Raw genomic sequence first — 54753 nt, 5'->3', positions numbered from 1 at the left:
TTGAATTACCCGCTACGGCCGAATTGCCCCAAAAACCAGTATGGACCACCTTATTCATTGCAGCCGGTAAGAAAGACAAAGTGAACAAAGTGGATATTGTGGGCTTCCTGGCCAATAAGGGTCAATTGAAAAAAGAAGATATTGGCTTGATCGAAGTGAAGGATTTCTTTTCCTTTGTAGCGGTGCGCAAATCGAAGGCGGGGCATACTTTACAGCTCATCAAAACGGAGAAGATCAAGAATAAGAAGGTGAAGATAGAGGTAGCGAAGTAGGGAATACAGCTATGAGCTTTGAGCTGCGAGCTACGAGTGAATACAGTGACTCATTGTGGTGTAAAGGTGAGCCGCTCTGCGGTGCAGCATTGGCTGGGCGGCAGAGCGACCCACCTTTGTAGAATAAGAAGGGGAAGATCGAAGTAGCGAAGTAAGGGAATACAGCTATGAGCTTTGAGCTGCGAGCTACGAGTGAATACAGTGACTCATTGTGGTGTAAAGGTGAGCCGCTCTGCGGTGCAGCATTGGCTGGGCGGCAGAGCGACCCACCTTTGTTCCCGCCAAAAGGTTTTTAGCTCCTCGGTATTGAATCGGCAGTCTTTTGCTGCGAGTGGATACAGTGAGTTATTCTGGCACCTCCATCCGGCGTTCGCCAATCTGTTGGCGCCACATAGCATAGTAGAGGCCTTTTTGTTCCACCAATTCTTCATGAGAGCCGGACTCGGTGATCCGTCCTTTTCCAACACATAAATGGTGTCGGCATGCATAATGGTACTGAGGCGGTGGGCAATGAGGATGGTGATCTGCTGCCGCCTGGCCGATATGGTGCGGATGGTTTCTGTAATGGCCTCTTCGGTCAAAGAATCCAATGCCGAGGTGGCTTCATCAAAAATAAGCAGGCGGGGATGGCGCAATAGGGCTCGGGCAATGGACAGTCGTTGTTTTTCTCCGCCGGACAGCTTCAATCCTCCTTCGCCCAGCAGGGTATTCAAGCCTTTCCCGGTACGAGTAACCAGTTTGGAGGCTGCGGCTTTTTCCATGGCTTCCAGCATGTCTTCGTCGGTGGCATCGGGCTTCACGAATAAGAGGTTTTCGCGGATGGTTCCCGCAAAAAGCTGGGTATCCTGGGTTACAAAACCAATTTGCCGCCGCAGTTCATTGTAGCGGATCAGGTTGGCCGGGATGCCGTTGAAATAGATCATGCCCTCCATGGGCCGGTAAAGTCCTACCAGCAGTTTTACAAGTGTGGACTTTCCGGAGCCAGAGGGACCCACAAATGCAATGGTATCGCCTGTGCGTACGGAAAACGAGATGCCGTCCATGGCGTTTTGGTTGGCGGTTGTATGACGAAACACCACTTTTTCAAAATGCAGGTCGTTCAATTGGTTCAAGGCTACGGGTTCAGGTGGCCTTTGTTCAACAGGCTTGTTCATGAGGGTATCAAATACCTGGAGGGATGCTTCGGCTTCGCGGTAGAAGATGATGATATTGCCCACATCCTGCAAGGGGCCAAAGATGGCATTGGAAATAAACTGCATACTGATCAATTCACCGGTACTAAGCAGATGGCCAAAGATGAGCCATAGGAGGATGAATAAAATAGATTGCTTCAGTACATTCAAAACGGTGCCCTGCAGAAAACTCAGGGTACGCACCTGGCGGGTCTTTTCCATTTCGAGCTGAAAAATGCGGAAGGTATATTCCCGCAGTCGCCTGATCTCCGGGAAGGTGAGGCCCAGGCTACGTACCAGTTCGATATTGCGCAGGGATTCGGTAATAATGCCGGCCATGCGATTGGTTTCGCGGTTGATGGACCTTTGAAGGGCCTTCATTTTACGGCTCAGCATTCCGGTAAGGGAACCCAACACCAGCACCCCGATTACAAATACCGGAATCAAAGCCCAGTGTTTGGTAACAGCATACCAAATGAGAAACCCAACGCCAACAAGCGAGGAAAAGAGGGTATTGATAAATGAGGTGATAAACTTCTCGGTATCTGTTCGCACTTTTTGCAGGATGGCCATGGTTTCGCCGCTGCGTTGTTCTTCAAATTCATTGAAGGAAAGGCGCAGGGTTTGGCGAAGGCCGTCATTGAAGATCTGCATCCCAAATTTTTGAACTGCCAGGCGGGTGGTATAATCCTGAAAGGCTTTGGCGACCCTGGCCAACAGGGCTATGGCAATCGCTATGCCCAGCCACCAAAGGACTTCTTTAATCAGTTGGTTGCGGGGGCGCAGGTTGATCTGTCCGGCATAATCGTCAATGATCTTACCAAATATGATGGGGTCGATCAGGGATAATACCTGGGCAATGGCTGCCAATACGAGTGATAAGAGTACGAGCCAGCGCTGTGGATGTAGATATTTCCAGAGGATATGCATGTTGGTTTAATATACGATTAAATGACGGTTAGGTTCAAAAAAGAGTAATGTGTTTGCAAATTTTACTATCCGGCCGGGATTTGGGTAAGGCTTTACATTTGTTTACGCTTTAGATCATTAACTTTCTTCCTACAACTGTTTATATGAAAAAGTTCTTTTTGTATTTATTCATTACAGGCAATGGCCTGGTAGCAACTGCCCAAAGCTGGGCTGATACGGTAGCCCGGATTGAGCAGCTATTCAGCCGGTACAACCATGTGCCTGGGGCCGAGCTGGCCATCAGTCGGCATGGACAGGTAATCTTTTCAAAAGCCTGGGGCATGGCCGACCTGGAACATAATATACCCTTGACTATGCAATCGGTACTGGAGGCGGGTTCGGTGTCCAAGCAATTCACGGCCGCCGCTATTTTGTTATTGGAACAGCAGGGCAAGGTTTCGCTGGAGGACGATGTGCGCAAATACCTTACTGAATTACCCGACTATGGCAAAGTAATTACGCTACGGCATATGATGCAGCATACCAGTGGATTGAAAGACTGGGGTAGTGTGATGGACCTGGCCGGTTGGCCGAGAGGTTCGCGGGCTTATACCAATGAGTATGCTTTGTACGTAGTAACGCTGCAACAAACGCTGAATAACCGGCCTGGTGATGAATATATTTACAGCAATTCCAATTATAACCTGCTGGCCATAATTGTGCAACGTGTAAGCGGGTTGTCGCTGGCGGATTTTACGAAGCAATACATTTTTGAGCCGGCAGGCATGACACGCACGGAGTGGCGGTCTAATTACAAAAAGATCGTTAAAGACCGGGCCATTGCTTATTCAAGAAGCGGGCAAACTTTCATTACGAATATGCCCAATGAAAGTGCTTATGGCAATGGCGGATTGCTGACCACGGCGGAAGACCTGCTGGCCTGGAACCATTATTACCTAAGCGGTAAGTTGGGTAATCCTTCCTTATTACCTAATCAAACAGCCACGCGTAAGCTCAATAGTGGAGGAACAAATAATTATGGGGCTGGTCTGGTGATAGACTCCATCAATGGCTGGCAAGCTATTTCTCATTCAGGCGCTACGGCCAGCTACCGGGCCAACCTGGATTATTTTCCGGAAACGGGTTTATCTATTGCCTGGCTTAGCAATACCTCGGCCTTTGATGGAGATACCTTGAATGTGGTGAATGCTGTGCGCCGGTTATTCCAGCCTAATAGAAAACCGGCACCCCTGCCCAGACCGGCACCTGTAAACGTAGCCCCTGAAAAGCTGGCCGCCTATACGGGGTGGTATCGTGATCCCCGTAATGGGGCAGGGTTAAAGATCTATGTAAAAGAAGGGAGGTTGAGTACGCTGTACCCTACCGGGAGTCTTACTGCTATTGGCGACAATATTTTTATGATGGGCAATAACCGGCTGGACTTTGGCAGTAAAAAGGAATTTCGGCTAGGTTCGATTCCAACACTATTTACCTGGAAAAAATGGACACGGCAGATACCAGTCCCAAAAACCTGGAAGGTTATGCGGGCCAATATTATTCGCGCGAAGCTGAGGCCATGTATCATATTGTATGGAAGGACGGAAAGTTGTTGTTGCAAATAAAGCCCACTACGACCTTTATTTTGAACCCCACGTATAAGGATGGATTTGATAGCCCTTTTGGTCCTGTCTATTTTCTCCGCGACCTGAAGCGGGGAGTAATGGAGTTGAAAGTATCGGTTTCGCGAGCCAGGAATGTATTGTTCAGGAAAATCTATACAGGAACGCCTTAGAATGAATCGACAGCATCGATTATATACACTAAAACAAAGATGGCAAGGGCTGGTAAAATGCTTAACAGGAATGCTACCCAATGGGTAGGGTAATGTTTTTCTTATAGCTACGGTAGAGCAGGTATAAATTGGCCAGGTAAAAGATAAAAATGGCAGCACCCAAGGCTACGGCTTCCATATCTGCCTTGCGCGTATCCAATAACCCGGCTACAATAAAAACCGCCCACGGCCAACCAGGCAATAGATACGATGATGGTGATGATCCGTAAAATGAGATACATATAATAAATTGATAGGGTGGGCAAGCCGTCAAAACAGGTCAGCAATAATAACCTGTAATGTATTAAAAACAAAATGATCGCCTGGCTTTTTGTGTTGAAGCTGCTGGGCAAGAGGCGCCTGTGGAGAAAGGAAAAATACGGTTCTATCGCCCAGGGTTTGCTTACCTAGTCCGGCAGCCAGAAAGAAGATCATTTTTCGCAGAGTATAACAGCGCCGGTAGCTGCTGCATCATACAGGTGGTCAACATTTACTGCATTCAATGCCGCTAATTCCTTCGCCTGTTCGGCCAATTGACGGGCATACATATCTTTTGAAGGTGACCCATGGCGCGGGAAGTTTCATATTTATCGCCTGCCGAGCTTTTTCTTCCTGGTTGGCAGCCTGCTGGGCATCTTCCATCAAGAGCCTACTGGCAGCCATTCGTTGCTCAATAATAGACAAGCCCAGCTGTTTGAGGGACTGTTTAAAACCAATCTTTTCTGCGCGGGTCATGGCGCAATATACAGCTCAGATCAGTTCAGATAGCATTTCGCGGGCATATTCGAGGGCTGCCACCGGCGATTCAAACAGGCGGGGTTCGATGCCATCAATAAACAATTCACCAGCTATGCCATCACCTGGCTCTTGCCTATAATACATGGCGGTAAAATATTCGGAAGGAATAATGTGGGGGTTCTCTCTGGGCACCAGGTGGGGTTCTACCACCACCCATATCTCTTTCCCATTGATGGAGAGTTTTTCTGTCATGGCCACTTTTTAGGGAGAAAGGATAAAAGTTGTGCCAGGGCTTCTTTAGATGACATCCATAAAGCCGGAGGCTTTGAAATAGGCGTCACCAGCCAGAGGCTGGCGACTGAGGGGGCTTTGAAATAGGCGTCACCAGCCAGAGGCTGGCGACTGAGGGAAGCGGCCTTCGACAAGCACTTTTAGACGAAAGGTGAGTCACCCTGCCGCGCTGCAGGGTGGCCCACCTTCAACAAGGCAGTGCCCTTAGTCTTTATTATTTTTGGGAGGCAGGCTAAAAGCGATGGCTTCATGCTCAAAATGGCCTTTGTGTGCGCCATCACAAAAGGGTTTGTTTTGTGAGAGACCGCAACGGCAGATGGAAATAATCTCCCTCCCACCCAGGTCATATTTATCGCCATTCCTGTCAACGATCTCAAAGTCTCCTTCTATTTTAAGGGAGCCATTATTATTCACTGTAATCTTTGTAGTAGCCATTTATTGGTATTAAGGGCGCGAAAGTAAGGGAAATCCCGATAGCAGGTGATGCATTTCAGGTGGTGGGGGCATCTTCGGGTAGTTCCTGACCATCGGCCTGGGGTTGGATGAGGGGAATGATGACGGTAAAATAATGGGCATCCTTTTCAATGGTTACGCCGGGCAGGTGGAGCATTTTGTAGCGGGCATTGATGTTTTGCAGTCCAAAGCCGGTGGACTCTACCACGCTTTCTCTTTTAAAAATGGTATTGCGCACCATCAGGGTATGGCCGGGAGCAGGGGAAAGCTCAATTTGTAAGGGATGTTCTTTTTGAAGCTGGTTGTGTTTTACGGCATTTTCAATCAGCAATTGAAGGGTCAATGGCGGTAGTCTCCAAGCATGGTATTTTCTGTCGATCCGGATATCCAGGCTGATGCCGGTGCCGTACCGGGTTTGCAGCAGGTGATAATAAGATTGAATGAACTGCAGTTCCAACTCCAGGGTGGTAAGCTCGGATTGGTTATTCCTAAGCAGGTAACGGAATACTTTGGTCAGCTCATCCAGGAAGGATTCGGCCCGGGCGGGGTTTTCGCCAATAAGGGATGACAAGGAATTGAGGTTATTGAACAGGAAGTGGGGATTTACAATGCCTTTCAGCTGGTTGAGCTCGGCCCGTAACTTGTCTTTTTCCAATTGTTCTTTCTCTTTTTGGGTATGCCTCAGTCGGGCATAGTGGTACAGGGTTTCAAAACCGGCGAAGAGGAAGAAAAATATAAAAATGGCATTAAAGAAGGAGTAGCCCCATAAGCCGGTAGCTACCTGGCTATTATTGATGCGCACGAAAGAGGTGTCCTTAACCGGGCCGCTCCATTCGCCGGATAAGCCCAGGCGAAGAAAGGTACTGGCCACCAAGACAACCATGGTGAATAAAAGGCCGGAAAGAATGACAACCACCTGTCGCACCAGGCCCTTGAACAAGGGATTTTTCCATTTGCGGCTATGGTAGATGAGGAAGCGGTTGCCTTCGCAGATCAATACAATACAGGCCAATGAGATCAGGGTGCGAAGGATCTTTACTGCATCGGCGCGCAGGCATACCTCATTGGTATAAAGCACCAGGATGAAGGGAAGTATAATAACGAGCAGGCGAAACCACTTATCACGAACCTTTATCAATGCAGCAAGGGTTTTAAGCCAGGTGAGGCATGATGAACCAATTTGCAAAGAAAAATGACGATGCAATGAAACCGGCAGCATTGTGCATGAATTGAGGTTTTGGGCGGATGAATTGTGCCGGAAATAAATTTTACAGCTGGTTTTGCTACTGACATACTGCTGTCACTACCCGGTTGTTCCTTTGTATCATAATTGGAAACCTATGTTTTACACTACCATTAATCAGGCCAGCTTATTGACGCAATTACAGGATATGACAGCCTATAACCTATGGGCCATCACGCGATTGACGGATTGGCTCAAAAGTAAACCGGCGCTATTAATGGAGGCAACAGCGGCCTCCAGTTTCCCGGGCATTAAGGCCACTTTACTGCATATTTGGGAAGTGGGCGGGAATGGTTGGGCAACCTGCAACAAAGGCCTGCCCTGCTTCCAGCGGGTACTGATGAAAGTGTAGACAATGTGCTGGCAAACCTGGTGAATCAGGCTACTGACCTGAATGATTATGTACAAGGTCTTACGGACGAAGCCTTGCAGCAGGATTGCTATTGTAATATGCTTTTGCCGGAGAAATTTGCCGCCCAAGGTATGAGATCATCCAGCATTGTTTGAACCACAGTACTTACCATCGTGGACAGGTAGTGACCATTGGCCACCAGGTGGGATTGAAGGATGCGCCGATCACTGATTATATGTTCTACCTGTTGAAGGTGAAACCTGCCAGCGCCGGAAAATTAACGGCCACCGCTGGTCGGAGCCGGCAGAGCAGTGGATCTTATGCGCACAAAAGTTTACTGGCTGTTAACTTTTTCAGCAAAGTAGCTTCTTAGTACTTTTACAGTCCTATATTAACAGTCAAATTACACAGCCTTATGAAACCAACGGGCCTTGCCCAATACCGTTTATTGAATCAACAGCTTTCGCAGCCGGCTTTCCAATCGGCCGGCGAACTGGTACATTGGATGGGCGCCATGCAGGCACAGGATTATGCAGGCGCCAAATGGAGTATTGGGGTTAGGGTACCGGGTATTACTGATGCCGGTATTGAAAAAGGGATCGACAATAAAGAAATTATACGCACGTGGACATTGCGGGGCACCTGGCATTGGGCATCACCGGCTGATGTGCATTGGCTATTGCGATTGGTAGCCCCTATCATTCACCGAAAAATGCCAGGCCCCTGAATCAGGAATCGCTGGATGCTTCTAAATTGAAAAAAGCAATAAGCTACTGGTAAAAGCCTTGCAGGATGGACAGGCGCTTACGCGGGAAGAACTGGCAGATGTTTTACAAAGGAATGGTATCAAGGCTTCCAATTATGGCGTTGGTCATTTGTTGCTACATGCTTCTATGGAACAATTGATCTGTATGGGGCCCCGGCGCGGTAAACAGTTTACGCATGTATTGCTGGATGATTGGGTACCGGTGGGAAAAAGGTATGAACCAGCCGAGCCATTGGCTGAGCTGGCTTTGCGTTATTTTACGAGTCATGGCCCAGCCACGGTAAATGATTTTATGTGGTGGGCGGGTATCACGCTTACTGAAGCCAGGAAGGGCCTGGAGATGGTACAGGATAAACTGGAAAAAGTAGTCGTTGGTGGAGAAGCTTATTATTTGTCACCTGGCCTACCCGCACTGAAAAAGAACGCCACTGCCTATTTGCTGCCGGGGTTTGATGAGTTGTTATTGGGTTATACTGATCGCAGTGCCACGGTGGATAAGGACCACCTGCACCGGCTGGCTATGACGGCCAATGGTCAATTCAGTTCCACGATTGTGGTTGGCGGGCAGGTTACCGGTAGCTGGAAAAGAACAATTGGCGCCAAGACGGTCAATATAGAAAGGGAGTATTTTGACCAGGTGAGCCAGACCACTCAGCGGGCGGTTGATGCTGCGGCGGAGCGGTATGCAAAATTTCTGGGTTTGAAGGGGGTTATAGAATAGGATAGGCTATACGGCCTTCAATTTCTATCTTGCAATCAGAATGACTTCTTCCGATAAGCCTATTAAAGTAGCAGTAGATGCGATCGTGTTTGGATACTCCAAGCAGGAGGGTGTGTCAGTACTACTGATCCAACGCAAGTATCCCCCTTTTCAAAACAGCTGGGCTATCCCGGGCGGGTTTGTGTTGGAACATGAGTCGCTGGAAACGGCGGTCAGGCGCGAGTTGGAGGAAGAAACGGGTATAACGGTCAATTACCTGGAGCAGTTATATACATTTGGCAATCCGGGCCGCGATCCGCGCCAGCGGATCATTTCGGTCGCTTACTTTGCGTTGGTGAAGTCGGCCCAATTCCAGCAGCTTAAGGCCAGTACGGACGCTGAGCATGCGCAATGGTTCAGCATCAAACAATTGCCTGAACTGGCTTTTGATCACCACGCTATTTTACAGGTGGCCATTGAACGCATCCGGGCCAAGATCAGGTACCAGCCGATTGGTTTTGAATTGTTGGATAAGGTATTCTCTTTTGCGGACCTGGAGCATTTGTATACGGCTTTGCTGGACAGGGATATTGACCGGCGCAACTTTTCGCGCAAAGTACTGGCCCTGGGCATCCTGGACGAAACGAATGAATACGCTAAACCCGATGGCAAGGGCCGCCCCAGCAAAATGTACCGGTTCAATGAGCAGCGGTACCAGCAATTAGAGAAAGAAGGGATGAACTTTGAGGTGTAGAATGGAACCATGATGCAATGATTTTCCGTAAATGCTGCCATTATAGCAGTAAATTTGATCGTGCATTGATCCAATGGAATATTGATTTAATTGCAGGATTATGGTAGCTCACCAAGTGTTATGTCCTTCCTTCAGCAAAGGCGCTCCAACGCCCAATATTGCTTGTTTTCCCCCAGTTTTGCCCTTTTCACTTTACTTCAAGTTTACTTCCGGTTTACTTCAAGTTTACTTTCGGTTTACCCCAAACAGGGGCCAGCTGCGGCTGATCTATAGCAGGAATGGGGTTGATCTATAGGTGATCCCTTTCCTGTGCTGCTTCATTCTGTGGATGTGTTAGGTGCTCAATTGCTGCTAAAATGACAGGCATTTTCATTATTCTCCGGTTTGCACATGATGGGTCCCTAATTCCTCTATTTCATGCCCTAAAACATTTTGCGTCTTTTTCACGCAAAAGCTTGCTTATCTCAATTAGGCTATTTATATTTGCGTACAAATGACGCAAAATGAAGACTACCGGTGTTATAATTGCCCGCTTCCAGACGCCTTACCTGCATGAAGGGCATCAGTATTTGCTGAATGAGATCAGGCCCCAGCACAATAAGATCATTGTGGTATTGGGCGTATCGCCTGTAAAGGGCAGTAAACGCAATCCTTTCGACTTTTATACGCGGGAAAGGTTATTGAAACAGTTTGCCCCTGACCTGTTGATCCTGCCGCTGAGTGATCATCCGGATGATGGCGTATGGAGTGAAAACCTCGATCACCTGTTGCGCAATACGTTCCCCAGGAGTCTTTTGTATTGTATGGTAGCCGGGACTGTTTTATTCCTTATTACAGTGGTCACCTGCCTGTGGTAGCGCTTCCTGAACTGGGCAGCCATTCAGCCACGCTGATCCGCGATGAAAATGCCGACAAGGTGCTGGATACGGTAGACTTCCGTATGGGCATCAATTATGCTTATCACAACCGGTACGATGCGGTTCATACTACAGTGGATATTGCCTTGCTAAGGAATGAAGGTACTGAAGTGCTGTTGGGTAAAAAGCATGGTGCTACACAATGGCGGTTTCCCGGAGGTTTTGCCGATCCTGCGGATGCTTGTTTTGAGGATGCCGCAGGACGGGAATTGCAGGAAGAATGTGGTGAGGTGATTACCAGCCAGATGCAATATGTGGGCTCGGTACGTATAGACGACTGGCGGTACCGCAATGAAGCAGATAAGATCATGACGTTGTTTTACAAAACTGATTATATGGCTGGTGAAGTGAAGGCCAATGATGACCTGGCTGAACTTGGCTGGTTTGCCACGGATCAACTGTTAGCAATGATCGATGCAAAAACCATTACGGCCGAACATCATGTGTTGGTCAATTTGCTGGTCAAAAATTTACCTGTACCAACCCCTGTTAAATAACAATAAAACAGGTCCTTATTCTTTTACTCAAAAAATGAATGCAATGAAAACTCAGGAAAACATTTTACTGCTTGCTGATGCTTATAAATATTCTCACCACAAATTATATTACCCAGGTACTACCAAGATCTATTCCTACCTCGAAAGCCGGGGTGGCCAATTTGACGACACTGTTTTTTTGGCTTGCAGTATTTTCTTCAGTATTACCTGCAAGGAGAAGTGATCACTACAGCTAAGATCGATGCAGCAGAAGGTTTTTTACAACAGGTATTTGGCCGCAATGATGTATTTGACCGCAGCAAATTTGATTACATCGTAGCAAAACATGGTGGTAGATTACCTGTACGGATCAAAGCGGTACCTGAAGGAACGGTTGTACCAGTAAACAATGTGCTGGTGACGATTGAAAATACCGACCCCGAATGTTTTTGGCTTACGAACTTCCTGGAAACGCTGTTGATGCAGGTGTGGTATCCCTGTACCGTGGCTACCCAATCGAGGGTCATTCGTGAGATCGTGACTGAATACTTCAAGGAAACGGCTGCTGAAAGTGCCATGGGTGCTATTGATTTTGTGTTGAACGATTTTGGTTTTCGCGGGGTGAGCTCGGTAGAAAGTGCGGGTATTGGTGGAGCATCGCACCTGTTGAACTTCAGGGGTAGTGATAATATCATGGGCAGTGTGTTGGCAAAACGGTATTATGGCGCCACGCAGGTATATGGTATGTCTATCCCTGCCACGGAACACTCTATCTGTACGCTGCTGGGTGAAGAGGGTGAGCTGGAAGTCTTTAAACATATCCTGCGCACTTTTCCTACAGGTACGGTATCCTGCGTATCGGACTCCTACGACATTTTCAGGGCCTGCAGTGAATATTGGGGGGCTGAATTGAAAGAACTGGTATTGAGCCGGGATGGGGTATTGGTGATCAGGCCCGACAGTGGCGACCCCGTGTTTACGCTGCTGAAGGTATTTGATATCCTGCTCGACAAGTTTGGTTATACCATCAATGATAAAGGATTCAAGGTGTTGCCTTCCCAGGTGCGGGTGATACAGGGTGATGGCATTACGGTTGATACGATCCGTCATATTTACAATGCGCTGAAGATAAATGGTATCAGCGCCGAGAACCTGGTACTGGGTATGGGTGGCGCTTTGTTGCAGAAAGTAGACCGCGACACGCAGAAGTTTGCCTTCAAATGTTCTTATGCCGAAGTAAATGGCGAAGCCATAGACGTTCAAAAACACCCCATTGAGATCGACTCACATGGCCGGTTGGTGGAGTCGTTCAAAAAGTCAAAAGCTGGTCAGCTGAAACTGGTGCTTACAGCAGGCGGTTATCAAACGATCCGCCGGGAATTGGCCACTGAATACGAAGACCAATTGGTAACGGTGTTTGAGAATGGTGAACTGCTGAATAAAGTAAGTTTTGAAGCGGCCAGGGAGCGGGCGGGGCTGGGAGACACGAAAGTTATTACAACCAATTAATAATAAGGGAGGCGTTAGTAAACTGTAGCAACCTTATGAAATATTCATTGGACTTACTGCTATAATAAATTGCAGGGTAGTGTATCTGTTTAAGCATCGATGTTTGAGCGAGCTAAGTTTTTCTATCAGGCCCTTAGCCTTACGGCTAAAAAAGTAAAATTACTCATATGGAATGGATAAAAATAAATCCCAATCATAGACCGGCTGTAGGTCATGCAATATATTCCACATTTAATCCCGAAGAAGGGGGAACTCTATATTATGTGAGGGCAATTAATGATGTTGGGTTTACTGTAGAGTCTGAAAGTAATTATAGTGGAAAAATTTCTGAAGACCAGAAAGTGACCTTGTTCATCCCTTTTAACTTAATACCCGTAACGAACTTTTATGTTTGGGATAGGCACAGGGAAAACAATTATGAAATTGATGACATTTATTCAAACTAATACATTACTGGTTTTTATGCCGGGGTATGCCAGGAGAAGGTTACACGTTAGTTACTGAAGGGTCTTACTATAAGTTTAGCCAGCATGCTCCTATGCAAGCGTTTTTATTAAGAACAGGGAAAAAGGTAATTGTGGAAGCCAGTCCTTTTGATAAAATATGGGGTATAGGAATGGCGCAAAGTACCAAGGGGCCGAAAATCCCTTGCAATGGAGAGGAGCCAATTTATTGGGTTTCGCCCTCATGGAGGCAAGGGACCAATTAGTAGAAAAATGATGTTACTATTTAAAAGAAATGTATGAACCGAAATGCGCGTGTAGCGATCGCAGAAGATACGCTACAGCTTATCGAACGAGGATTTTATGAAAATACATCCGGACATCGGATTGAAATAAAATCAATTTTACAAGCAGCTATCAACAATACCCGGCTGTATACGCCGGAAGAACTGACTGACTTACTGGATATATTCAAGAACAAGGAGTTATTGGCAACCAGCTATGAGGTGACCAATGAAACCACACTGGATGCAGCCAGGCGTTTGACAGCTGCAGGCGCAAGCAATGTAATGTGCCTGAATTTCGCCTCTGCCAAAAATCCCGGTGGTGGTTTCCTCGGCGGGCCCTGGCCCAGGAGGAGTGCCTTGCGCGGGCGTCGGGATTGTATCCCTGTTTGCTGAAAACGCCTGACTACTACTCCTACCATCGTAAACAGGGAACCTGCCTGTATTCGGATCATATGATCTATTCACCGGAGGTGCCTGTCATGAAAGATGAAGGGGGTAACCTGCTGGATGAAGTAGTGTGTACTTCTATTATTACTTCGCCTGCGGTGAATGCCGGTGCGATCATGAACAATGAACGGTCGAAGATAGACCATATCATTCCGGTGATGCGGGTACGGATAGCCAAGCTGCTGGCGCTTTGTGCGCACCATGGCCACGAAACGCTGGTCCTGGGCGCCTGGGGATGTGGCGTATTCCGGAATAAGCCGGAAGACCTAGCGGCTTTGTTCCGGGAAGCATTGGAAGGTAGCTTCAAAGGGAAGTTCAGAAAAGTGGTATTTGCAATTAAGACGAATAATGAAGATGTCATTGAGCCGTTTAGGAAGAACCTTCTGTAAGTAGATTTAAACAACCAAACATGACAAGGGAACAGGTATATGGCGCTTTATTTGGCGTGGCCATTGGCGATGCGTTGGGTGTACCGGCAGAGTTTCAAAGCCGGGCCTTTCTGCGTCAAAATCCGGTGACTGATTTTGAGGGATATAAAAGTCATCGCCAGCCCCCAGGCACTTTTTCAGATGACAGCTCATTGACCTTCTGCCTGGCGGCATCACTTTGCAAAGGCTATGACCTGACAGATATAGGCGACCGGTTTATAAGATGGCACGACAGTGGCTACTGGACAGCAGGCGGGAATGTATTTGATATTGGCATGACTACGAGCCGGGCAATAAGCCGGCTTAAAAAGGTGTCCAACCAGACCTGGCCGGCGATTTTGACGAGGAATGTAATGGTAATGGCTCGCTTATGCGTATACTGCCCTTGCTGTTTTACATCAAAGGGTTTGATATTGAAAAGCGTTACCAGGTCATCAAATCGGTATCATCCATCACGCACGGACATATCCGGTCGGTCATTGCCTGCTTTTATTACCTGGAATTTGCCTTGCGCCTGCTGAAAGGAGATGATAAACAACAGGCCTATGCCGCCACTGCTGAAACAGTAGGGCGTTTTATTGCCAGTCTGGGAATCGTTCAAAAGGAAATTGACCTGTTTGCTCCCTTGCTAACGGCCGATATAACCCAACAGTCCATTGACGGTATGCCTTCTTCTGGTTATGTAATGGATACGCTCAAGGCGTCCATGTACTGCTTTATGATAACCAACGATTACAAGGACGCAGTGTTGATGGCAGTAAACCTGGGTAGTGATTCAGATACTACTGCTGCCGTCACAGGCGGGCTGGCCGGTTTGTTTTACGGACATGGATTCATCCCTGAACATTGGCGCAGTGGCGTTAAACGCAGTAGTGATATCATCGATCTTTGTGAAATGCTCTTCATTTCGTTGAGCTAACCAACTATAATTACCCCTTTCCACACATGAGACAACTATACTTGCTTACAGGCATGGTCCTGGCCTTACAACCAACCTATGGCCAGGAGAAAAAGATACCAGCCAACTATTGGAAGAAGTGGTGATCACTTCGCCCTTTGCCCCTCCGGTACATTCGCCCGTTACGATGAGTCATATTTCGCGGAAAGAACTGGAGCGCAGGAACTATGGGCAGGAGCCTTCGGCCTTATTGTCACAAACCCCTTCGGTAACCTATTATACGGATGCCGGCAGCGCCTCCGGCTATTCTTATTTCCGGATACGGGGTATTGATCAAACCAGGATCAATATGAGCCTGAATGGTGTTCCACTGAACGAACCAGAAGACCAGGGTGTTTATTTTTCCAATTATCCGGACTTCCTCGAATCTGTATCGGGTGTACAGATACAGCGCGGCGCCGGTTACTCCAAACAAGGGGTGGCAGCCTATGGAGGCAGCTTATATTTTGAGTCGGTTCGATTTAAAGACAGTACAGGCGGACAAGCCTCCGCCGGATATGGCTCTTTCAACTATTACCGGTTGAATGGTTCGGTTAATACCGGACTTAAAAACAATATGGGATTATATGCCCGTGCATCGCACCTGCATTCGGATGGCTACCGTAATCATTCGGCCAATAGTTCCAGCTCTGTTTTTATCAATCCAGGCTATTGGGGTAAAAAGCATAAGGTTTACCTGGTGTCGTTTCTCGGTGAACAAAAAAATGAACTGGCCTGGATCGGCGCACCAATGGACAGTATACGGAAGAACAAACGGTACAATGCCAATAGCAGGCAGGAATACGACCGTTTTTGCAGGCGCATGTACAGGTGCATCATGAGTGGCAGTTAAACAGCCGCCATCAATTGCACAGTGGGGTATTTTACAATTATCTCAACGGCAATTATGATTTTGACCTTAATCACTTTATTGGCCAGCCGGTTACTGCCGAGCTGTACAACTATGCTTTCCGATCCAATTTTACGGGCGCATTCTCCTACCATACATATGCCGGCAAAAATATTAAATGGTATAGTGGGGTACAGGCGCAATGGTACGAACGCAGGCATACGGGTAGTGAAAGAACGGTGGGCCACCTGTATGTCAATACCGGCTACCGCAATGAAAGCAGTGTATTTACCAAGGCCATTGTAAGTGCCGGGCAATGGGACTTTTAGGCGATGTGCAGTATCGCTACAGCAGTTTCACGTATACCGGAACAGAGGGCATGCCCGGACAATACTGGAATTTTCTGAACAGTACGCTGGGCATCGGCTACCGCCTGAACAATAATATCCGGTTTTATTATTCCATTGGACAAACGCACCGTGAACCCACCCGTAATGATTTGTTGATGGGTAATGATGACCTGATGCGGGATGGTAGTGGGGAGCTGTTGTTCAATCCCGTAAAGGCCGAACGGGTCATTGACCAGGAACTGGGCGCCAAATACATTACGCGGAGTGTGTACGTAAGCGCCAATTTGTACTATATGCGCTTCCGCAATGAAATTACGCTCAATGGACAGATAGGGCCCACGGGTGTACCCCTCCATAGCAGTGCGGCCCTGAGCTACCGCAGCGGTGCCGAACTGGATGCCGTTTGGCGATTGCCCAACGGTATTGAGTTCAGGAATCAGTCGTCGGTTTCTATGAACCGTATTAAGGAAGGGGCGTAAACCTGCAGCCGGTATTAACACCTGCTTTTATCAGCAACCAGGAAGTCCGATTGGTCAAAAAGTTTTGGCAGGCAGGTATTGGCTTCCGCTACCAGGGAAGATCGTATATTGATTATGCCAACACGACGAAGCTGCCCGATTATTTCATTGTGAATATGGATGCCAGTTGGCAATTGCGTAAGTTCACACTGTTTGGTGTAGTGAATAATATTACCAACCGGGTGTATTATACCAATGGTTTGATCACGGCCTCAGGAGCACCCGGTTACTTTATCCAGGCGCCGGTGAATTTTTATGTAGGGGTACGTTGGAGGTTCTAAACAGCCGCGAGCTTTGAGCTACGAGCTGCGAGCCATTTGCCTCGAAAATATGGGGCTGGGTGATTCGATCAGAATAATAGGATGAAATAAATGAAAAAGAAAGGATTGGTTTTGGGTAAGTTCATGCCATTGCATAAAGGGCACGAAGCGTTAATAGCATTTGCCTTGCAACAATGTGAGGAGCTGGTGGTGATGTTGTGCGTATCGGATAAAGAGCCCATCGGCGGGGAGCTGCGTAAACACTGGTTGGATACCACTTATCGTCACAACGAGCGGGTAAAGGTGTCGCTGGTCAATTATGATGAAACGGTATTGCCCAATAGTTCAGTATCGTCGCGCGAGATCTCGGCGCTATGGGCGGACTATATTCGCGATCATTACCCGGGCATAGCAGTATTCATTTCTTCTGAACCTTATGGTGAATATGTGGCGGAGTACCTGGGTATCCGGCACAGTAGTTTTGACCAGGAAAGAAAAGTCGTGCCCGTGTCGGCTTCAGCTATTTTAGGCAACCCCTTTCAACATTGGACTTATATCGCGGAAGCGGCCCGCCCTTATTTTGTGAAAAAGATCTGTATCAGTGGATCGGAGTCTACGGGCAAATCTACCTTGACGGAAAAGCTGGGGCAATATTTTGAAACGGCCTTTGTACCAGAAATGGCACGGGAGGTGATTGAAACAACCGAAGAAGTGGTATTTGATGATCTTCTAAAGATTGCCACCCTGCATGCCGCTACCATCAATGAGCGGTTGCCGCTGGCCAATAAGCTGTTGATCTGTGATACGGATGTAAACATTACCAAATCGTACGCGCAGTACTTATTCCATCAACCCTTGCTGGTACCAGCATGGATTGATGCGGCCAATCAGTTTGACCTGCATTTGTTCCTGGATACGGATTGCCCTTATGTGCAGGATGGCACCCGCCTTTCTGAAGCAGAGCGGAATGTACTAAGCGGCTACCACGAAAGGCAATTGCAGGAAATGGGTATTGCTTATATAACCATCAGTGGAAGCTGGGAGCAAAGATTTGAACGGGCAAAAGAAGTGATCAGAGAAACATTTTTTAAAGAACATTCAATGTAATTATATGAACAAAGAGAGCGCCAGGGTTAGTAAATTCCCTGAGCCTTATATTACGACACCGGCCGGAAACAATTGGCCTTACACTCCAGGAAGGAGGTTGGGCCAATGTAGAAGAGCTGATCAGCAAGATCAATCAAAAGGAACAGCTACTGGATCATGACCTATTGAAGTTTATTGTTGAGAACAATGATAAAAAGCGGTTTGCTTTTAATGAAGATGGCACCATGATCAGGGCCAGCCAGGGACATAGTGTGGAGGTAGATCTCCAATTGCCGCAAGCCATACCGCCCGATGTATTGTATCATGGTACAGCAGCGCACTTGTTGTCGGCCGTACTGCGGGATGGATTGAAAAAACAGAAAAGGCACCATGTGCATTTATCGGCCCAGCCGGCCACGGCTATTTCCGTGGGTGGGCGGCATGGGAAACCAGTGCTATTGGAAATTGATGCGCAGGCCATGCAGGCGGCAGGGCATGTATTTTACCTTTCGGCCAATGGTGTGTGGTTGGCGGATGAAGTGCCGGCAATATTTATGAAGGTAGCTAATTAATAAACGGTCATTGAACTTGCTTCAGCAGCTATAATCGAGTAGGTTGTGAGGGATTAATTCCCTCACAGACCTCTCACACCACCGTACGTACCGACCGGTATACGGCGGTTTGTCAGAATAACTTAGTTTGGTGAGTTGTTTTCCAGTAATAGTAGTTTGCGAACCCTACGTATCCATGCCTGACAAAGTATTCATTATTTAATGCCCTTGTCAATATTGGACTGTGTGCAATGCGGCAATAGCCCCTACGGCTATTTGACCACTCATAGGCTTTCCCAGGATTGATTCCCAGCCTTTTCAGGTTAATCCACCGCGTTTTTGGTCTTTTCCATTGTTTCCATATTCCCATCCTTAGACGCGTTCTTACCCATCTGTCCAGTTCCTCCATTCTGCTTTTGGCTTTGGCTATCCTAAAGTAGTTCACCCAACCAACGATTGTCGCCTCCATCTTCTTTATCTTGTCTTCCACTTTACCGGGGCTTTACGCTGAGTTCGCTCTTTCATCTTTTCTTTAATCTTTCTCAGCGATTTGGGCGCAATACGTATTTGCCAGCCCTTTTCGCTTCGGTAAAAGAAAAACCCAGTAGCGTACTGTCATTGGGGCGGCTGACTTTACTTTTTGTGCGGTTTACTTTTAACTTTAGCTTCTTTTCTATGAACTCTGTGATTGTAGTCAGCACTCGAGCCGCTGACTTTTCACTTTTCACATAGATGCTACAGTCATCTGCATATCGTACATACCGGTGGCCTCTTGCCTCTAACTCTTTGTCCAGTTCATTTAAAACAATGTTGCTCATCAGCGGTGATAACGGAGAACCTTGAGGAGTGCCTTCTTTGCGTTCTATCACTACTCCATTCTCCATTATTCCGCAGTTCAGGTACGCTCGCAGTAGCTTCAGTGTCCGCTTGTCCGTTATCTTTTGGGCCAGCGCCGACATTAACCGGTCGTGGTTCACCCGATCGAAAAACTTCTCCAGCTCCAGCTCTACTACCCATTCATTGCCGTCGTTCAGGCTGGTTTGAGCCTGATACACTGCCTGATGAGCACTGCGATTCTCTCTAAACCCATAGCTATAATTGGAGAACTCCGCTTCATACTGCGGACTCAACCACTGGGCTATTGACTGCGTAATTAACCTGTCGATTACTGTAGGTATTCCCAACATCCTTTTACCGCCTCCGTTTTCCTTGTCTATTTCTACTTTCTTCACTGCCTGGGGGCGGTACGTGCCTTCTAAAATACTAGTACGCAGTGTTTGCCAGTTGGTATTCAGGTAGTCGCGAAGTTCATCGGTCTGCATACCATCTATACCTCCAGCCCCTTTATTGGCAGTTACCTGCTTAAAGGCTTTTGTACATTGCGGATATCTAATATTTCTTCCAGCATACTATTACTTAAAAAAAAATCATCCCAGCGTTATTCCCATTGGTTGCATGATGAGGCTCAACTCCTCCTGTGTTTTACTTTTAGCTTCCGGCTTATCCTCACACAGGTAGTTTTCTAATGTTCTTCTATTGTAATCGCCTCAATCATAAACGTCTTGTTCATTTTCGCCATTCTAACATTCGGCCCTTCGGTTTGGCTGTGAGTCTTCCGTCTTTGCCCTTTACGGGAGATGGCTCGTTTCCTTCCTACTACGGCTTCGGCTGACTTCTGCTCTAAGCGAAGAATCGCCTGCAGACCTCCCGGGGTAAGTATATCCGCTTTCCGTTCATGTAGCCTCTGCATTTACGTTCTGACAGTCTGCACAGTGTAGGGTTTCTGTTTGTGTTGCAACATCACCCATGTCAGCCCGCCTTGTATGCAATTTCTGTTCGTAGGCTCGAACGTTTGCCGCCGGCTTCTTTCAGATTCCACCTCGCGATGGACACCCTTGCCCTTGGCTAATACTATGCACTGTAACACGTATTCGGGACTTTCACCCTAGAGCTGATATACATGCCCGGCACACAACAAAATACGCAGGGCCTGGGCCCTGCGTATAGTTTTTCTGTAATTGAGTATATACTTTTAGGCAGCTATGCGCTGATAGAGCTGGCGGCCTACTGCTTCATCAATTTTATCGGGCATATTACCGGCAGCACTGCTGCTGTCGATGGCGGTAAGACGATTGAGGCCCTTATCCCAACCAAAGATATGTACGGGACTATCATTGATACTTACCCTGAAACGTGTTTCAGTGGAAAGGGTTTGGTATGGGGTAGCCTTTACTACAAGTGGGTTACCATCTATCGTCAGTTCGAAGACTTCTGTCCTTGTTTTCATAACACCTCCATTTTTTTAAGTAATAAATACGGTGATGGTATTTCAATAAGCGTGCCGCTCTGTGCCAAAATCTTTCTTGTAAGCACAGGTTTTAATGTGTATTTAATATTAATGATCCTGGCTGTTTAGATACGATTTTGGATTAGCTGTATGCGGCAGGTCATATTGGCCGAATAGATAGTAGTTTGTTAAAATGTTGTAAACGGTGGAGGTAGCCAATGGGTTGAATGGCGTACCTTATATTCTGGTTTTGTCTTACCTTTTACCCTTAATAAAAACTACCATACACATGCGTTCCTATCTTGTACCGTTTTCGCTGGCAGCATCGCTGATGGCGGTGTCGTGCGGAGAAAACAAAACCGCTACGGGCATTACCGGGGGCGAATCGGCTATGAGCGCCGATAGCCTGGACAAATATATTGCTGTACTGGCCTCGGATGAATACCAGGGCCGTAAGCCCTTTACAGAAGGGGAAACCAAAACGATCAACTACCTCAAAGAGCAGTTTGCCCAGGCAGGCCTGGAACCTGGTAATGGCGATAGCTATTTCCAGGATGTGCCGATGGTGAATATCACCACTGCTGCCGCGCCTTCGATGCAAGTGCAAGGCGCCAAAGGCAATTTTTCGCTCAAAGGATTGGATGATTATGTGATCTGGACGGATAAAACAGATTCCTCCATCACGCTGGATAAGAGTGACCTGGTTTTTGCCGGGTATGGGGTAGTAGCACCCGAATACAATTGGAATGATTATGCCGGCCTGGATGTAAAAGGCAAGGTGGTGCTGGTATTGGTGAATGATCCCGGGTACAATAGTGGCGACAGCACCTTATTCAAAGGAAAAACGATGACCTATTATGGTCGCTGGACCTATAAGTTTGAAGAGGCTGCCCGCCAGGGCGCCAAAGGGTGCCTGATCATTCATAATACAAAAGCGGCCAGTTATCCATTTACGGTGGTTCAGAATAACTGGAATGGATCGCGCCTGCGGCTCGACAACCGGGGTAAAACGGAACAGCTGTGCGATGTGATCGGCTGGGTATCGGGTCCTACAGCTAGTAAACTGTTGGCAGCTGCCGGTACAGACAGTACAATATTGGCCAAAGCGGATGTGCGGGGCTTCAAAGGAACGCCGTTGAATGTGAAGCTGTCGACCACCATGCAGGTGAAAACGGTGTATAATAAATCACACAATGTAATTGGTAAGATCACGGGCAGCAAACGCCCGGACGAATACATTATCTATACAGCGCATTGGGATCACCTGGGTATTGGTAAACCCGATGAAACGGGCGACTCCATTTACAATGGCGCTTTTGATAATGCCAGCGCCACTGCCGGATTGATCGAACTGGCGCGTGCTTTCAAGGGGCTTGCTGAAAACCCGAACGCACGATCCTTTTCCTTTCGGTAACAGCCGAGGAACAAGGGCTGTGGGGTTCGGCCTGGTATGCACAAAAATCCCATTTACCCTGCCGCAAAAACACTTGCCAATATCAATATGGATGGTTTAAGTCCTTTTGAGTCGGCCAAAGACATTATTGTGGTAGGGCAGGGTCAATCCGACCTGGAAGACTACTTGAAAGAGGCAGCAGAAAAGGCAGGCCGCTATGTGGCTTTTGAAAACCATCCGGAAGCTGGATACTACTACCGTTCGGACCATTTCAATTTTGCCAAAGTAGGCATCCCGGCACTCTATACGGAAAGAGGTATTGACATTGTGGGTAAGGGTAAAGTGTATGGCGAAAAAGTACACGAAGAATACCAGAACAAACATTATCACCGTCCATCGGATGAATATGATGCCGCCACCTGGACGCTGGCAGGCGGGCTGGATGACCTGAAGTTACTGTTTGAAGTAGGCAAGCGGATCGCCTTTGGTGATCAAGTGCCTGGCTGGAAAGAGGGATCGGAGTTTAAAGCGAAGCGATAAATTTCGGACTTACTTAGGATTACTCCACGTAGTGAGGGCACTGACTAATAGCAGTCAGACTTACTGTGTGGAGTTTTTTTGTGCGTATTAATAATTAATTGCTTGATTTTTATTTCTTTATGTATATAGTGGTCAAAAATATACAAAGAAAGATTTGGAACCGGGTATCCGGAAGTTGTACGTTTGTTGGGAACAGTTACCTAAGCGGTCGATCTTGTGGAGGGGCCCTGAAGCATGGTTGATGGAAGTAAGTGTTGTGCAACACGCGCTGAATACAGGCTGTTAGCTTTTAGGGGTTAGCAGTCAGGATATAGCGATTAGCGGTTGAGGTATAGCGGTTAGCGGTGGGCTGTTGCTTATAGCTATCTGCTGAGGGCTATTGCCACTGGTTGTTGTCTCTTATAGGTTTGATGGAGGTGTTGGTGAACGCCAGCCACCAGCACCCTGGATGAAGGCCTTCGGGCCGGGAGATAATGACGAGGTTTTGGGAGTTGGTTATTGGCATCAGTATAAAACCGATAACCCTGTTCATTCAACTTAATTTTAAAACTTTAAAAACGAATCGCATAAAGCAAGGATAAGAAAACAATATCCACTGGTACTCATCTACTGAAGACGATCAAGAGGAAGGTCGGTAAAGATCTCCCTTGCGGTAAGTGAAACCAGGTGCACAAAAGAGAGCGTTTCTTTCAAAACGAAAGAGGCGCTCTTTTTTATTTACCAGGTCTATTTGTAAAATATAAATGCTTCTTTTATTGCGAAGACAGCCCGGAGCTACTATTTTATTGTTACTGAAAGCCAGGTGGGATTTGTTTACGTATGTGTTTTAAACTCAAATCCAATAGCTCTATGAACACTCGAACCAATGCCCTCCTGCTACTCCTGCTTGGCCTGGCAGCCTGTCAAAAGACAGACATACCAGAAGGATTCAAAGAATACATCATTCCCAAGGGCGCTCACTATGCCACCGAAAACAGCTACCAGGTGGTCAATAAAACCGAACTACATTTCCTGGTGTTATTTGACAGTTCTAGCATCTATACTTCTATTGATCCCAAAAACAATGGGGATATCAACAAACTATATGGCTTTAGTGATTGTGGTACGCAACATCAGGAGAACAGTGCCCGCGTGGGCTGGGTGTGGAATGGAAAAGCCATTGAATTGTATGCTTACTGCTATGCCAACAGCATCCGCAGCAGTAAGTTGTTGGGTAGTATAGCCATCGGCACACCCTGTGAACTTACCATACGTCCTGAAGCTTCCCAATACAGGTTTGAGCAAAATGGATTTCCGGCAGTTTACATGAAGCGGGGCTGTAATACCCCAGGCATATCGGGCTATCAGTTGTATCCTTATTTTGGGGGTGATGAAACGGCGCCACAGGAAGTGCATATTTATATTAAGGAGCTATAGCCCGGATAGGTCGGCGACATGGATGTCGCTGACCTGAATTACCATAATCATTTTCAAGTTTTTATGTTTAGCTGAAAAAAATTATGGCTTAAATTTAGACCATACTGATTTCCACTGGGAAAACTGGGATGGACTTATCCAGTATCGGGCAAAATTACCCTCATGCAAAGCCAGTAGCTCCGTTTCGACAGCCTCGATGAATTTTGGCTGATCGTTTTTAGGTAATTCTGCTGCTCTAGTCTTAATCATGTTGGCAGCATCTACTTTCGGCAAAGCCTGTGAAACAATTTCAGAAATAATATTCCGGATTGCATCGCGATATTTCAGGCGGAATGGGTCAGGCTCTCCAATAGTTTGTCGAACAACGGCATAACGTGCTGCAGATCGTTCATAAGCCCAGAGAAATACATCTTTCAGTAATTCGATCCTGTTTAATTCATAAACGCCAAGCATACCTTTAATATAGAGATCGTTGGGTACATCAATAAAGGATAAGGGAGCAAGATTATGTTTATTCAATGGAATATTTGCTGCAAGTCGGGATACACGTTTGTTGACATCATCAAATGGCTGCAAATATGGTAGATGCACCATGATAAAAAAAGACTGTTCGAACGGACTTTTTATTTGATCAGCCTTTTCCAGCATAAGATCAAACATTTCTTCAATCAATTGTGGTATAGCAGGCGGTGTATATACTGATTGATGAATACCTACTGCCATCCTTCTCAATCTCCCTGAGGCAGCCAGATCCGGTAATAAGTTGTTAGACAACAGGGCATGAAGATTTAATATTGTATAGCGGTTAAATCCTATGTCACCGGCTGCCTGGACTATAAACTCAATTGAATCTTTATGATTGAGAATCATCTGTGCCTCTACGGCCGATTTATTATCAGCGGCTTCACCAAATGAAATCAATCGTTCAGTATCCAATAATGAATAGGTATTACCTTCAAGACGGCTGGAGTTCCAAGACAAGTCTATTAATAGTCGGTGGAGGATTTCCTTTGCGTATGTACCTGCGGGCTGGTCTGGCATTGAAGTTTTGCCAATACGCGCTAATTTTTCTACTTCCTCATTAGATAAGTAAGAATCAATATTGGGTTTGTATATTTCTAAAAAAATGTCGCTTGTATCCTATTAACTGACGCTGCTGTTCCGGGCGTGAAACCAATTCAAGAACTTTCCGCCCGGCACTTGATAAGGGATTATTTCCCCTCTTCTCTCTGATTCTTGGCTTTCTTCCATTGGGACAAGGTAATACCGTGCAGCATTAGCTTTGCCCGACAGCGTAATAAGACCTTGCTCCTGCAATTTCTTCAACCGTCTTTGCAATGTGCGTAATTCTATGTCCAGACCGGACGCGGTTTTAACCTCTTCGATCGAAGCTCCGCTCTTGAATTGCCCCAAGACGGCCAGGATGGTATCAAGTTCCTGTTTTATGGAGGGTCTCTTGTTTTCCATAAACGACATAGTTGCGACAAAGTCGCGACAAAAATATCGCCTTTTTGTCGCAAGTCAATTATAATAACCAGTTATGGCGAAATATTGTCGCAACTTTGTCGTAATCCTACATTTAAGGAAACGAAGAACCCTTAGTTGCGAAGATTAGCTCAATTATTTTTGGCGCGTAAAAACCTTAAAAATCAGAAGCCTAGTCGCCCAAAAACGTAATCCCCACAGATCAGCAAAAGCCTGTAAATTCCAAGATCAATTGATTCAAGACTGTCCCGCAAGGGGAGGATCACAGAATTTAAAAACTTCTATGTAGAATAGAAAATTTAATAGCAAAAAAGAATGCGGGGTGTTTACAGACAGGTATTACTCTTTCTTTTGAATACCCGCTATCACCTGCTTGATCAATTCGTGTTCATATCCTTTTTGTAATAGGTAGTCCGTGGTCTTACTTAGTTTGACGAAGTGGTTCACGCCTTCGCCCTTAATGGAGTCCCATTTCTTGACGGCCAGTTGCTGAAGGGTTTTGAGATAATCCTCTTCATCTATTTCCTTCATGGCTTTCTTGATACAATATTCACTGACACGTTTTTGTTTCAGCTCATATTTTATCTTCACACGGCCCCATTGTTTCATGCGGAAGTGCCCACCGGCAAACTGGATGGCAAACCGCTCTTCATTGAGGTAATTTTCTTCAATAAGTTGTGAAAGAAGTTGCTCCACATCTTGCTTATACAGGCCAAAAGAGTAGAGCTTTTCCTTTACCTCTGTGTGGCTACGTTCCTGGTAGCCACAATAATGCTTCGCCTTCTGCAGGGCCTGTTCTTTAGTAAGCTGTTTCCGGTAGACCATTGCTACAAAATTATTACAGGATCGTTATACTTCTTCCAGTCGGTCTACGCAGCCATATTCTGTTTTGAGCAGGTCATCATAATGATCGGCATTTTTAAAAGTGTATTGAACATGTCGGCGCCCAGTTCCTTTGAAATATCCAGGTCGTAAATGGTGCAGGATAAAATAATATTCTGACTGGCGCAGCTTAATACCAATCCGTTTACACGGTAGTTCTCCTGCAATAGGAACTGGTACAAAGGTTTGATGCGGGTACCATCGGGTGGCAGTTGACAGAGGTAGGCATCGCCTGCAATAAAATAATTCTCCGGGTTATAACTGATCTTGATCTTAGCGCTTCCTTCTTTTACTTCCCAGCGGTTGGCGCCTGACCGGGCCAGCTTTACATCTTTGCCCAGTTCTTTCAGAATATTCTCAATGGTTTTGGCCACGCCTACGGGCTCCACCTCTTTTTCAGGCATTTCAGGCAACTTCACTTCGGTGCCACAGGCCGGACAGTATTTCTCCGCATCAATGGTATCAGGTAATACCAGGGTATCGCAACTGGGACAACGGGTAGAGGGTGTTCCTTTATGAGGTGCGTACAATTGTAGCGCCGCCTGCAGGTAATACACCGGCAGGGCAAAACCCAGGTTATCGCCACCACGGATAATGAAGGAATTTACGCCAATCACTTCTCCCTTTTCATTTACCAATGGGCCACCACTGTTACCGGGATTAATGGCCGCATCGATCTGTATAAACTTTAGGCCTTCCCGTATACGGTCTACCTTGAAATAACCCCTTGCGTGGCGGTATAGTTCAACCCAAAAGGGTGACCAATAGCAATTACTTCATCACCATCTTTAAGGGTTTCATAATGACCTAGCGGCAGTGCGGGCAATTCAATACCCGTTGGTGGTTGCAAAAAGCCAGGTCATGCTTGCGGTCGGTATACCATACTCTCGACAATGCTTTATCAAAAGTTTTACCGGCAATGGTCACTTCGGGATTGTCTTGCACCACATGGTCATTCGTTACGATGAGGTCATATTCCCGTAAGTAGAATCCGGTGCCTGAACCTGATTGGGTAGCAATTTGTATGATAGCAGGATGAAACCGTTCTATAACTTCCTGTGTAGGCATTTATATTGTTTTTCAAAACAAAGTGGTTGCGCCTATTGAAAGGCGTTAATGCTTTGCCAGTGTTAGTCAAAGTTGAGTACTGAAATTTCTGCACTAAAAGTGGTATTGAAGTTCACCAGTGATTCATAACGCAGGTTATTCAGCTTAAAATCCAGTTTGGTGAATTTGTTTTTCCAACCGGCCACAATTTCCTCAATACGCTCACGGATAAGGTCTACCTCAAATTCATTCTCCGCAGCATCATAATACCGGGAGGGAAAGCCCAATGCTTCAAAATAATCCGCATGGTTTATTTGCATGAACAATTGGAAAAGATCACTAAGGGGCTTGGGCAGGCTGTAAGAATATTGGCAGAATGAGAGTCCATATTCCAGGATGGTATTGGCAACCAGCGGGTATTGGTTATCCCGGTACCAGATCATATTGTTGGCAGCGGCATTGAGTGCATCAATAACGGCTTTATGATTTTGTGGCGTGACAATAGAGAAGGTATGTTTGGAGCGGAAGAAATAAGGGTATACCTCTTCTTTGGGTTTTGCCAATAACTTACGGTAAGCCTCGATCATTCCCTGGTTACGTTCGCTGGTTGACTTTTCGTCCTTACGGAAATAGATGTCTACCACCTTTTCCAGCTCCAGTTGCAGTTTGCCTTCCGGACAAAGCATGTAGTCGATGCGAAATGCCAGGTTCAACAACATGTATGACAAAGCCCCTGCAAACTTATCCGCGTCCAGGCTGGCCGTATAGTCAATGGTATCCTGTATCCATTTCATGAAGAACCTGTACCGCACATCTTTTTCGGCCTCGGGTAATTCGGTGATGTGTTCCGTATCAATGGTTTGCAGGGAAGTGAATTCCTGCACCAGCAGGTCATCCAACTTATCGGCCTTGATAGCCAGCTCCTTCAAGCCATAGTAGAGCTTATTGGGGTTGGCTGCTTTGATATTGGTGTCGAAGCGCATGCACAGGCGGTCGCCATCCAATGCATAACGGCTGTAATACAGACCGAAATTCATTTCCAGCAGGCGGCGCATAACGGGTACGCTGGGCTGGGCCATCCGGGCCAGGGTAACTTCGGCCATCAGGCGTTCATTATTGAATTCTCCCCGCACAATTTTCGACCCCTGGTATAAATGGAAGCGGCCTTCGGCGCCATTGCGCTCCAGTACCACATTCTGTTCAGCCTCATCCCGCAGGTAACCAAAAACGCTTCTACGCTTTCGGGGTACTGTTGCTGTTTGAAGAGGTTATCGGCTTGCGTCCAAAAGTCTACTTTTTCTACCGTCTTGTTGTTGTCGGAATAGCGTCCAAAGGGAATGGCGGGTTCTTCCACCTTCTTTTTACCCCAGCCAAAAAGTTTATCGAACATAAGTAAGTGTTTGTACCGGTCCCGCCAGGCAGGATATGGTTGAGCGAATGAAGGTATTTAATTTCGTGGCATATTCACAATTCGCTGATGATAATTAGTTTATTGTATTCGCCAGGCGGAAATTTGTCTGTCTGAACCCCCTTATCTTTGCGGGATGCTAAAAGAAACGCTTATCAATGCCACCGAGGCCGGCGCCCAGGTGATACAACACTACTTCAACAATAAGAACCTGCAAATCAGCAATAAAGAAGGGGTTAACAACCTGGTCACCGAAGCCGACCATGCTTCTGAAAAGGCCATCCTGGAAATCATCAAAAAGATTTTCCCGATCATTTTATCGTGAGTGAAGAGGTGGGAGAGATCGTTATGGACAGCGAATACAAATGGATCATTGACCCCATCGACGGTACGGTGAATTATGCGCATGGTATTCCACTCTGTTGCATTTCCATCGGACTTGAAAAAGCGGGCTCCATGATCCTGGGTGCTGTGTACAATCCTTTCATGAAAGAATTTTACCTGGCCGAACGCGGACAAGGCGCTACGCTGAATGGTCAGCCCATACAGGTGAGTGCCGAGCCCGATCTGATGAAGGCCTGCCTGGTAACGGGTTTCCCTTATACCTATATTAATCAACCCAATGGACCGCTGGAAGTATTTTCCCGTTTCATTCGCCAGGGCATTCCTGTACGTCGGTTGGGTTCGGCAGCTATTGACCTTTGCTGGGTGGCGGCAGGCCGGTTCGACGGATTCTATGAACACAAACTACAGGCCTGGGATAGTGCAGCAGGCTTTTGATGGTGGAAGAGGCTGGTGGTAAAGTGACGGACTTCAAAGGCGATCATTATTCCCCTTATCAACCACATATTGTGGCCACTAATGGAAAGATCCACGATGATATCTTACGCTGGATCAACGATAAAGTATAAATTCTAAAAGCCATCACATCATGAGTGAAAGGACTGAAATAAACGACCTGGGAGAGTTTGGGCTTATTGAGCACCTGACTAAAAATATTGAGCTGCAGAATGCCTCTTCCATTTTGGGGGTAGGAGATGATGCAGCGGTAATTGACCATTTTGGCAAACAAACGGTGATCAGTACCGATATGTTGATAGAAGGGGTGCATTTTGACCTGGCCTACACACCCCTGAAGCATTTGGGCTACAAGAGCGTGGTAGTGAACCTGAGTGATATCTATGCCATGAATGCCACACCTACGCAGATCACGGTAAGTCTGGGTTTTAGCAACCGGTTTAGCCTGGAGGCGCTGGATGAGTTTTATGAAGGCGTTTATGCCGCCTGTGAAAAATATGAGGTAGACCTGATCGGGGGCGACACCTGCTCCTCACAAAAGGTTTTATTATATCGGTAACTGCTATTGGTGAAGTAACGCCCGATACGTTTGTAAAGCGAAGCACGGCCCAAAAGGGCGACCTGCTTTGTTGCAGTGGAGATTTGGGCGCTGCTTATATAGGATTGCTGTTCCTGGAGCGGGAAAAGCAGATCTACCTGGAAAATCCGAAAATTCAGCCCGATCTGGAAGGGGAATCTTACGTAATTGGTCGCCTGTTGAAGCCAGAAGCCAGAAAGGACATTATTGAGTTTTTGCGCAAAATGATATCCGGCCTACTTCTTTGATGGATATCAGTGATGGCCTTAGCTCGGAGATCCTGCACATTTGTAAGGATAGCAACCTGGGCTGCCGTTTGTATGAGGAAAAGATACCCATTGCCGAAGAAATGCGCCGGGCCGCTTTTAAATTTGAGATTGACCCTACAGCCTGCGCCCTAAGCGGCGGTGAGGATTATGAATTGCTGTTTACCCTGCCACAATCTGAATACGATAAACTCGTTCTTAATGAGCAGATCAGTGTGATTGGTTATATGACAGATGCCGAAGAGGGCGCCAAGATCCTTACGAAGGGTGGAGGTACGCACAATATAACGGCGCAGGGATGGAATGCATTTAAGAATACCTGAGTTTAAACGGTTTTTGCATGAGGAAATGGTTTTCCGGTTCTATAGTGGTCCTGGCAGCTATATTCTCCATAGGATGTGCTTCTTCCCGGAAACCATTTAACCCGGATAAGAAATATACGTCCGCACAACTTCAACGGGATTATCGCTTGTTCCGCAGCATTTTGGAGGAGTCGCACCCCAGCCTGTATTGGTTTACGCCCAAGGACAGCATGGATTATTATTTTGAGAGGGGTTACCGCAGTATCACTGACTCCATGAGCGAGCCGCAGTTCAAGAACGTCCTGGCCTATGTAACCAGTAAGATCCGCTGCGGCCATACTACGGTTAAGTTCTCCGAAAGCTACAGTGATTACCTGGATACTGTCCGGCTCCCCGTATTCCCCCTCCACCTGAAGGTATGGCCCGATTCGATGACGGTAATTACCAACCTTAACCGCAAGGATGCAGTATTAAAGCGCGGCACCATTGTAACAGGGGTTAACGGATGGAATACAGCACAACTGGTAGATACTTTCTTCAATTATATTTCAGGCGATGGGTATACCCAAACGGGTAAATACCAGGTGATCAGTAACAGGGGCAGTTTTGGCAACCTGTACCGCAATGTGCTGGGACTTACCGATCAATTTACGATTACCTACCGCGATGAAACGGGGGCCGAAAGAGAAACGGTTATACCCATTTATGACCCCGGGCCGATACGGCCAACCGTGTTCCCACTGGCCGGCCAGCCGGTCGCCCGCCCCGCCAGGCGCCGCAACCGCCCATGCTCAATGCTGTGCGGAGTGTACAAATTGATACCTCCCTTTCCTCGGCCTATATGACGGTCAATACTTTTGCCAGGGGTAATAGGTTGAGGGGATTCTTCCGGCGCTCATTCCGGGAATTGAAAAAACGACATATTCAACACCTGGTCATTGATGTACGTTCCAATGGCGGTGGTGATGCGGGTATCTCTACCAAACTCACCCGCTACCTGGCCAATAAAAAGTTCAAACTGGCCGATTCGCTGTATACCCCACGCCGAACCAGCCATTATACCAAATACATTCAGTGGCAGCCGGCTTACTGGCTGATGATGCAAGCCATCACGCGCAAGCACAAGGACGGCCTGTACCACTTTGGTTATTTTGAACGGCATTATTTCAAGCCAAAGAAGGAAAATCACTTTAATGGTGATATCTATATCATAACAGGAGGCAATTCATTTTCTGCTACTACTTTATTTGCCGGGGTATTGAAAGGCCAGGAAAATGTAAAGATCGTTGGTGAAGAAACAGGGGGCGGTGCTTATGGCAATTCTGCCTGGATGATACCCGATGTTACGCTTCCCAATACCAAACTGCGCTTCCGCTTGCCCCGCTTCAGGTTGGTAATGAATAAGGACCTGGTAAAAGAAGGCCGTGGCATTATCCCCGATATTGAAGTGGCGCCCACAGTGGAAACCATTCGGCAGGGCATTGACCCCAAGGTGGATACCGTGCGTAAATTAATTATGCAAAAGGCGGGTGTGGCCAACCATTAATACAGCGCTGAAGTGTATTCAATTCTTTCCTTTTCGTATTTTGCGTGAGCGATCTATTACTTATACCCAATTACGAGCCCTACAACCACTATGCAACAATACAGGATCAAGCCCAACGGCTTTGCCGAGGTCAGGAAAAAATGCTGATGAGAGTAATTCCGACCATGGTCATTGCAGCCATCGCCGGCATCGTTATAGCCCAGGTCAATTCAGCAGGCAAAGCAGGAGATAGTAATATATTGCCTTTTTTATTCCCTTCATCATTCTAATGATGGCGTTCTCCATATACAGGTCTGTCAACCGGCAAAAGAAATTATTCGCCACCTATACGCTTACCATCAATGACAATGTGATCACCCGGCAAATGCACAACACACCCGAGATCGCCATTTACTTTCATGAGGTAAAACAAATCATTAAGAGCATGGAAGGTGGGTTCACCATCATGGGCGCCGACCCTGCCGATATCATTATTGTTCCGGTACAAGTGGAAAATTATGCAGAGTTGGAAGCCCTGCTCAATCAGGTAAAACCAGTGATAGCGCCGCCGGCCTCTCTTTCTGTTATTCAAAAGTTCAAGCCATTGCTTTCTCTGGCAGCAGCCGGCTCCATGGTTGCTGTATTTGCATCCGATAATAAAATTGTGGTAAGTGTGGCCGGTATACTCGGCTTGTGCCTCCTGGGCTGGACATTCTTTTACCTGAGCCGCAGCAAGAACATTGACCAGAAAACAAGAAGCTCCCGCTGGGCCTTTTTACTGGTCATGATCGCCATTATTGCCATCATGGTAGTAAAACTAACTAACGTAATGGAGTAATTAAATGATCACCTGCTGTACTTGCAGGGCTTCATCAAATACTACCATATTGGCTTCGTAACCTTTGGCCAGCAGTCCCATTTTCCTGTCGCGTACCAATTGTGCAGGGTAGGTAGCCGCCATTCGCAAGGCTTCGTCCAGTGGAATACCTGCGTACTCCACGCCATTCTTTACACATTGCATCATACTAAGGGCCGAGCCTGATAAGGTGCCATCGGGCAATGCATAGCGGTCGCCTTGAAACAAGTGCTGGTATTCGCCCGTAGTGGTTTCCGCTACCGCATCGGTAATAAAGAACAACCTTTCTTTCATCACTGCTTTGGCAATCCGCACCGCCGCATAATCTACATGCACCCCATCACAAACAATACTGCTCATCACAGCAGGGTGATCGAAGATGGCTCCTACCAGCCCGGGTTCCCGGTGCTGTAAGGACGACATGGCATTGTACAGGTGTGTAGCTGTTGGAATGCCAAGGTCAAAAGCTTCCCGTGCCTGCACATAAGTAGCATTGCTATGACCAGCTGATACGATGACCTGGTGTTGTAAAAGCAGATCTATAATGGCTGGATCGCATTGTTCGGGCGCCAGGGTGATCATTTTAAAAACGTCCTTACCCCGCTCCAGTAATAATGAAACCTCTTGCAGGGTAGGTTTTTAATGCAGTCCAACAGGTGCGCCCCCGTTTTACGGGATTCATATAGGGCCCTTCCAGGTGGAGGCCCAACAATCCTTTTCCGCCCTGCTCCCAATAGTTTCTCACAACGTCCATCCCTTTCAGGAATTTCTCAATGGTATTGGTGGCCATGGTGATCATAAAATGCGTACAGCCTCCTGCCAAACAATATTCATAGGTAGCATGTAACGCAGCCAGGGTTATCTCCTGCGAAAACAACCTGCCATTACCGCCATAGATCTGCAGGTCAATAAAAGCAGGCGCCAGGTTATAACCGCCCAGGTCTTTTTGTTGATAGTGCGAAGGAATTTCACTGGCGGGCAGGATATCCACGATCTGGTTATTGTTTACCAAAACCGCTTTATTGGTTTCGGTGGAGTAACCGGTAAAGATTCGGGCATTGGTATAAGCGAGGAACATAGGTTTTTATTGAGCTACGAGCGGTTGGTTCCCAAAAGAGGTGACACCTTTCGTACTCGAAGCAAGGAAAAGGTGTCACCTCTGATGGACAGCCTGACAATTGTTTTTACGACTGAATGATAAAATTATCAGCATCTTCCAGGAAGGGCAGTTTATGCCTGATCTCTTCCAGCTTTTCTTTTGAAGGGTAATTGTATGGATATCTTCTTCATGTGCTTTGGTGTATAAAACCTCACCCATGGGATCGACGATCATACTATCTCCGCTATGGTAAATATCCTTTCCATCTTTCCCCACCCGGTTAACACCTACAACATAAGTTTGGTTCTCTATGGCCCTTGCCTGTAGTAAAGTTTTCCAGGCATGGTTCCTTCTTTCGGGCCAATTGGCTACATATACCAGCAGGTCATATTCCGGTTCATTTTTTCAGCATCTTCTTCCGTTATTGGGGCAGCCTGCCTGGCCCAGACCGGAAAGCGCAAGTCATAACAAACCTGCAGGTTGATGCGCCAACCTTTCACCGAAGCAATGAGGCGTGTATGACCGGGCGTATAATGCTCATGTTCGCCTGCATAGGCAAACAAATGGCGCTTGTTGTAATAACCCAACTGCCCATTGGGCAACATCCATACCAGGCGGTTATAATATTGTCCCTCTTCTTCAATGATGAGGCTGCCGGTAAGAATGATCCTTTTTTGTGCAGCTACCCGTTTCATCCAGGCCACGGATTCACCCTCCATCGTTTCGCCCAGTAATTCTGGTTGCATGCTGAAACCCGTACTAAACATTTCGGGCAGGATCACCACTTCTGTTTTTTGCTGCAACCCATTGATCTTTTGTTCCAGCATGGCCAGGTTGGCGGCCTTATCCTCCCAGTGCAAATGGGTTTGTATCGTGGTAATGGTAAGTGTAGACATAACAGTAAAGTTATACAGCAAAAGTATCTTTAGCAGTATCAGGATGACCATCCTGTACTTCTTCCGGTGCTTTTTTGCTGTTGGGTTTTTGTTTGTCGCACAAAATATGCGCCAGCTTGGCTACCAGGGCCGTCCAACCCGTTTGGTGACTAGCCCCCAGGCCACTTCCAGAATCCCCATGGAAATATTCATAGAAAAGAATGAGGTGTTCATTGCCTGGTCGCTCATAAAACCAACTTTCTTTGCCATTAGTAGGGCGCTTTCCATTTTCGTCTTTATCAAATAATTTGATCAGGCGCAGGGTCAATTCATCAGCCACCTGGACCAGGTTCATTTGGTTGCCCGAGCCTACAGGACATTCTACCAGCAGGTCATTGCCGTAAAATTCACCAAAGCGACGTATGGATTGGATAATGATATAGTTGATAGGCATCCACACCGGTCCGCGCCAGTTGGAATTGCCGCCAAAGAAATCAGACGTAGAATCACCCGGATCATACTGCACTTTATAATCCACCCCATTGATCGTCACTTCATAGGGGTTTTGTTCATGGTATTTCGACAAAGCCCGGATACCATAGTCGGACAAGAACTGCGATTCATCCAGTAGCCGTTCCAGCAGCTGCACCAGTTTTTCACGCGGCACCAGTGATAAGAGAATTTCCTCTCCCCCGGCCCTTTCTTCATTAGGCCAGAACCGGCCATTCTTCAGGCGGTAATTCTCAAACCAGGTGATCCGCTTTTTAAAATCGCCCAGTTTATCCAATATCTTTTTTCGATCACCGATACAGCAAATAAGGAAGTAAGCCCTACGATTGAATATACGCGCAGGTGTAATGGGGCCGAGCCTGCTATTGACAGGGTATCATAAAAGAATTTATCGTCTGCATTCCACATACCCTGTTCATTCAGTGCCTCTGCGATCAATACAAAATGTTCAAAGAACTTCGTAGCAGTATCTTCAAACGCCTCATCTTTCATGGCTATTTCCATAGCCATGTCCATCATATTGAGGGCATACATGCCCATCCAGCTGGTGCCATCGGCCTGCTCCAGTTGCATGGTACCGGGCAGTACGCTACTGCGGTTGAATACACCAATATTATCCAGTCCAAGAAAGCCCCCTTCAAACATATTGTTACCATTGGAGTCCTTACGGTTGATCCACCAGGTAAAATTGATGATGAGTTTCTGGAATATGCGTTTGAGAAAAGCAATATCACCTTTTCCTGTCCGGTTTTTTTATCCGGTACACCTGCAAGGCAGCCCAGGCTTGTACAGGTGGGTTCACATCGCCAAAATTCCATTCATAAGCTGGTAGTTGTCCATCCGGCTTCATATACCATTCCCGCATGATGAGCAGCAACTGGTGTTTGGCAAAACAGGGGTCTACCATGGCCAGGGGAATACATTGAAAAGCCAGGTCCCAGGCCGCATACCAGGGATACTCCCATTTATCCGGCATCGAAATAATATCCTGGTTTTTGAGGTGCTTCCAGTCCGCATTACGGCCATGCATTTTACCGGGGTTCACATCCGTAATGCCATCGCTCGTCGTCAACCAACGTTCTACATCATAATGGTAGTATTGTTTACTCCACAATATACCCGAGAGGGCCTGACGCTGTATGCGCTTCCATTCCGGATCGGTAGTGGCGTGCAGCACTTCATCATAAAAAGCATCAGCTTCTCCCTTGCGCGAATTGAAAATATTGGTAAAGCCCGTAGCAAAGGGATTGTCAAAAATTTTACTGCTTAGCCGTAGATAAGTCGTCTTCGTAGCACCCGCTTCAATATGGTATTTATATACCGGCGCAAACTTAGTTCCTGTTTTGCGTTGCCGCAGTGCTGTCAGCTCTTCCCCTTTAATGATTGCCTTGTGAAAAGCATCTTTGGTAAAGGGGGTAGCATTGGGTTGACCTGATACAATTTCAAGGTTGGTTTCATTTTCCGTCATCAGGCTATCCGATGCAGGCATATAATACAGGTAATAGGCTCCCAGCCGGCCATGGGTGGCTTTTACCGAGGTCTTGTCGCGCCGGGTAATATGCGGTTTCTTTTCCGATTGGTCGTAAGCCCAGCGATTGTAAAACCACAAGGTGGGCGCCAAGGTAATATCTGCCCCTTTGGAATACCGGTTGGTGATATCGATCTTGATAAAGATGTCTTTTGAATTCTCTTTGGCATAGGTAACCAGCACATCAAAGTATTGGTCATGCTCAAAGATACCCGTATCCAGTATTTCATATTCTGGCTCTTGGCGGGAACGATTGCGGCTTTCTTCGCGCAACATATTGTAGGAAACTCCTGCTGGGGGTACTTGTACAGGTACTGCATATAATAATGCGTAGGCAGGTTATCCAGGTGATAATACAACTCTTTTACATCCTCTCCGTGATTGCCTTCATAGTTACCCAATCCAAAAGGCGCTCTTTGAGTATCGAGTCCTTTCCATTCCAGAGGGATATACCAAAACAAAGGTTTTGGAAAAAGTCGGATATGCCAGCCAGCCCATCTTCTCCCCAGCGGTATGCACGGCAATGTGCATGATCAAAAGGGAAGTAATTCCAGGCATCGCTGTTCATACTATAATCTTCACGTACCGTTCCCCACTGGCGTTCACTGAGGTAGGGGCCCCATTGTTCAAGGGGTATTTTTTTAGTTGTATTGACGGTTAATCGCTGATGTTCGGCAGTTGTCATGATCTTGTTTTCGTTCAACAAATCCATAATGAAAATAGCGCATTGCAATAAGTCGGGCAAACATCGTTGTAGGATAAGGCTTTATAATGGTGAATTTACAGCTTTACACAGGTATAAAAAACAAAAAGGCCCCTCCACCTGGGAAAGGCCCATCCGAAACTACTGCTTATACTACTACTATTTTATGTTTTGATCTATGATAACCCGGCCATCAGCAGGCTGGTTTTGGGTATACCCATTCAAAAAAATAAGGTGTCGGCCACCCTCTACCGACACCTTAACTAATGCACAGCATCTAACGCACACCTTGCTTGCCTGTGTTATAGCATTTTTATAGGAAAAGTTTAATGACTAAAGGTTTTAAAAGCAATCACCAACTAATCCTTCACCCATTGGCCGCTGATGATTGCTTTTATTCGTTTTCATGGCTGTCTATTTATTTTCATCGTACGGTTAATCAGAACTGCCTGTCTCAATCATTATGACATAGCAAAAGTGCAATTTGTTAGTTCACATAACAATAGCATGAAGATGTGAGAATCTGTACAAACACCTGTTCGCTTTTTAACAGATCTTAACAAGTGCCGCAATTGGTTGCTCCCTTTCTTCCATTTATCCCCTTTTTTTGGCAAGGTCCTACCACTTAGCGGTACCACATATCTGTGTGGTTTTGCCCAAACAAATGTTGAAAAGAAAAAGGGATAATTACTTTTGGTAATACATACACCCCCGCTTGTTCAGAATAAAGTTCTATAGCATCTTGCTGGTTTGCCTGCCAACTTTCCTGCTGGCCCAAAACCGCAAATACGTTTTTACCAGGCTATCTTCAAAAGATGGTCTCGCCTCCAACCATGTTCACAGTATTCTCCAGGACCAGAAAGGTTTTATGTGGCTGGCCACAGCCAATGGCCTTCAACGTTATGATGGTCGAAAGATCGTGATGTTCCGTCCACCTGCCGGAGATAAGAATTACCTGCCCGCCGCGCCCATCAAGCAAATAGCGGCTGATATCAACCACCATTTTTGGGTGAGGACGGAACAGGAGGTCGGCATCTTCGATCCGGTTACCTTCCGGTATAAAAAGCCATCATCAAAACCGGCGGCGAAATACCGCCCCGTGCTGAGTACTTCCTGTGGATGGACAGCAAAGGCAATATCTTCCTCATCATCACCCGCCTCGGCATACTGGCCTACGATTGGAAAACCAATACCTTCAGCAAAGACGAAAGTCGCATCCGCACACCCAGGGGCTGGAGCATCGGGCAACTGCTGGAAGATCCTCAAACCGGCCATTACTGGATGGGCGCCGATTCGGGACTGGCCCAGTACGACTTCCGCACCAAATCATTAAGTTACTATGGACATAATACCAGCCAACAGCCCATCCTCGACAATCCCCTGTTTAAAGAGCCGGTAACGGTTATGTTCATTGACCGTCAATTGCGGTTTTGGCTAACTACCTGGAACCCGAAAGCCAGTGAAAAATTCTATTGCGTTGATAAAGCTACTGGCCGGATGACCAGTGATACGGCGGGCTTGATGGTGCACCCAGCAGTGTATAAAGAGCTGCATGCCTTCACCCAGCAATCCAATGGCGCCATCTGGAGTTATGGCGAACGCCTGCTCATGGAGTTTGATACCCTCACCAAAAAGTTCCAATACATACGCAATGATTATGTGGACGACTATGACATCAAGTACGATATGGTGTATTGTATGTATGAGGACCGCGAACAAAATACCTGGATAGGCACTGACGAAGGGGTATACATTTTTAATCCGGCCCGGCAAATGTTCAACAGCATTGTATTGCAGGGCTCTTTACCCGGCAATGCCAACAGGAACTTGCAGGTAAATGCTTTCTTACAAAGGAATAACAATGAGCTGATCATTGCTTCCTGGGGATTGGGCGCCATTACTTGTGATAGCAATTTTCTTCCATTAAAGAATGATATGTTGAAAGGCAGCCCTGCGGGTGATGATAATTATGCCATGCAATGGGACCTGCACGAAGAGAAATCAACCGGCCGCTTGTGGATAGCTTGTCAGGAAGGACGTTTCATCTTGTACAATCCACTTACCCGTCAATCCACCTTTCACAAACTACCCCTGGCTGGACAACGAACCATCCGGCAAATAACTGAGGACAAACAAGGCACCATTTGGCTGGCCACGCAATATGGCCATATCGTTAAATGGGATCCGGCAGCAGGATATGGAAAGGATTTTATGCAGGGCTTTAGCCAGGTGCAAAACATCAATACCATTGTTTATAAAATGATGGTGGATAAGGAGGGGTTTCTTTGGTTGTGCACCCATATGAAAGGTGTATATAAAATGGATCCCCGCACCGGTGAAATACTGGCACATTACGATTCAAAAGGGGGCCCTGGCAAATCGCTCTATTCCGATATGGCCGGTGATATACTGCAGTACAATGACAGTTTGTTTTTCATTTGTTCTGGTGCACTCAACCTGCTTAATCAAAAAGCGGGAACCATACAACCCATTACCACCGATGAGGGCCTGCCTTCTATGAGCGCAAGCAGTTTGGAAATGGACAATGATAACAATCTATGGGTGGGGCTGGCCGATGGCATTTGCCGGTACAATCAAAACGAAAGGTATTTACCCTGTTTGCCCAAAAGATGGTATCATTTACGGCAACTTTAAATACAATGCCAGCATCCGCCTCAGCAATGGCCAACTGGTATTTGGCAATGCCCATAATTTTGTATTCTTCCAGCCAAGGCAGGCGGCCAGCTCTGTACCACCATTGGATGTGACCATCACAGATTTTAAATTATTTAATGCTTACCTGCCGCCCGATTCCATCATGAAACTGGATAGGGTAGAACTGAGCCATACCGACAATTCCATTACCATTGAATTTGCCGCACTGAGTTTTTACAGCGAGATAAGATTGTTTATTACTATCAATTGGAGGGTATCAACAAAGAATGGCTACGACCGGATAAAGGATTATTTGCCAATTATACCTCCCTGCCACCGGGTCATTATACATTCAAAGTCATGTGTGAAAATGCAGATGGTGTTGAATCAAAAAATATTACTACTCTTAAGATCTATATCCGGCCGCCATTCTGGCGAACCTGGTGGTTTCTTTCCCTGGTGGTCATTGCGGTGGCCGCTCTCATTTATTTTATCCATCGCCTGCGGGTAAACCAATTGCTAAGCATGGAAAAAGTGCGTACCCGCATTGCCCGCGATTTGCACGATGATATGGGCTCTACCCTTAGCACCATCAATATCCTGAGCGAAATGGCCAAAATGAAAGTGGAGAAAGACACGGCCAAAACCAGTGAATACCTGGGTAAGATCAGCGACAACAGCAGCCGCATGATGGAAGCCATGGATGATATTGTATGGAGCATCAATCCCATGAACGATAGTATGCAGCGCATCACCGCCCGTATGCGCGAGTTTGCCACCGGCGTTCTGGAAGCCCGCAATATTGATTTCACTTTCCGGGTAGATGAAACTGTGCAGGACCTGAAACTGGACATGGAGGCCCGGCGCGATTTCTTCCTCCTGTTCAAAGAAGCAGTGAACAACCTGGCCAAGTATGCACAATGTAAAAATGCCGTAATCGATATATCCATCCAGAAAGAACGATTGATCATGAAGATCATGGATGATGGGATCGGATTTGATATTAATCATGTGGACAGCGGCAATGGCCTTTTCAACATGAAAAAAAGGGCCCAATCACTCAATGGCAGCCTGGCCATTGATTCCAAACCCGGCTCCGGCACCAAAGTATTGCTGGATGTGCCTTTGACATAATTATGTGATTGCCCCCGGTAAAATAAATACCTAGTTTTGTACCATAAACGGCACCCCGGATGATCAATATCATATTATATGAGGACAATCCCCAACTGAGAGAAGGTTTGGCCATGCTGTTAAATGGCTCGGATGGTTTTGAAGTGATCGGGGCGTTCAAGAACTGCAACAATGTGGTTACCGAGGTAGAGGCCCTGAAACCCGATGTGATCCTGATGGATATTGACATGCCGGGCACCAATGGCATTGAAGGGTTGAAATTGATCCGCCAGGTAAATAGGGATGTTAAGGTCCTCATGCTTACCGTATTCGACGACAATAAAAATGTGTTTGAGGCCGTCCGCAATGGCGCCAATGGGTACCTCCTCAAAAAAACACCTCCTGCCAAATTATTGGAATATATACAGGAAGCCCATACCGGTGGTGCGCCCATGAGCTCTTCCATCGCAACCCAGGTATTGAAGATGTTTTCGCAGGTGCATAGTACCACCAATAGCGACTACCACCTTTCGGAAAGAGAAAAGCAGGTTTTGCAATGGCTGGTCAATGGGTACAGCTATAAAATGATTGCTTCCGAAATGTTCATCTCCATTGATACCGTACGCTCCCATATCAAAAGATCTACGAAAAGCTACACGTCAATTCCAAGAGCGAAGCCGTAGCCAAGGCTTTTAAAGACAAGATCGTTTAATTACACACACGCTTTACTATTATAAGTACCCATCCCTTTTTACGGATTGGTTGACAAGTGCTGTGACGCCCTTACTAGAGAGGTGACACCTTTCCCTGTCTACGAAATCAAAGGTGTTACCTCTTCGCTAAAACCCAATGCCTAACAGCTAATATCTACCTGCACATTCACATCTTTATGCTATTGCGGCGCGGGCCTTAACCGAGTAGTTTTGTGAAGCAAATTAAAAATAGCCAACAATGAAACAGTCGATGCAGGTAGTAGCGATGGTGGCTTTTCTCGGTTGCTTTGCCATACTGGTCATAGCAGCCGGAAGCAGGAAAGCGAAGACTCAGGAAAACTGCGGTGAAGAATTGAATAAGATCATGCAGCCCGGAAAAAGGAAGCCGTCAATACTCCGGCAACCGTACCTACACAGGATGCAGCGCTGTGTACGCCGAACAGGAAACAGGAGATCATTTTACCAGTCAGCATGACGCCTATTCCAATTTAAGGTGAGTCACCCTGCCGCGCTGGGATGCCGGGCAGCAGGGTGGCCCACCTTTATTTTGAATTATAGACAGTACAAATTTTATCAGGCAGTTTTCTCAAGGGTGGTTTACAGGTCCCGTCTTACAAGACGGGATTTTTTTACCCATATTCCCGAAAGCCAACCCAGCAAGAGGCAAATGAATACAATAACAGGGGAGGGAGTTTGGTGAATCCCAATAACAACCAGGTACCTGCAATCACTCCAATATTGAGGATACTCACCGTTTTAAATTCTGTGATGGAAATATCCTTCATCATATAAAATACCGAAGCCACCATGATACCCACCACCACGGCATTAATACCTTCCAGGGCCCGGAACACAACAGCATAGCGCTGTAGGTTATGCCATATAGGAAAAAGAATAATACCAGTAGGGCGCTGGGCAGAAATATGGCCAGCGAAGCAATGATGCAACCCAATACCTGCCAGGTAGTGCCTTTATCGTTCATGGCCATTCCACCCATGAAAGAGGAGATCGAAAACACGGGTCCGGGAATGGCGCGCACAATACCCGCACCTGTATAAAAATCATCCCGCTCAATACTGATCACATTTTCCTTCTTGTAAAGATTCTTCCTGATTACCAGTTCCGATTTGGGCCTTTCTACATATTGCTCATACATCATGGGAATCAGTACTTGTCCGCCGCCAAAAACCAGACTCCCGAAACGATAGGTGTTTTCAAACAGGTTCAAAGGCCGGCGATTGGGCCAGTCGTTGGTACGTGCCAGCTCACTCACCAAACCCGCCGCAATAAACAGGATGGCAAACAACCAGATATTACCCCACTTGATCTTTTTGGGAGGAATGCCTTTTTGTGGGATCCGTTTATCACTCAGGTTGGTCACAAATCCGCCTGCCACAATGAGGATGGGAAATACCCAGGGGCTTTTGAACAGGAAAAAGGTAACGATGGCGCTTACTGCCAGGATAACACTGGTAATGGTATTGTGAATGGCCAGTTTGAAGGATTTCGCCGCCGCGAAAGCCAGGAACCCCACCGCCATGGGCTGAATGAACTTGAAAATGGACATGCTTTGCGAGCGCGCATCAAAAAAGGGCAGCACAAAAGAGAACAGGCCCATGAGAAAACAGGCTGGGAAGATCCAGATCAGCAGCGTCAATACCGCCAGAGGAATACCCCCTCTTTTATACCCGATGAGGGTGAGCACCTGGGTAGATGAGGCCCCAGGCAATAATTGGCAAAAGGAGTTGTAATCCAGTACTTCTTTCTCGGTTACATCGTGCCGTTGGTGCACAAATGTTTTCATCACCATACCAAAATGGCCCTGTGGGCCACCAAACGCTGTGATACTATGAATAAAAACAGCTCTTAGAAAAGGTATATGTCGTAGCAGTACCATGAAAACAGACCACACAAAGCACGAAAGGTACTAAACTTATAGAAGCCATTGATCATTGGGCTTTCCACTTTGACCTCGGCTCATAATATTGCCATAACAAAGCCGCCAGTTTGCGGCACAATACCCAGCCTTCATTGGAGGACGTCCAGCTTTGATCTTCCAGGTTTTTCGTACTGATCGTATACGCATAGGGACCATGGGGCGCCATCACGATCAGCGTTTCATTGCGCGATTGGTTGACCTCGCCTGTTTTGGAGGCTACAAAAATATAGGGCGGTACCTGCGCTATCCCGTTTACATCATGGTAGTTCCTGCCCAGCACCCGCAACATCCGCTCACTGGCCTCCGGGCTGCCCACCTGTCCCCGGTAGATCTTTTCCATCAGCATGGTCATTTCCCGGGGTGTGGTTTGTCCCCAGCCGAATTGCTTCCGGTTTTCTTCCCGTCCCGGTGTCCGGGAATTGATCCGGGTATCGCGTAAACCAAGTGAATCAAGATTCCATTGATGCGGGCGCCCGATCCGGCCAGGCTCTGCAACCAAAGGCTGGCGGTATTATCGCTCATCGTCAGCATCAACATCATCACTTTGCTAAGCTCTATTTTCTCGCCACTTTTGAAACTGCCCAATATATCCTCTCCGGCATACAGTAAGGAGTCCTTATATATTAGTTCTTGGTGATATTGCAATTCGCCCCGTTGAATTTTATCCATGATGCCCACCAGGATGGGCACTTTTACTATGCTGGCCGTTGGAAAAATGGTATCGGGCTGAAAGGAGGCTTCTTTACCCGTTCGCAGGTTTTTACATAAATACCCACCACACCCCGTACACCCTGCGCCTGTACCAGTTCGGTAATTTTTTGTTGCAGTTTCTTGTCTGTGCGGGTTTGTGCAGCTGTACTGCCCATCAGTATAAGCAATAGGAGACTTACAGTAAAACTCTTGCAGTAAAACATAGCAAACGGGGTGTTTTGATTTGTGTTTACTAATATAAGGTGTAAACACCAATTTTCCCCTGAAATCCTTGCTGGGGCTGGATGAAAACAAGATGAGTTAATTATTATTGAGCGTACTGTATTTCGTTTATACTAACCGTTATATATATGTGTAGCTTACCTCCTTTACACAGTCAATGTTTCCTCTGCGAAATCCATTATAATCTGTGCAATCAGCGATTATATCTGAGGAATCAGTGATTGCGATTATCGATAGTAGCCATTCCGTTCTATTTCTTCCGCTACTTTATCCGGCACCAGGTAGCGGATGGACTTGCCCGCTTTAATGGTACTCCTGATATAGGTAGCAGAAATTTCGAGGAGCGGCGCATTTAAGATCACAACCCGGTCACTATCGTAAGTAGTGGAAACTTCATGGCCCGGACGTTTGTACACGAAGATGGGATAGTTGGTGAGAATATGCTGGTAGTTTTCCAGCGGGGCAGGTTTTCAAAACTATCGCTGCCCATGATTACTGCAAAACTGTGTTGCGGGTACTTTTCACTCAGGTAAGTAAGCGTATCTGCCGTATAAGAGGGGCGGGGCAGACGGAATTCTATATCCGTTACTTTTAATTGATGGGATTCTTCTATGGATAACTGTATAAAATGCAACCGGTGAAATTCGTTCAGCAAGCCGGCTGAGGGTTTCAGCGGATTCTGGGGTGACACTACAAACCATACCTGGTCCAGGTCAGTATGCTGCACCATGTGCTGGGCAATAATGAGGTGACCGTGATGAATGGGATTAAAGGAACCGAAATACAGGCCAACTTTCATACCTGGTCAAATAAAAATGAGCTTTGTGTGATGATGTTAAACCAATTCTTCTATAAAGATATTATCTGCTTCGTTAAGGCGCAGGCTTAGATTGTAGCCAGCTACGCTGATGGAGATGGGATCGCCCAGGGAGCAATTTGTTCTACTTTAACTGTTTCGCCGGGTACACAGCCCATTTCCATGAGCTTTAGAAAAAGATCGTTATCCTCAAAAGACATAATTCTTCCTTTGCGGCCAGACCTTAACTCTGATAATCTTTTCATTTTGCTTTATTTATATTCTATCAACCCGGTATCAATAACACCTGATGCATTGAAATAGATCATTTACAGGTCCTATATTATTCAGGTTCATCCAACAACAAATGTAGCTTTGTATCTATTATTACGCTTACGATTTTCGAAACTTATGCAAACAATAGCACCGGTTGATTTTCATTTCCTGGAAGCAGCTACCCTGAAAGACAGACTCATCCTCAAAGAATTCTTACGTACGCTCTTTAAAAGGAAGGGGTAAAGCTGGAATCCCTGCGTTTCATCTTTTGTTCTGATCAATACCTGTTGGAGATCAACCGCCAATACCTGCAGCATGATTACTTTACTGATATTATCACCTTCAACCTTTCCAGCCATCCCGCACCTGTTATTGGTGAGATCTACATCAGTATTGACCGGGTGAGGGACAATGCCCAACAATTCAGTACCACCTTCCGCGATGAACTGCACCGGGTTATCTTCCATGGGGCGCTGCACCTCTGTGGTTACAAGGACAAGACGGCAAAAGAAGAAAAGCTTATGCGGGCTAAAGAAGACGAGTACCTTACCCGATACAAAAGGGTGCTGGCTCATTAAGCAGGCCCAGCCAACTAATTCCATCCTTTTGCTCAACTTATACTGTCTACGATAACCATTCACTAAAGAGTTGAGCTGGTTTTAACTGATCTCACGAGCATTCTTCTTGCCCTTTTGAGGGTGGGTATATAGTAGCCTTAGGCTTTATACCTGACCAGTGTTTTAAAGAAGGCCCCAAGGCCATTCTATCCACTCATACTTCACTACCCTCCACTGACAATTACCCCTTTGGCTAATTAGTACAATTTCAGTGTGTCCCGATGGCTTTACTTGCAGGGATGAAATATTTATTCGCATTGATCCTCCTATTAGGAAACTCGGTAAGCCATGGCCAACAAAAGCAGGAAGATTCCATTCAGTCCCGTTTTCTGAATACTACCATCCCTTTCACTGTTTACATTCCGGCCAATAGAGATACTACCCAATCCTTGCCCGTTATCTATTCTTTCAACTATGGTATGGTGAGTGGTGCTTATATAGCGGCCCAGCTCGATTACTTCCAAAGCGCCAATTATACCTTACCCCATTCTATCCTGGTCAATATATCGGCCAATATGGATAGGATAGGGTTTATATATGCCAGTGGTCAACTTACTCCTACGGGCCGGCAAATGGTAGAGTGCCTTAAGAAAGAAATTATACCCCTGGTAGAAAAGAAATACCATACCGCCTCTTTCCGCTCTTACTTAGGTCATTCGTTTGCGGCCAGCTATGGCAATTACCTTATTCAATATGAACCAGGTCTATTCAATGGTTATATGCTGTTGGCGCCAGAGAAAATAGCCCCGGAGCAACCTCCTTTCACCCTTACTCCAGCCCTTAGGGATTGGTATAATAAGCACTATACCTTTTACTATGCCGCGGTGGGTGAACATGACCTTGCCCGGCGGGCAGCCTATCCCCGGGAAGTAACTGATCAATTAAAGCAGCTCGACAGTACCCGGATGTATGCCAGGTATGATAGTATCCCTGGAGGAGACCATTCCAATATAGTATCCCTCACCATTCAATCGGCCCTGGAACATCTATACCAGTTGTACAATCCTTACCTGGATGCTGGTCATCCTGCTGATGTGGTAAAAGAACTCCATGAAACCATTGACCGGGTGGGTCAGGTATATGGGATAACCCCACAAAAAGAACCCGGTGTATTATAACCGTTATTGCCAGCTGGCCATTGCCAATAAGGATACTCTTGGCCTACAAAAGTACTGGATTACTTCCATGATGGCAGGGGGAAAAGCTGGTATTTACTACAATTCGGATCCTATGCCAGTAGGTTAAACCTCACCACCTTGGCCAGGGACTATACAGAGGCGGCCATTAAAAGCATCCAACAAAGGAAATGGGAACCGACCAGGGCCGGGCCAATCTAATAGAATGTTATATCCAGTTGGCCTCTCTTACCAATAACAACCCTTCCAAAGCCTGGGAGTACTTTCAGCAAGCCATGATCCTGGCCAAAAAGCCTTTAAGGAATGGCTATAAACCCATTAGGGCTTATTATGAAGCCGGTAAGTTTACTATCCAAAATCATTACCGGGTACAGGAAGGGGTGGAGACTTTGCTGACCTACCTGGAATTAGCCCGGGATGTAAGTCCTGATGCCCATGGGTTGGCGTACAATCAAACGGCGTTTTTACTAGGTAAGGGGTATGCTATCCTTAAAGACTTCCCCAGGGCACGGAAATACCTGGAGCAAGCCCTGGTTAAAAACCCGGACGACAAGGAAGTAAAAGACCTTTTAATGACCCTCCCATAACAATTTCAAGCATCCTTCGTTCCACGTGGAACAGACCGTCTAAACCAGTTACTTACATAATTATCAATCCCACCCTTTTCTTAAGCAAGGGGAGTTCCCTTTCTCCGGTTAACCAAAGTTTATACACTAAAGGGGTTATTATAGGGATACAGTTAAGCAGTAACCCTCAATCCTACTTCAAATACCCCAACTGTACAACCCAGCCCACTAAGCGGATACTAAACAGCTTTCAACGACAAAGCCCATTATTTCCTATAACACTCGTTGACCTGGAGGGTGGTTTTTATTATCCTCCTCTTTATTTCAAATTCACTAAAAACTAGTATTAAACAGGGACCAAACTCGGACAAAAGACGGATACGCTATTTCTTTACTTCCTATTTACTTTTTCTTTAGAACATCTATATTCATTCTAAATCCCAGCATTAAACCAACCCAGTACGCCTGCGCACCAAGTACAAACACCAGTCAACAGCATACTATTCTTCCTCTTTTCCATCCTTGCTCTAAAACCTTAGTGTACTTCGGGGATAAAAGCAGGGTTCCATCTTATTGAACAAGGTGGGCACATACATTACCCAGGCATTCAGAGAGAAACTAGCCATGAAAAAGACTAGGGCCATTCATACACTTCACCTTTAAAAAAAAAAGGACCATAGGGAGCCGCTATTGGTGATTATACAATACTCCGGTAAGTAGGATATGATACTAGCTCCACATGGGTTAAGGCAGGTAACTCCGTACCTTCTTCCCCGTTCCACGTGGAACAGGATAATCCCCGAAACAGCCGGCATTGATGTAATTTTGCACCCTATGTTTCCAGAATACGATGTAATAGTAGTAGGTGCCGGTCACGCAGGATGTGAAGCGGCAGCAGCAGCAGCCAACCTTGGATCAAAGGTGCTCCTGGTGACCATGAATATGCAGACCATTGCCCAGATGAGTTGTAACCCTGCCATGGGGGTATTGCCAAAGGGCAGATTGTAAGGGAGGTGGATGCTATGGGAGGATACTCCGGCATTGTTTCCGACAAGAGCATGATCCAATTCAGGATGCTGAATAAGTCAAAAGGACCTGCCATGTGGAGCCCTCGTTCCCAGAACGACCGCATGTTATTTGCCGCTACCTGGAGGGAGATGCTGGAGAACACTAAGAATGTGGACTTCTACCAGGATATGGTAAACTCAATTATCATAAAAGACAATCGTGCTTGCGGAGTCATTACAGGTCTTGGTCATGAAGTAAAAGCCAAGGCAGTAGTAGTTACCAGTGGTACATTTCTCAATGGGGTAATCCATATTGGAGAGAAACGCTTTGGCGGAGGTAGGGTAGCAGAGAAGGCCGCCACTGGCATTACCGAGCAATTGGTAGAACTGGGCTTTGAGAGTGATCGCTTAAAAACCGGAACACCTCCCCGGGTAGATGGAAGAAGTCTGGATTATACCAAGATGGAAGAACAAAAAGGAGATGAGGAGATCGTAGGCTTTTCTTTCAAAGACATACAGAAACCAACAGAACAAAGAAGTTGCTGGGTCACTTATACCAACCTGCAAGTACACGATATTCTTAAAACAGGATTCGATCGCAGTCCTATGTACACCGGCCGCATAGAAGGAGTGGGACCACGCTATTGCCCAAGTATTGAAGACAAGATCAATCGCTTTGCCGAAAGAGACCGCCATCAATTATTCATTGAACCTGAAGGATGGAATACGGTAGAGATCTATGTCAATGGTTTCTCCACTTCACTCCCCGAAGAGGTTCAATACAAAGCTTTGCAAACGGTACCCGGTTTTGAGAACGTCAGGATGTTCAGACCTGGTTATGCCATCGAATATGATTATTTCCCACCTACCCAGTTGAGCCATGCCCTTGAGACCAAACTTATTTCCAACCTCTTTTTGCTGGCCAGATCAATGGAACCACTGGATACGAAGAAGCAGCTTGCCAGGGTTTAATGGCCGGTATCAACGCCCACCAAAAAGTACGGGAACTGGAACCAGTCATTCTGAAAAGAAGCGATGCCTATATCGGAGTACTCATTGATGATTTGATCAGTAAGGGTACAGAAGAACCTTACCGCATGTTTACTTCCCGTGCTGAATTCAGGACCTTGCTCAGACAAGACAATGCCGATCTGCGGTTAACAGAATTGAGTTATCGCCTTGGCTTGGCTGATCAGGAGAGAATGGATAAAGTGATCGAAAAAAGGAACGGAGCCGAAAAGATCAAGTCCATTCTGAAAGATATTTCACTTGATCCTACTGAAGCAGACGCATTCCTTACAGCAAGGAATTCAGCACCGCTTCCACATAAACAAAAGACCTTACAAGTATTGCTTCGACCCAATATATCGCTCGTGGATATGATGGAACATTTACCAACCATCAAAACAGCCCTTACCGGATTTTCACCCGACGCTATTGAGCAGGCCGAGATCCAGGTAAAGTATGATGTGTACATAGAAAAAGAGAAAGAGATTGTGAAGCGTATGAGCCAACTCGAAGACTTGATGATACCGGAGAATTTTGATTATGAAAGAGTGGCTGCTTTATCAAATGAAGCCTTGCAAAAATTCAAACGCATTCGACCACGTACTTTGGGACAAGCCAGCCGGATCAGTGGTGTGAATCCCAGCGATGTTCAAATTCTCATGGTTTACATGGGCCGCTAACTAAGCATCTTCAGATACTAAAAAAGTGAGTCACCAACCTGTATGCTGTCTAAAGACAACTACTTACTTGTTGACTCACTTTCTCTTTATATCGCCCAATCCTAGAACTGGATCGCATCTACGATCTCTTCCAGGAATTGTTGATCCGTTGTATCAAACTCATTCAACTCCGAACTGTCAACATCCAGCACACCGATCACTGTTCCATTCCTGATAATGGGTACTACTATTTCAGACTTCGCTAAACTGCTGCAGGCAATATGCCCTGAAACTGTTCTACATCGGGAACGATCAAAGTTTGCTTTTGTTCCCAGCTACCGCCACATACACCTTTTCCATAACGGATTCGCGTACACGCTACTGGTCCTTGAAATGGCGCCAGTACCAATTCATTTTCTTTCACCAGGTAAAAGCCTACCCAAAACCAACCAAACTGTTCTTTCAGTGCAGCCACCACATTGGCCAGGTTCGCTACCAGGTCAGGTTCCCCATCAATCAATGCTTTGACCTGCGGGATCAAAGATTCGTATTGCTCTTGTTTTGTTCCCTTCAACAGCAAAAGATCCTCTGCCATAATATTAAACTAAATTATAATTAAATACATTTATCATTCTCTCATTCGCCGATTTGAAAAAGCTATTGCACCTTTCAAATAGGGTGTATATTCCTCTCACTACTGACAACACATAAATCTTCCCACATTTTTAAAAGCAGCTCTATCCAGCCTTTGCAATCTTTCCCCACATTTTACAAACCATATTTTGCGCTGATCTCCAGCATGCGTTCTATCGGTTTCCTGGCAGCCACCCTTAATTTTTCATCCATCTTGATCTCTGGTAATTCGTATTCCATGCACAGGTATAATTTTTCCAGTGTGTTCAGCTTCATGTGCGGACAGTCATTGCAAGCGCAACTATTGTCGGGTGGTGCAGGAATAAAAGTTTTCCCAGGCGAAGATTTCTGCATTTGGTGCAAAATGCCTGTTTCTGTAGCTACGATATATTCCTGCGCATCGTCTTCCTGAGAGTATTTCAATAATCCCGTCGTAGAGCCTATAAAATCGGCGATCCGCAGAATTGGCTCCTCACACTCCGGGTGCGCTATTATCTTGGCTTTAGGGTGCCTTACTTTGAGTCTGGTGATCTTCTCGAGACTAAATATCTCGTGCACCATGCAGGCGCCATTCCACAAAACCATATCCCGCCCTGTCTTTTTTGATCAGGTAGGCCCCCAGGTTTTTATCGGGCGCAAAGATGATCGGCTGATCCACAGGCACACTTTCCACAATTTTCTGTGCATTACTGGAAGTACAGATGATATCGCTCAACGCTTTAATATCGGCCGTACAGTTGATGTAAGAGATCACCAGGTGGTCCGGGTGCTTGGCTTTGAACTGGCGGAACAACTCGGGCGGTGCACTATCCGCCAAAGAGCAACCCGCTTTCAGATCGGGCAGCAGCACCTTTTTGTTCGGATTCAGGATCTTGGCTGTCTCCGCCATAAAATGCACCCCGGCAAACACGATGATGTCCGCATCCGTTTTCTCCGCCTTTTGGGCCAGCCCCAGGCTATCCCCAATATAATCCGCCACATCCTGAATATCGGGCTCCTGGTAGTAGTGCGCCAGGACAATCGCATTTTTTCTTTTTCAATCTTTCGATTTCCCCAAACAAGTCCAACGTGGGGTCAACATCAACGTCCAGAAACCCTGCCTGGAGTATCTTCTCTTTTGCTTCTCCTATGTGTATATCTCCCATAGTATTTATTATTACTTATCTATTTTTATAAAGAACCTATTACTATTACGGCTGTGGATTCGTGGATAAAACCTACTCCACAATTTTTGGTAAAGTTACAACAACCGCTTTATCCACTGTTTTCCACAATTCATTAACAATCAGAATCTCCCGCTGGTTCTACATCTAAGCCGCTTTTCCACGTCTGTGGATTAAAAAGGGTCGGTATAAATAAACGCTATCCACAGCACAATATGGGTGTTAACGGAGGTCTAATAACTTGGCCTTTTTGTACACCCTTCTCCGGCCGACCTCCTCGTTAAGAACTTTTGATCCAACTATCCACGATTTCTGAAGTACCAATTCCCGGGTTATCCACTGCTTTCGCTGGTTATTCACGAAATCCTGGGGACACTGTTTCCACAAGCGGGTTTCACGAGAAAAAAGGCCGGAAAAAGACAATAATCCCAAAAATAATACGTTCACAACCCCCACTTGTTTTTAAGCTTCTCCTTTTTGTTACCTTCCCTTCACTGTACCCATTATTTTAAAGCATGCCAATTTCTGTACATGCGTTTATCGCACTTACACAATTGCTGCCAGGCTGTAAAATAGGTAATGGCTGGTAATAATAATTGAGAACAACTCAACATCATAAAACGCTGTGTTGGTGCATATTTGACCCTGTTTTCCACAATTTGTTCATAATCTTTTTTACCCTATTTTTGCCATCCGCTTAAAACAACGGGAGTAATATAATATTATATGTCTATCATTCAGACCATCCGCGACAAAGCTGCGTGGATCATTATTGAGCGATTGCCTTAGCCCTGATCGCCTTTATCGTACAGGATACCTTTAGTGGAAGAGGGGGAGGATTATTCAGTGGACAATCAACTACCCTCGGAAAGATCAATGGCACCAAAATAGATGTTGTTGAATTTGAGAACAGGCTTAAACAAGCTGAAGCCAACTATGCCAATAGTGGTCAAGCCATCGATGAGCAATTCCGTCAGCAGATCCGCGAGAGCCTCTGGAATGAATATGTAGAAAATGCTGTTTTAGATAAAGAACTGGCTAAACTCGGTTTTGAAATAAGCGATAAAGAAAAGGGTGATATATTATATGGTGCTAACCCACCGCAGCAATTGCGTCAGCAATTCACCAATCCTCAAACAGGCCAGTATGATGCTCAGGCAGCTTACCAGGCTATCCGTGGTCTCAAAAAGAAATCACCCGAATTCAATAATTTCTGGGGCGAATTCGTACCAGCGCTGGAAAAACAACGCATCCGCGAAAAGTTCGTGGGCATGATCGGCAAAAGTTACTATGTACCAAAATGGCTCATCGAAAGAGAAATGCTGACAATAGCCAGGTTTCTTCTATTTCTTATGTAAATGTGCCTTATACCAGCATTGCCGATTCTACCATCAAGGTAACCGATGATGAAGTGCGCAAATTTGTGGAAGAGCATAAAGAAGGTTTCAAACAAGAAAAAGTACGCGGCATTGAATATGTACTTTTAACGCTGCACCCAGTTC

The 54753-nt window shown here is 46.3% G+C and carries 73 protein-coding genes and 9 pseudogenes (2 of these 82 cut by a window edge); 45 read left to right on the top strand and 37 right to left on the bottom strand.

The genetic code is table 11. The features are described from left to right. A protein-coding gene (locus RS881_RS58420) for a DbpA RNA binding domain-containing protein (protein ID WP_315819142.1) crosses the window boundary here: on the top strand, positions 1 to 272 show its 3' portion. Its footprint begins 97 nt before the window's first position; only the last 272 of its 369 coding nucleotides appear in the window; its start codon lies beyond the left edge, outside the window; its stop codon occupies positions 270 to 272. A gap of 206 nt (positions 273 to 478) precedes the next feature. Here the strand turns inward: RS881_RS58420 and RS881_RS58415 are convergent, their stop codons facing one another. Beyond that, a complete protein-coding gene (locus RS881_RS58415) occupies positions 479 to 2374 on the bottom strand; it encodes an ABC transporter ATP-binding protein (RefSeq protein ID WP_315819141.1) in 1896 nt (631 codons plus the stop codon). 143 nt (positions 2375 to 2517) lie between these two features. On the opposite strand from RS881_RS58415, the gene RS881_RS58410 reads away from it, so the two are divergent. Together RS881_RS58410 and RS881_RS58405 are read left to right on the top strand one after the other, a co-directional pair. Then, positions 2518 to 3975 carry a serine hydrolase domain-containing protein gene (locus RS881_RS58410; RefSeq protein WP_315819140.1) on the top strand — a complete coding sequence of 486 codons (1458 nt, stop codon included), beginning with the start codon at positions 2518 to 2520 and terminating at the stop codon, positions 3973 to 3975. After that, positions 3930 to 4145, top strand: a complete 216-nt coding sequence (locus RS881_RS58405; RefSeq protein WP_315819139.1) for a hypothetical protein — start codon at positions 3930 to 3932, stop codon at positions 4143 to 4145. Before RS881_RS58410 ends, RS881_RS58405 begins: the two co-directional genes overlap by 46 nt. 73 nt (positions 4146 to 4218) lie before the next feature. Here RS881_RS58405 and RS881_RS58400 read toward each other — a convergent pair whose 3' ends face one another. The 5 genes from RS881_RS58400 to RS881_RS58380 all read right to left on the bottom strand — a co-directional run bounded on the left by RS881_RS58400 (position 4219) and on the right by RS881_RS58380 (position 6885). After that, positions 4219 to 4386, bottom strand: a complete 168-nt coding sequence (locus RS881_RS58400) for a hypothetical protein (RefSeq protein WP_315819138.1) — start codon at positions 4384 to 4386, stop codon at positions 4219 to 4221. A gap of 68 nt (positions 4387 to 4454) precedes the next feature. After that, on the bottom strand, positions 4455 to 4619 hold the full coding sequence (locus RS881_RS58395) for a hypothetical protein (RefSeq protein ID WP_315819137.1): 165 nt from the start codon (positions 4617 to 4619) through the stop codon (positions 4455 to 4457). 315 nt (positions 4620 to 4934) lie between these two features. Further along, complete coding sequence (locus tag RS881_RS58390) at positions 4935 to 5174, bottom strand: hypothetical protein (RefSeq protein WP_315819136.1); 240 nt, start codon at positions 5172 to 5174, stop codon at positions 4935 to 4937. Positions 5175 to 5417: 243 nt separating this feature from the next. Beyond that, on the bottom strand, positions 5418 to 5648 hold the full coding sequence (locus RS881_RS58385; RefSeq protein ID WP_315819135.1) for a CDGSH iron-sulfur domain-containing protein: 231 nt from the start codon (positions 5646 to 5648) through the stop codon (positions 5418 to 5420). A 55-nt stretch (positions 5649 to 5703) separates the two neighbouring features. Next, positions 5704 to 6885 (bottom strand): sensor histidine kinase, encoded by a 1182-nt coding sequence (locus RS881_RS58380; RefSeq protein WP_315819134.1) that lies wholly within the window; start codon positions 6883 to 6885, stop codon positions 5704 to 5706. A 121-nt stretch (positions 6886 to 7006) separates the two neighbouring features. On the opposite strand from RS881_RS58380, the gene RS881_RS58375 reads away from it, so the two are divergent. The 20 genes and pseudogenes from RS881_RS58375 (at position 7007) to RS881_RS58275 (ending at position 18561) form a co-directional block, all read left to right on the top strand. Then, the gene (locus RS881_RS58375; protein WP_315819133.1) at positions 7007 to 7261 is read left to right on the top strand and encodes a DinB family protein; all 255 of its coding nucleotides are present in this window, start codon (positions 7007 to 7009) and stop codon (positions 7259 to 7261) included. A 5-nt stretch (positions 7262 to 7266) separates the two neighbouring features. After that, positions 7267 to 7416 (top strand): hypothetical protein, encoded by a 150-nt coding sequence (locus tag RS881_RS58370; RefSeq protein ID WP_315819132.1) that lies wholly within the window; start codon positions 7267 to 7269, stop codon positions 7414 to 7416. Further along, positions 7413 to 7634, top strand: coding sequence for a DinB family protein (locus tag RS881_RS58365; RefSeq protein WP_315819131.1), 222 nt, complete (start codon positions 7413 to 7415; stop codon positions 7632 to 7634). Before RS881_RS58370 ends, RS881_RS58365 begins: the two co-directional genes overlap by 4 nt. Positions 7635 to 7676: 42 nt before the next feature. Then, a complete protein-coding gene (locus RS881_RS58360) occupies positions 7677 to 7988 on the top strand; it encodes a DNA glycosylase AlkZ-like family protein (protein ID WP_315819130.1) in 312 nt (103 codons plus the stop codon). 58 nt (positions 7989 to 8046) lie between these two features. Further along, positions 8047 to 8748: a winged helix DNA-binding domain-containing protein gene (locus RS881_RS58355; protein ID WP_315819129.1), complete on the top strand. Its 702-nt coding sequence runs from the start codon at positions 8047 to 8049 to the stop codon at positions 8746 to 8748. Positions 8749 to 8788: 40 nt separating this feature from the next. Next, positions 8789 to 9481, top strand: coding sequence for an NUDIX hydrolase (locus RS881_RS58350; RefSeq protein ID WP_315819128.1), 693 nt, complete (start codon positions 8789 to 8791; stop codon positions 9479 to 9481). A 503-nt stretch (positions 9482 to 9984) separates the two neighbouring features. Continuing rightward, positions 9985 to 10338 (top strand): nucleotidyl transferase family protein, encoded by a 354-nt coding sequence (locus RS881_RS58345; RefSeq protein WP_315819127.1) that lies wholly within the window; start codon positions 9985 to 9987, stop codon positions 10336 to 10338. Beyond that, positions 10281 to 10895, top strand: a complete 615-nt coding sequence (locus RS881_RS58340) for an NUDIX hydrolase (RefSeq protein WP_315819126.1) — start codon at positions 10281 to 10283, stop codon at positions 10893 to 10895. Before RS881_RS58345 ends, RS881_RS58340 begins: the two co-directional genes overlap by 58 nt. Continuing rightward, positions 10813 to 12383, top strand: a pseudogene (locus tag RS881_RS58330) (nicotinate phosphoribosyltransferase). The gene RS881_RS58340 and the pseudogene RS881_RS58330 overlap by 83 nt, the downstream one beginning before the upstream one ends. A gap of 167 nt (positions 12384 to 12550) precedes the next feature. Then, positions 12551 to 12829 carry a hypothetical protein gene (locus RS881_RS58325; RefSeq protein WP_315819123.1) on the top strand — a complete coding sequence of 93 codons (279 nt, stop codon included), beginning with the start codon at positions 12551 to 12553 and terminating at the stop codon, positions 12827 to 12829. 26 nt (positions 12830 to 12855) lie between these two features. After that, positions 12856 to 13092 carry an NADAR domain-containing protein gene (locus RS881_RS61425; protein WP_350340064.1) on the top strand — a complete coding sequence of 79 codons (237 nt, stop codon included), beginning with the start codon at positions 12856 to 12858 and terminating at the stop codon, positions 13090 to 13092. A gap of 33 nt (positions 13093 to 13125) precedes the next feature. Continuing rightward, positions 13126 to 13949: pseudogene (locus RS881_RS61420) on the top strand (TIGR02452 family protein). Positions 13950 to 13969: 20 nt separating this feature from the next. Beyond that, positions 13970 to 14257: pseudogene (locus tag RS881_RS62750) on the top strand (ADP-ribosylglycohydrolase family protein); the annotation flags it as partial. 101 nt (positions 14258 to 14358) lie between these two features. Further along, complete coding sequence (locus tag RS881_RS62745; RefSeq protein WP_315819120.1) at positions 14359 to 14907, top strand: ADP-ribosylglycohydrolase family protein; 549 nt, start codon at positions 14359 to 14361, stop codon at positions 14905 to 14907. A gap of 118 nt (positions 14908 to 15025) precedes the next feature. Next, positions 15026 to 15778 carry a TonB-dependent receptor plug domain-containing protein gene (locus tag RS881_RS58300; protein WP_315824975.1) on the top strand — a complete coding sequence of 251 codons (753 nt, stop codon included), beginning with the start codon at positions 15026 to 15028 and terminating at the stop codon, positions 15776 to 15778. Continuing rightward, a complete protein-coding gene (locus RS881_RS58295) occupies positions 15739 to 16104 on the top strand; it encodes a hypothetical protein (RefSeq protein WP_315819119.1) in 366 nt (121 codons plus the stop codon). Before RS881_RS58300 ends, RS881_RS58295 begins: the two co-directional genes overlap by 40 nt. 5 nt (positions 16105 to 16109) lie before the next feature. Next, positions 16110 to 16604, top strand: a complete 495-nt coding sequence (locus RS881_RS58290) for a TonB-dependent receptor domain-containing protein (protein ID WP_315819118.1) — start codon at positions 16110 to 16112, stop codon at positions 16602 to 16604. Between the two features lie 50 nt (positions 16605 to 16654). Further along, positions 16655 to 16924: a TonB-dependent receptor domain-containing protein gene (locus tag RS881_RS58285; RefSeq protein ID WP_315819117.1), complete on the top strand. Its 270-nt coding sequence runs from the start codon at positions 16655 to 16657 to the stop codon at positions 16922 to 16924. A 111-nt stretch (positions 16925 to 17035) separates the two neighbouring features. Further along, positions 17036 to 18010, top strand: a complete 975-nt coding sequence (locus tag RS881_RS58280; RefSeq protein WP_315819116.1) for an AAA family ATPase — start codon at positions 17036 to 17038, stop codon at positions 18008 to 18010. A 38-nt stretch (positions 18011 to 18048) separates the two neighbouring features. Then, positions 18049 to 18561, top strand: a complete 513-nt coding sequence (locus tag RS881_RS58275) for an RNA 2'-phosphotransferase (RefSeq protein WP_315824974.1) — start codon at positions 18049 to 18051, stop codon at positions 18559 to 18561. Between the two features lie 112 nt (positions 18562 to 18673). Here RS881_RS58275 and RS881_RS58270 read toward each other — a convergent pair whose 3' ends face one another. From RS881_RS58270 to RS881_RS58260, 3 genes are all read right to left on the bottom strand, one after another. After that, positions 18674 to 19030 (bottom strand): group II intron maturase-specific domain-containing protein, encoded by a 357-nt coding sequence (locus tag RS881_RS58270; RefSeq protein ID WP_315816028.1) that lies wholly within the window; start codon positions 19028 to 19030, stop codon positions 18674 to 18676. Between the two features lie 52 nt (positions 19031 to 19082). Then, a complete protein-coding gene (gene ltrA, locus RS881_RS58265; RefSeq protein ID WP_315819115.1) occupies positions 19083 to 19862 on the bottom strand; it encodes a group II intron reverse transcriptase/maturase in 780 nt (259 codons plus the stop codon). A 710-nt stretch (positions 19863 to 20572) separates the two neighbouring features. Beyond that, positions 20573 to 20827: a hypothetical protein gene (locus RS881_RS58260; protein ID WP_315819114.1), complete on the bottom strand. Its 255-nt coding sequence runs from the start codon at positions 20825 to 20827 to the stop codon at positions 20573 to 20575. A 289-nt stretch (positions 20828 to 21116) separates the two neighbouring features. On the opposite strand from RS881_RS58260, the pseudogene RS881_RS58255 reads away from it, so the two are divergent. Beyond that, positions 21117 to 22760, top strand: a pseudogene (locus RS881_RS58255) (M28 family peptidase). 376 nt (positions 22761 to 23136) lie between these two features. Here RS881_RS58255 and RS881_RS58240 read toward each other — a convergent pair. Further along, positions 23137 to 23292, bottom strand: a complete 156-nt coding sequence (locus RS881_RS58240) for a hypothetical protein (protein ID WP_315819111.1) — start codon at positions 23290 to 23292, stop codon at positions 23137 to 23139. A 317-nt stretch (positions 23293 to 23609) separates the two neighbouring features. Here RS881_RS58240 and RS881_RS58235 point away from each other — a divergent pair, with 317 nt between their 5' ends. Further along, positions 23610 to 24176, top strand: coding sequence for a hypothetical protein (locus tag RS881_RS58235; protein ID WP_315819110.1), 567 nt, complete (start codon positions 23610 to 23612; stop codon positions 24174 to 24176). 81 nt (positions 24177 to 24257) lie between these two features. On the opposite strand, the gene RS881_RS58230 is transcribed toward RS881_RS58235, so the two are convergent. From RS881_RS58230 to RS881_RS58200, 7 genes are all read right to left on the bottom strand, one after another. Continuing rightward, entirely contained in the window at positions 24258 to 25217 is a 960-nt protein-coding gene (locus tag RS881_RS58230) for a Fic family protein (protein WP_315819109.1), read from the bottom strand. Positions 25218 to 25319: 102 nt separating this feature from the next. Further along, positions 25320 to 25643 carry a hypothetical protein gene (locus RS881_RS58225; RefSeq protein ID WP_315819108.1) on the bottom strand — a complete coding sequence of 108 codons (324 nt, stop codon included), beginning with the start codon at positions 25641 to 25643 and terminating at the stop codon, positions 25320 to 25322. A gap of 357 nt (positions 25644 to 26000) precedes the next feature. After that, positions 26001 to 26486: a regulatory protein RecX gene (locus RS881_RS58220; protein ID WP_315819107.1), complete on the bottom strand. Its 486-nt coding sequence runs from the start codon at positions 26484 to 26486 to the stop codon at positions 26001 to 26003. 44 nt (positions 26487 to 26530) lie between these two features. After that, positions 26531 to 27181: a type III secretion system chaperone family protein gene (locus tag RS881_RS58215; protein ID WP_315819106.1), complete on the bottom strand. Its 651-nt coding sequence runs from the start codon at positions 27179 to 27181 to the stop codon at positions 26531 to 26533. 169 nt (positions 27182 to 27350) lie between these two features. After that, complete coding sequence (locus RS881_RS58210; RefSeq protein ID WP_315819105.1) at positions 27351 to 27611, bottom strand: S1 family serine peptidase; 261 nt, start codon at positions 27609 to 27611, stop codon at positions 27351 to 27353. A 62-nt stretch (positions 27612 to 27673) separates the two neighbouring features. Beyond that, positions 27674 to 28723, bottom strand: coding sequence for a type III secretion system chaperone family protein (locus tag RS881_RS58205; RefSeq protein ID WP_315819104.1), 1050 nt, complete (start codon positions 28721 to 28723; stop codon positions 27674 to 27676). Then, complete coding sequence (locus RS881_RS58200; RefSeq protein WP_315819103.1) at positions 28693 to 28980, bottom strand: hypothetical protein; 288 nt, start codon at positions 28978 to 28980, stop codon at positions 28693 to 28695. The genes RS881_RS58205 and RS881_RS58200 overlap by 31 nt, the downstream gene beginning before the upstream one ends. Before the next feature lie 154 nt (positions 28981 to 29134). Between RS881_RS58200 and RS881_RS58190 the strand changes: the two are divergent. The 8 genes and pseudogenes from RS881_RS58190 (at position 29135) to RS881_RS58155 (ending at position 33304) form a co-directional block, all read left to right on the top strand. After that, positions 29135 to 29778, top strand: a pseudogene (locus RS881_RS58190) (inositol monophosphatase family protein). Continuing rightward, positions 29778 to 29909 (top strand): inositol monophosphatase family protein, encoded by a 132-nt coding sequence (locus RS881_RS58185; RefSeq protein WP_315819100.1) that lies wholly within the window; start codon positions 29778 to 29780, stop codon positions 29907 to 29909. Before RS881_RS58190 ends, RS881_RS58185 begins: the two are co-directional and overlap by 1 nt. A gap of 20 nt (positions 29910 to 29929) precedes the next feature. Continuing rightward, entirely contained in the window at positions 29930 to 30355 is a 426-nt protein-coding gene (locus RS881_RS58180) for a thiamine-phosphate kinase (protein ID WP_315819099.1), read from the top strand. A 265-nt stretch (positions 30356 to 30620) separates the two neighbouring features. Beyond that, complete coding sequence (locus RS881_RS58175; RefSeq protein ID WP_315824972.1) at positions 30621 to 30962, top strand: thiamine-phosphate kinase; 342 nt, start codon at positions 30621 to 30623, stop codon at positions 30960 to 30962. A gap of 17 nt (positions 30963 to 30979) precedes the next feature. Next, positions 30980 to 31786, top strand: coding sequence for a hypothetical protein (locus tag RS881_RS58170; protein WP_315819098.1), 807 nt, complete (start codon positions 30980 to 30982; stop codon positions 31784 to 31786). Continuing rightward, on the top strand, positions 31741 to 32487 hold the full coding sequence (locus RS881_RS58165) for a S41 family peptidase (protein WP_315819097.1): 747 nt from the start codon (positions 31741 to 31743) through the stop codon (positions 32485 to 32487). The genes RS881_RS58170 and RS881_RS58165 overlap by 46 nt, the downstream gene beginning before the upstream one ends. Before the next feature lie 146 nt (positions 32488 to 32633). Then, positions 32634 to 32756, top strand: coding sequence for a hypothetical protein (locus RS881_RS58160; protein ID WP_315819096.1), 123 nt, complete (start codon positions 32634 to 32636; stop codon positions 32754 to 32756). Continuing rightward, a complete protein-coding gene (locus tag RS881_RS58155) occupies positions 32756 to 33304 on the top strand; it encodes a hypothetical protein (RefSeq protein ID WP_315819095.1) in 549 nt (182 codons plus the stop codon). Before RS881_RS58160 ends, RS881_RS58155 begins: the two co-directional genes overlap by 1 nt. Here the strand turns inward: RS881_RS58155 and RS881_RS58150 are convergent, their stop codons facing one another. The 8 genes from RS881_RS58150 to RS881_RS58115 all read right to left on the bottom strand — a co-directional run bounded on the left by RS881_RS58150 (position 33305) and on the right by RS881_RS58115 (position 38079). Then, entirely contained in the window at positions 33305 to 33904 is a 600-nt protein-coding gene (locus tag RS881_RS58150; protein WP_315819094.1) for an amidohydrolase family protein, read from the bottom strand. It abuts the gene before it with no gap. 13 nt (positions 33905 to 33917) lie between these two features. Continuing rightward, on the bottom strand, positions 33918 to 34400 hold the full coding sequence (locus RS881_RS58145) for an amidohydrolase family protein (RefSeq protein ID WP_315819093.1): 483 nt from the start codon (positions 34398 to 34400) through the stop codon (positions 33918 to 33920). A gap of 75 nt (positions 34401 to 34475) precedes the next feature. Further along, complete coding sequence (locus RS881_RS58140; protein WP_350340363.1) at positions 34476 to 34802, bottom strand: nitrilase-related carbon-nitrogen hydrolase; 327 nt, start codon at positions 34800 to 34802, stop codon at positions 34476 to 34478. Continuing rightward, the gene (locus RS881_RS58135) at positions 34790 to 35317 is read right to left on the bottom strand and encodes a nitrilase-related carbon-nitrogen hydrolase (protein ID WP_315819092.1); all 528 of its coding nucleotides are present in this window, start codon (positions 35315 to 35317) and stop codon (positions 34790 to 34792) included. Before RS881_RS58135 ends, RS881_RS58140 begins: the two co-directional genes overlap by 13 nt. A gap of 10 nt (positions 35318 to 35327) precedes the next feature. After that, positions 35328 to 36083 (bottom strand): MGH1-like glycoside hydrolase domain-containing protein, encoded by a 756-nt coding sequence (locus tag RS881_RS58130; RefSeq protein ID WP_315819091.1) that lies wholly within the window; start codon positions 36081 to 36083, stop codon positions 35328 to 35330. Beyond that, the gene (locus tag RS881_RS58125) at positions 36026 to 36451 is read right to left on the bottom strand and encodes a hypothetical protein (protein ID WP_315819090.1); all 426 of its coding nucleotides are present in this window, start codon (positions 36449 to 36451) and stop codon (positions 36026 to 36028) included. The genes RS881_RS58130 and RS881_RS58125 overlap by 58 nt, the downstream gene beginning before the upstream one ends. 85 nt (positions 36452 to 36536) lie before the next feature. Beyond that, positions 36537 to 37610: a hypothetical protein gene (locus tag RS881_RS58120; protein WP_315819089.1), complete on the bottom strand. Its 1074-nt coding sequence runs from the start codon at positions 37608 to 37610 to the stop codon at positions 36537 to 36539. Positions 37611 to 37698: 88 nt separating this feature from the next. Beyond that, positions 37699 to 38079, bottom strand: coding sequence for a hypothetical protein (locus RS881_RS58115; RefSeq protein ID WP_315819088.1), 381 nt, complete (start codon positions 38077 to 38079; stop codon positions 37699 to 37701). Positions 38080 to 38752: 673 nt separating this feature from the next. Between RS881_RS58115 and RS881_RS61410 the strand changes: the two are divergent. The 5 genes and pseudogenes from RS881_RS61410 to RS881_RS58095 form a co-directional block, all read left to right on the top strand. After that, positions 38753 to 38893, top strand: a pseudogene (locus RS881_RS61410) (hypothetical protein); the annotation flags it as partial. Between the two features lie 263 nt (positions 38894 to 39156). Then, complete coding sequence (locus tag RS881_RS58110) at positions 39157 to 40692, top strand: ligand-binding sensor domain-containing protein (protein WP_315819087.1); 1536 nt, start codon at positions 39157 to 39159, stop codon at positions 40690 to 40692. A 267-nt stretch (positions 40693 to 40959) separates the two neighbouring features. Further along, complete coding sequence (locus RS881_RS58105) at positions 40960 to 41826, top strand: ATP-binding protein (RefSeq protein WP_315819086.1); 867 nt, start codon at positions 40960 to 40962, stop codon at positions 41824 to 41826. Between the two features lie 59 nt (positions 41827 to 41885). After that, positions 41886 to 42488: a response regulator gene (locus RS881_RS58100; protein ID WP_315819085.1), complete on the top strand. Its 603-nt coding sequence runs from the start codon at positions 41886 to 41888 to the stop codon at positions 42486 to 42488. Between the two features lie 268 nt (positions 42489 to 42756). Next, positions 42757 to 42993, top strand: a complete 237-nt coding sequence (locus tag RS881_RS58095) for a hypothetical protein (protein WP_315819084.1) — start codon at positions 42757 to 42759, stop codon at positions 42991 to 42993. Positions 42994 to 43147: 154 nt separating this feature from the next. Here RS881_RS58095 and RS881_RS58090 read toward each other — a convergent pair. The 7 genes and pseudogenes from RS881_RS58090 to RS881_RS62485 form a co-directional block, all read right to left on the bottom strand. Beyond that, positions 43148 to 44328 (bottom strand): annotated as a pseudogene (locus RS881_RS58090) (chromate transporter). Between the two features lie 139 nt (positions 44329 to 44467). Continuing rightward, complete coding sequence (locus tag RS881_RS58085) at positions 44468 to 44956, bottom strand: serine hydrolase (protein ID WP_527250371.1); 489 nt, start codon at positions 44954 to 44956, stop codon at positions 44468 to 44470. A 17-nt stretch (positions 44957 to 44973) separates the two neighbouring features. Beyond that, positions 44974 to 45174: pseudogene (locus RS881_RS62740) on the bottom strand (serine hydrolase); the annotation flags it as partial. Then, the gene (locus RS881_RS58080; protein WP_315825047.1) at positions 45153 to 45371 is read right to left on the bottom strand and encodes a hypothetical protein; all 219 of its coding nucleotides are present in this window, start codon (positions 45369 to 45371) and stop codon (positions 45153 to 45155) included. The pseudogene RS881_RS62740 and the gene RS881_RS58080, both read right to left, overlap by 22 nt. 246 nt (positions 45372 to 45617) lie before the next feature. Then, positions 45618 to 45752, bottom strand: a complete 135-nt coding sequence (locus RS881_RS58075) for a nucleotidyl transferase family protein (protein WP_315819083.1) — start codon at positions 45750 to 45752, stop codon at positions 45618 to 45620. Continuing rightward, positions 45749 to 46189 carry a nicotinate (nicotinamide) nucleotide adenylyltransferase gene (nadD, locus tag RS881_RS58070; RefSeq protein ID WP_315819082.1) on the bottom strand — a complete coding sequence of 147 codons (441 nt, stop codon included), beginning with the start codon at positions 46187 to 46189 and terminating at the stop codon, positions 45749 to 45751. Before nadD ends, RS881_RS58075 begins: the two co-directional genes overlap by 4 nt. A gap of 101 nt (positions 46190 to 46290) precedes the next feature. Continuing rightward, positions 46291 to 46407 (bottom strand): FeoA domain-containing protein, encoded by a 117-nt coding sequence (locus tag RS881_RS62485; protein ID WP_315819081.1) that lies wholly within the window; start codon positions 46405 to 46407, stop codon positions 46291 to 46293. Positions 46408 to 46749: 342 nt separating this feature from the next. Between RS881_RS62485 and ybeY the strand changes: the two genes are divergently transcribed. The 5 genes and pseudogenes from ybeY to RS881_RS58035 all read left to right on the top strand — a co-directional run bounded on the left by ybeY (position 46750) and on the right by RS881_RS58035 (position 51476). Continuing rightward, positions 46750 to 47040: an rRNA maturation RNase YbeY gene (ybeY, locus tag RS881_RS58060; protein ID WP_315819080.1), complete on the top strand. Its 291-nt coding sequence runs from the start codon at positions 46750 to 46752 to the stop codon at positions 47038 to 47040. Positions 47041 to 47318: 278 nt separating this feature from the next. Then, positions 47319 to 48197 (top strand): alpha/beta hydrolase-fold protein, encoded by an 879-nt coding sequence (locus RS881_RS58055; protein WP_315819079.1) that lies wholly within the window; start codon positions 47319 to 47321, stop codon positions 48195 to 48197. 188 nt (positions 48198 to 48385) lie between these two features. Further along, entirely contained in the window at positions 48386 to 48802 is a 417-nt protein-coding gene (locus RS881_RS58050) for a tetratricopeptide repeat protein (protein WP_315819078.1), read from the top strand. A 702-nt stretch (positions 48803 to 49504) separates the two neighbouring features. Then, positions 49505 to 50738, top strand: a pseudogene (mnmG, locus tag RS881_RS58040) (tRNA uridine-5-carboxymethylaminomethyl(34) synthesis enzyme MnmG); the annotation flags it as partial. A gap of 21 nt (positions 50739 to 50759) precedes the next feature. Next, positions 50760 to 51476: a tRNA modifying enzyme MnmG family protein gene (locus RS881_RS58035; RefSeq protein ID WP_315819076.1), complete on the top strand. Its 717-nt coding sequence runs from the start codon at positions 50760 to 50762 to the stop codon at positions 51474 to 51476. A gap of 101 nt (positions 51477 to 51577) precedes the next feature. Here the strand turns inward: RS881_RS58035 and RS881_RS58030 are convergent, their stop codons facing one another. From RS881_RS58030 to RS881_RS58010, 5 genes are all read right to left on the bottom strand, one after another. Then, positions 51578 to 51706, bottom strand: coding sequence for a GAF domain-containing protein (locus tag RS881_RS58030; protein ID WP_315824969.1), 129 nt, complete (start codon positions 51704 to 51706; stop codon positions 51578 to 51580). Between the two features lie 11 nt (positions 51707 to 51717). After that, positions 51718 to 52050, bottom strand: coding sequence for a GAF domain-containing protein (locus tag RS881_RS58025; RefSeq protein ID WP_315819075.1), 333 nt, complete (start codon positions 52048 to 52050; stop codon positions 51718 to 51720). A 173-nt stretch (positions 52051 to 52223) separates the two neighbouring features. Then, the gene (locus RS881_RS58020) at positions 52224 to 52673 is read right to left on the bottom strand and encodes a quinolinate synthase NadA (RefSeq protein ID WP_315819074.1); all 450 of its coding nucleotides are present in this window, start codon (positions 52671 to 52673) and stop codon (positions 52224 to 52226) included. Further along, on the bottom strand, positions 52630 to 53067 hold the full coding sequence (locus RS881_RS58015; protein ID WP_315819073.1) for a quinolinate synthase NadA: 438 nt from the start codon (positions 53065 to 53067) through the stop codon (positions 52630 to 52632). The genes RS881_RS58020 and RS881_RS58015 overlap by 44 nt, the downstream gene beginning before the upstream one ends. A gap of 687 nt (positions 53068 to 53754) precedes the next feature. Continuing rightward, positions 53755 to 53907, bottom strand: a complete 153-nt coding sequence (locus tag RS881_RS58010) for a hypothetical protein (RefSeq protein ID WP_315819072.1) — start codon at positions 53905 to 53907, stop codon at positions 53755 to 53757. A gap of 123 nt (positions 53908 to 54030) precedes the next feature. Here RS881_RS58010 and RS881_RS58005 point away from each other — a divergent pair, with 123 nt between their 5' ends. Both RS881_RS58005 and RS881_RS58000 read left to right on the top strand, forming a co-directional pair. Then, positions 54031 to 54609: a SurA N-terminal domain-containing protein gene (locus tag RS881_RS58005; protein WP_315824968.1), complete on the top strand. Its 579-nt coding sequence runs from the start codon at positions 54031 to 54033 to the stop codon at positions 54607 to 54609. Further along, positions 54552 to 54753, top strand: the 5' portion of a protein-coding gene (locus tag RS881_RS58000) for a hypothetical protein (protein ID WP_315819071.1). Its footprint extends 86 nt past the window's final position; the window shows 202 of its 288 coding nt (coding positions 1-202); it begins with the start codon at positions 54552 to 54554; its stop codon lies off the right edge, out of view. Before RS881_RS58005 ends, RS881_RS58000 begins: the two co-directional genes overlap by 58 nt.

This window comes from Paraflavitalea speifideaquila, from assembly GCF_032395985.1.
Classification (GTDB): Bacteria; Bacteroidota; Bacteroidia; order Chitinophagales; family Chitinophagaceae; genus Paraflavitalea; species Paraflavitalea speifideaquila.
This window is presented reverse-complemented; position numbering and strand designations above follow the sequence as displayed.

What these genes read in the sequence shown, in the direction of transcription:
- RS881_RS58415 (WP_315819141.1), bottom strand. Translation starts at nt 2,374, where the DNA reads ATGCATATCCTCTGGAAATATCTACATCCACAGCGCTGGCTCGTACTC.
- RS881_RS58410 (WP_315819140.1), top strand. Translation starts at nt 2,518, where the DNA reads ATGAAAAAGTTCTTTTTGTATTTATTCATTACAGGCAATGGCCTGGTA.
- RS881_RS58405 (WP_315819139.1), top strand. Translation starts at nt 3,930, where the DNA reads ATGTATCATATTGTATGGAAGGACGGAAAGTTGTTGTTGCAAATAAAG.
- RS881_RS58395 (WP_315819137.1), bottom strand. Translation starts at nt 4,619, where the DNA reads ATGATCTTCTTTCTGGCTGCCGGACTAGGTAAGCAAACCCTGGGCGAT.
- RS881_RS58390 (WP_315819136.1), bottom strand. Translation starts at nt 5,174, where the DNA reads ATGACAGAAAAACTCTCCATCAATGGGAAAGAGATATGGGTGGTGGTA.
- RS881_RS58385 (WP_315819135.1), bottom strand. Translation starts at nt 5,648, where the DNA reads ATGGCTACTACAAAGATTACAGTGAATAATAATGGCTCCCTTAAAATA.
- RS881_RS58380 (WP_315819134.1), bottom strand. Translation starts at nt 6,885, where the DNA reads ATGCTGCCGGTTTCATTGCATCGTCATTTTTCTTTGCAAATTGGTTCA.
- RS881_RS58375 (WP_315819133.1), top strand. Translation starts at nt 7,007, where the DNA reads ATGTTTTACACTACCATTAATCAGGCCAGCTTATTGACGCAATTACAG.
- RS881_RS58360 (WP_315819130.1), top strand. Translation starts at nt 7,677, where the DNA reads ATGAAACCAACGGGCCTTGCCCAATACCGTTTATTGAATCAACAGCTT.
- RS881_RS58350 (WP_315819128.1), top strand. Translation starts at nt 8,789, where the DNA reads ATGACTTCTTCCGATAAGCCTATTAAAGTAGCAGTAGATGCGATCGTG.
- RS881_RS58345 (WP_315819127.1), top strand. Translation starts at nt 9,985, where the DNA reads ATGAAGACTACCGGTGTTATAATTGCCCGCTTCCAGACGCCTTACCTG.
- RS881_RS58325 (WP_315819123.1), top strand. Translation starts at nt 12,551, where the DNA reads ATGGAATGGATAAAAATAAATCCCAATCATAGACCGGCTGTAGGTCAT.
- RS881_RS61425 (WP_350340064.1), top strand. Translation starts at nt 12,856, where the DNA reads ATGCCAGGAGAAGGTTACACGTTAGTTACTGAAGGGTCTTACTATAAG.
- RS881_RS62745 (WP_315819120.1), top strand. Translation starts at nt 14,359, where the DNA reads ATGCGTATACTGCCCTTGCTGTTTTACATCAAAGGGTTTGATATTGAA.
- ltrA (WP_315819115.1), bottom strand. Translation starts at nt 19,862, where the DNA reads ATGCAGACCGATGAACTTCGCGACTACCTGAATACCAACTGGCAAACA.
- RS881_RS58260 (WP_315819114.1), bottom strand. Translation starts at nt 20,827, where the DNA reads ATGAAAACAAGGACAGAAGTCTTCGAACTGACGATAGATGGTAACCCA.
- RS881_RS58240 (WP_315819111.1), bottom strand. Translation starts at nt 23,292, where the DNA reads ATGAACAGGGTTATCGGTTTTATACTGATGCCAATAACCAACTCCCAA.
- RS881_RS58235 (WP_315819110.1), top strand. Translation starts at nt 23,610, where the DNA reads ATGAACACTCGAACCAATGCCCTCCTGCTACTCCTGCTTGGCCTGGCA.
- RS881_RS58230 (WP_315819109.1), bottom strand. Translation starts at nt 25,217, where the DNA reads ATGCCAGACCAGCCCGCAGGTACATACGCAAAGGAAATCCTCCACCGA.
- RS881_RS58225 (WP_315819108.1), bottom strand. Translation starts at nt 25,643, where the DNA reads ATGGAAAACAAGAGACCCTCCATAAAACAGGAACTTGATACCATCCTG.
- RS881_RS58220 (WP_315819107.1), bottom strand. Translation starts at nt 26,486, where the DNA reads ATGGTCTACCGGAAACAGCTTACTAAAGAACAGGCCCTGCAGAAGGCG.
- RS881_RS58210 (WP_315819105.1), bottom strand. Translation starts at nt 27,611, where the DNA reads ATGCCTACACAGGAAGTTATAGAACGGTTTCATCCTGCTATCATACAA.
- RS881_RS58200 (WP_315819103.1), bottom strand. Translation starts at nt 28,980, where the DNA reads ATGTTCGATAAACTTTTTGGCTGGGGTAAAAAGAAGGTGGAAGAACCC.
- RS881_RS58185 (WP_315819100.1), top strand. Translation starts at nt 29,778, where the DNA reads ATGGTGGAAGAGGCTGGTGGTAAAGTGACGGACTTCAAAGGCGATCAT.
- RS881_RS58180 (WP_315819099.1), top strand. Translation starts at nt 29,930, where the DNA reads ATGAGTGAAAGGACTGAAATAAACGACCTGGGAGAGTTTGGGCTTATT.
- RS881_RS58175 (WP_315824972.1), top strand. Translation starts at nt 30,621, where the DNA reads ATGGATATCAGTGATGGCCTTAGCTCGGAGATCCTGCACATTTGTAAG.
- RS881_RS58170 (WP_315819098.1), top strand. Translation starts at nt 30,980, where the DNA reads ATGAGGAAATGGTTTTCCGGTTCTATAGTGGTCCTGGCAGCTATATTC.
- RS881_RS58160 (WP_315819096.1), top strand. Translation starts at nt 32,634, where the DNA reads ATGAGAGTAATTCCGACCATGGTCATTGCAGCCATCGCCGGCATCGTT.
- RS881_RS58155 (WP_315819095.1), top strand. Translation starts at nt 32,756, where the DNA reads ATGATGGCGTTCTCCATATACAGGTCTGTCAACCGGCAAAAGAAATTA.
- RS881_RS58150 (WP_315819094.1), bottom strand. Translation starts at nt 33,904, where the DNA reads ATGATCACCCTGGCGCCCGAACAATGCGATCCAGCCATTATAGATCTG.
- RS881_RS58145 (WP_315819093.1), bottom strand. Translation starts at nt 34,400, where the DNA reads ATGTTCCTCGCTTATACCAATGCCCGAATCTTTACCGGTTACTCCACC.
- RS881_RS58135 (WP_315819092.1), bottom strand. Translation starts at nt 35,317, where the DNA reads ATGTCTACACTTACCATTACCACGATACAAACCCATTTGCACTGGGAG.
- RS881_RS58125 (WP_315819090.1), bottom strand. Translation starts at nt 36,451, where the DNA reads ATGTTTGAAGGGGGCTTTCTTGGACTGGATAATATTGGTGTATTCAAC.
- RS881_RS58120 (WP_315819089.1), bottom strand. Translation starts at nt 37,610, where the DNA reads ATGTTGCGCGAAGAAAGCCGCAATCGTTCCCGCCAAGAGCCAGAATAT.
- RS881_RS58110 (WP_315819087.1), top strand. Translation starts at nt 39,157, where the DNA reads ATGGACAGCAAAGGCAATATCTTCCTCATCATCACCCGCCTCGGCATA.
- RS881_RS58100 (WP_315819085.1), top strand. Translation starts at nt 41,886, where the DNA reads ATGATCAATATCATATTATATGAGGACAATCCCCAACTGAGAGAAGGT.
- RS881_RS58095 (WP_315819084.1), top strand. Translation starts at nt 42,757, where the DNA reads ATGAAACAGTCGATGCAGGTAGTAGCGATGGTGGCTTTTCTCGGTTGC.
- RS881_RS58080 (WP_315825047.1), bottom strand. Translation starts at nt 45,371, where the DNA reads ATGTTTTACTGCAAGAGTTTTACTGTAAGTCTCCTATTGCTTATACTG.
- nadD (WP_315819082.1), bottom strand. Translation starts at nt 46,189, where the DNA reads ATGAAAGTTGGCCTGTATTTCGGTTCCTTTAATCCCATTCATCACGGT.
- RS881_RS62485 (WP_315819081.1), bottom strand. Translation starts at nt 46,407, where the DNA reads ATGTCTTTTGAGGATAACGATCTTTTTCTAAAGCTCATGGAAATGGGC.
- RS881_RS58055 (WP_315819079.1), top strand. Translation starts at nt 47,319, where the DNA reads ATGAAATATTTATTCGCATTGATCCTCCTATTAGGAAACTCGGTAAGC.
- RS881_RS58050 (WP_315819078.1), top strand. Translation starts at nt 48,386, where the DNA reads ATGGGAACCGACCAGGGCCGGGCCAATCTAATAGAATGTTATATCCAG.
- RS881_RS58035 (WP_315819076.1), top strand. Translation starts at nt 50,760, where the DNA reads ATGGCCGGTATCAACGCCCACCAAAAAGTACGGGAACTGGAACCAGTC.
- RS881_RS58025 (WP_315819075.1), bottom strand. Translation starts at nt 52,050, where the DNA reads ATGGCAGAGGATCTTTTGCTGTTGAAGGGAACAAAACAAGAGCAATAC.
- RS881_RS58020 (WP_315819074.1), bottom strand. Translation starts at nt 52,673, where the DNA reads ATGGTTTTGTGGAATGGCGCCTGCATGGTGCACGAGATATTTAGTCTC.